Annotated in this window: 50 protein-coding genes (2 of these 50 cut by a window edge); 21 read left to right on the forward strand and 29 right to left on the reverse strand. The window is 66.9% G+C overall.

Annotated features, from left to right (window positions below; all coding sequences use genetic code 11):
* The 3 genes from G3I17_RS00765 to G3I17_RS00775 all read left to right on the forward strand — a co-directional run.
* Positions 1-221, forward strand: the 3' end of a protein-coding gene (locus G3I17_RS00765; RefSeq protein WP_164592877.1) for an AAA family ATPase. It extends 2,353 nt beyond the left edge of the window; only the last 221 of its 2,574 coding nucleotides appear in the window; the start codon falls outside the window, past its left edge; it ends in the stop codon at positions 219-221.
* Between the two features lie 261 nt (positions 222-482).
* Positions 483-1,256 carry a hypothetical protein gene (locus tag G3I17_RS00770; RefSeq protein ID WP_164592879.1) on the forward strand — a complete coding sequence of 258 codons (774 nt, stop codon included), beginning with the start codon at positions 483-485 and terminating at the stop codon, positions 1,254-1,256.
* A gap of 128 nt (positions 1,257-1,384) precedes the next feature.
* Positions 1,385-1,771, forward strand: a complete 387-nt coding sequence (locus tag G3I17_RS00775; protein WP_164592881.1) for a hypothetical protein — start codon at positions 1,385-1,387, stop codon at positions 1,769-1,771.
* 16 nt (positions 1,772-1,787) lie between these two features.
* Here the strand turns inward: G3I17_RS00775 and G3I17_RS00780 are convergent, their stop codons facing one another.
* From G3I17_RS00780 to G3I17_RS00790, 3 genes are all read right to left on the reverse strand, one after another.
* Entirely contained in the window at positions 1,788-3,212 is a 1,425-nt protein-coding gene (locus G3I17_RS00780) for a glycoside hydrolase family 30 beta sandwich domain-containing protein (protein WP_164592883.1), read from the reverse strand.
* A gap of 24 nt (positions 3,213-3,236) precedes the next feature.
* A complete protein-coding gene (locus G3I17_RS00785; protein ID WP_164592885.1) occupies positions 3,237-4,235 on the reverse strand; it encodes a PHB depolymerase family esterase in 999 nt (332 codons plus the stop codon).
* Positions 4,236-4,334: 99 nt separating this feature from the next.
* Complete coding sequence (locus G3I17_RS00790) at positions 4,335-4,919, reverse strand: TetR/AcrR family transcriptional regulator (RefSeq protein ID WP_164592887.1); 585 nt, start codon at positions 4,917-4,919, stop codon at positions 4,335-4,337.
* Positions 4,920-5,148: 229 nt separating this feature from the next.
* Here G3I17_RS00790 and G3I17_RS00795 point away from each other — a divergent pair, with 229 nt between their 5' ends.
* Positions 5,149-7,779 carry a M4 family metallopeptidase gene (locus G3I17_RS00795; RefSeq protein WP_164592889.1) on the forward strand — a complete coding sequence of 877 codons (2,631 nt, stop codon included), beginning with the start codon at positions 5,149-5,151 and terminating at the stop codon, positions 7,777-7,779.
* An 81-nt stretch (positions 7,780-7,860) separates the two neighbouring features.
* Here G3I17_RS00795 and G3I17_RS00800 read toward each other — a convergent pair whose 3' ends face one another.
* Entirely contained in the window at positions 7,861-8,523 is a 663-nt protein-coding gene (locus G3I17_RS00800; protein ID WP_164592891.1) for a BMP family ABC transporter substrate-binding protein, read from the reverse strand.
* A gap of 127 nt (positions 8,524-8,650) precedes the next feature.
* Here G3I17_RS00800 and G3I17_RS00805 point away from each other — a divergent pair, with 127 nt between their 5' ends.
* From G3I17_RS00805 to G3I17_RS00840, 8 genes are all read left to right on the forward strand, one after another.
* Positions 8,651-9,850 carry a HupE/UreJ family protein gene (locus tag G3I17_RS00805; RefSeq protein WP_164592892.1) on the forward strand — a complete coding sequence of 400 codons (1,200 nt, stop codon included), beginning with the start codon at positions 8,651-8,653 and terminating at the stop codon, positions 9,848-9,850.
* Positions 9,851-9,972: 122 nt separating this feature from the next.
* Positions 9,973-11,550, forward strand: a complete 1,578-nt coding sequence (locus tag G3I17_RS00810; protein WP_164592894.1) for a metallophosphoesterase family protein — start codon at positions 9,973-9,975, stop codon at positions 11,548-11,550.
* A 67-nt stretch (positions 11,551-11,617) separates the two neighbouring features.
* Positions 11,618-12,550, forward strand: a complete 933-nt coding sequence (locus G3I17_RS00815; RefSeq protein WP_164592896.1) for a DUF916 domain-containing protein — start codon at positions 11,618-11,620, stop codon at positions 12,548-12,550.
* A 118-nt stretch (positions 12,551-12,668) separates the two neighbouring features.
* A complete protein-coding gene (locus G3I17_RS00820; protein WP_164592898.1) occupies positions 12,669-14,168 on the forward strand; it encodes a CoA-acylating methylmalonate-semialdehyde dehydrogenase in 1,500 nt (499 codons plus the stop codon).
* A 3-nt stretch (positions 14,169-14,171) separates the two neighbouring features.
* On the forward strand, positions 14,172-15,314 hold the full coding sequence (locus tag G3I17_RS00825) for an acyl-CoA dehydrogenase family protein (protein ID WP_164592900.1): 1,143 nt from the start codon (positions 14,172-14,174) through the stop codon (positions 15,312-15,314).
* A complete protein-coding gene (locus G3I17_RS00830; protein ID WP_164592902.1) occupies positions 15,311-16,363 on the forward strand; it encodes an enoyl-CoA hydratase/isomerase family protein in 1,053 nt (350 codons plus the stop codon). Before G3I17_RS00825 ends, G3I17_RS00830 begins: the two co-directional genes overlap by 4 nt.
* On the forward strand, positions 16,360-17,256 hold the full coding sequence (gene mmsB, locus G3I17_RS00835) for a 3-hydroxyisobutyrate dehydrogenase (RefSeq protein ID WP_164592904.1): 897 nt from the start codon (positions 16,360-16,362) through the stop codon (positions 17,254-17,256). The genes G3I17_RS00830 and mmsB overlap by 4 nt, the downstream gene beginning before the upstream one ends.
* The gene (locus G3I17_RS00840; protein WP_164592906.1) at positions 17,253-18,029 is read left to right on the forward strand and encodes an enoyl-CoA hydratase; all 777 of its coding nucleotides are present in this window, start codon (positions 17,253-17,255) and stop codon (positions 18,027-18,029) included. The genes mmsB and G3I17_RS00840 overlap by 4 nt, the downstream gene beginning before the upstream one ends.
* A gap of 251 nt (positions 18,030-18,280) precedes the next feature.
* On the opposite strand, the gene G3I17_RS00845 is transcribed toward G3I17_RS00840, so the two are convergent.
* On the reverse strand, positions 18,281-19,255 hold the full coding sequence (locus tag G3I17_RS00845) for a helix-turn-helix domain-containing protein (protein ID WP_164592908.1): 975 nt from the start codon (positions 19,253-19,255) through the stop codon (positions 18,281-18,283).
* A gap of 165 nt (positions 19,256-19,420) precedes the next feature.
* On the opposite strand from G3I17_RS00845, the gene G3I17_RS00850 reads away from it, so the two are divergent.
* Genes G3I17_RS00850 through G3I17_RS00865 form a run of 4 tightly spaced genes read left to right on the forward strand, consistent with a single transcriptional unit; the run spans position 19,421 to position 22,598 of the window.
* On the forward strand, positions 19,421-20,389 hold the full coding sequence (locus tag G3I17_RS00850) for a CBASS oligonucleotide cyclase (protein ID WP_164592910.1): 969 nt from the start codon (positions 19,421-19,423) through the stop codon (positions 20,387-20,389).
* A gap of 4 nt (positions 20,390-20,393) precedes the next feature.
* Positions 20,394-20,894: a hypothetical protein gene (locus tag G3I17_RS00855; RefSeq protein WP_164592912.1), complete on the forward strand. Its 501-nt coding sequence runs from the start codon at positions 20,394-20,396 to the stop codon at positions 20,892-20,894.
* Positions 20,891-21,814, forward strand: coding sequence for an ATP-binding protein (locus tag G3I17_RS00860; protein ID WP_164592914.1), 924 nt, complete (start codon positions 20,891-20,893; stop codon positions 21,812-21,814). The genes G3I17_RS00855 and G3I17_RS00860 overlap by 4 nt, the downstream gene beginning before the upstream one ends.
* A 1-nt stretch (position 21,815) precedes the next feature.
* Positions 21,816-22,598: a DUF6602 domain-containing protein gene (locus G3I17_RS00865; protein ID WP_164592917.1), complete on the forward strand. Its 783-nt coding sequence runs from the start codon at positions 21,816-21,818 to the stop codon at positions 22,596-22,598.
* Between the two features lie 326 nt (positions 22,599-22,924).
* Here G3I17_RS00865 and G3I17_RS00870 read toward each other — a convergent pair whose 3' ends face one another.
* From G3I17_RS00870 to G3I17_RS00885, 4 genes are all read right to left on the reverse strand, one after another.
* Complete coding sequence (locus G3I17_RS00870) at positions 22,925-24,061, reverse strand: bifunctional 2-methylcitrate synthase/citrate synthase (RefSeq protein ID WP_164592919.1); 1,137 nt, start codon at positions 24,059-24,061, stop codon at positions 22,925-22,927.
* Positions 24,058-24,957, reverse strand: coding sequence for a methylisocitrate lyase (gene prpB, locus G3I17_RS00875; protein WP_164592920.1), 900 nt, complete (start codon positions 24,955-24,957; stop codon positions 24,058-24,060). The genes G3I17_RS00870 and prpB overlap by 4 nt, the downstream gene beginning before the upstream one ends.
* Positions 24,957-26,447, reverse strand: coding sequence for an MmgE/PrpD family protein (locus tag G3I17_RS00880; protein ID WP_164592923.1), 1,491 nt, complete (start codon positions 26,445-26,447; stop codon positions 24,957-24,959). Before G3I17_RS00880 ends, prpB begins: the two co-directional genes overlap by 1 nt.
* A gap of 105 nt (positions 26,448-26,552) precedes the next feature.
* The gene (locus tag G3I17_RS00885) at positions 26,553-27,968 is read right to left on the reverse strand and encodes a short-chain fatty acyl-CoA regulator family protein (protein ID WP_164592925.1); all 1,416 of its coding nucleotides are present in this window, start codon (positions 27,966-27,968) and stop codon (positions 26,553-26,555) included.
* Positions 27,969-28,068: 100 nt separating this feature from the next.
* On the opposite strand from G3I17_RS00885, the gene G3I17_RS00890 reads away from it, so the two are divergent.
* A complete protein-coding gene (locus G3I17_RS00890; RefSeq protein ID WP_164592928.1) occupies positions 28,069-29,508 on the forward strand; it encodes an alpha-L-fucosidase in 1,440 nt (479 codons plus the stop codon).
* A 29-nt stretch (positions 29,509-29,537) separates the two neighbouring features.
* Here the strand turns inward: G3I17_RS00890 and G3I17_RS00895 are convergent, their stop codons facing one another.
* The 5 genes from G3I17_RS00895 to G3I17_RS00915 form a co-directional block, all read right to left on the reverse strand.
* Positions 29,538-30,722: a hypothetical protein gene (locus G3I17_RS00895; RefSeq protein WP_164592930.1), complete on the reverse strand. Its 1,185-nt coding sequence runs from the start codon at positions 30,720-30,722 to the stop codon at positions 29,538-29,540.
* A 102-nt stretch (positions 30,723-30,824) separates the two neighbouring features.
* Positions 30,825-31,373, reverse strand: coding sequence for a sigma-70 family RNA polymerase sigma factor (locus G3I17_RS00900; RefSeq protein ID WP_164592932.1), 549 nt, complete (start codon positions 31,371-31,373; stop codon positions 30,825-30,827).
* A gap of 320 nt (positions 31,374-31,693) precedes the next feature.
* The gene (locus G3I17_RS00905) at positions 31,694-33,160 is read right to left on the reverse strand and encodes a cation:proton antiporter (protein WP_164592934.1); all 1,467 of its coding nucleotides are present in this window, start codon (positions 33,158-33,160) and stop codon (positions 31,694-31,696) included.
* Between the two features lie 33 nt (positions 33,161-33,193).
* Positions 33,194-34,534: a SidA/IucD/PvdA family monooxygenase gene (locus G3I17_RS00910; protein WP_164592936.1), complete on the reverse strand. Its 1,341-nt coding sequence runs from the start codon at positions 34,532-34,534 to the stop codon at positions 33,194-33,196.
* Between the two features lie 43 nt (positions 34,535-34,577).
* The gene (locus G3I17_RS00915) at positions 34,578-35,864 is read right to left on the reverse strand and encodes an ATP-grasp domain-containing protein (protein ID WP_164592938.1); all 1,287 of its coding nucleotides are present in this window, start codon (positions 35,862-35,864) and stop codon (positions 34,578-34,580) included.
* A gap of 286 nt (positions 35,865-36,150) precedes the next feature.
* On the opposite strand from G3I17_RS00915, the gene G3I17_RS00920 reads away from it, so the two are divergent.
* Entirely contained in the window at positions 36,151-36,966 is an 816-nt protein-coding gene (locus G3I17_RS00920; protein WP_164592940.1) for a BTAD domain-containing putative transcriptional regulator, read from the forward strand.
* A 58-nt stretch (positions 36,967-37,024) separates the two neighbouring features.
* Here the strand turns inward: G3I17_RS00920 and G3I17_RS00925 are convergent, their stop codons facing one another.
* Positions 37,025-38,212 (reverse strand): glutamate synthase-related protein, encoded by a 1,188-nt coding sequence (locus G3I17_RS00925; protein ID WP_343238176.1) that lies wholly within the window; start codon positions 38,210-38,212, stop codon positions 37,025-37,027.
* 217 nt (positions 38,213-38,429) lie between these two features.
* Here G3I17_RS00925 and G3I17_RS00930 point away from each other — a divergent pair, with 217 nt between their 5' ends.
* Positions 38,430-39,476, forward strand: coding sequence for a matrixin family metalloprotease (locus G3I17_RS00930; RefSeq protein WP_164592942.1), 1,047 nt, complete (start codon positions 38,430-38,432; stop codon positions 39,474-39,476).
* Here G3I17_RS00930 and G3I17_RS00935 read toward each other — a convergent pair.
* Genes G3I17_RS00935 through ddaH form a run of 6 tightly spaced genes read right to left on the reverse strand, consistent with a single transcriptional unit; the run spans position 39,461 to position 44,801 of the window.
* Positions 39,461-40,729 carry an amino acid permease gene (locus G3I17_RS00935; RefSeq protein WP_239062086.1) on the reverse strand — a complete coding sequence of 423 codons (1,269 nt, stop codon included), beginning with the start codon at positions 40,727-40,729 and terminating at the stop codon, positions 39,461-39,463. The genes G3I17_RS00930 and G3I17_RS00935 overlap by 16 nt on opposite strands.
* Before the next feature lie 28 nt (positions 40,730-40,757).
* Positions 40,758-41,771: an asparagine synthetase A gene (locus tag G3I17_RS00940; protein ID WP_164592946.1), complete on the reverse strand. Its 1,014-nt coding sequence runs from the start codon at positions 41,769-41,771 to the stop codon at positions 40,758-40,760.
* Complete coding sequence (locus G3I17_RS00945) at positions 41,768-43,132, reverse strand: methylaspartate mutase (RefSeq protein ID WP_343238177.1); 1,365 nt, start codon at positions 43,130-43,132, stop codon at positions 41,768-41,770. The genes G3I17_RS00940 and G3I17_RS00945 overlap by 4 nt, the downstream gene beginning before the upstream one ends.
* Positions 43,129-43,593: a cobalamin-dependent protein gene (locus G3I17_RS00950; RefSeq protein WP_164592948.1), complete on the reverse strand. Its 465-nt coding sequence runs from the start codon at positions 43,591-43,593 to the stop codon at positions 43,129-43,131. The genes G3I17_RS00945 and G3I17_RS00950 overlap by 4 nt, the downstream gene beginning before the upstream one ends.
* 45 nt (positions 43,594-43,638) lie before the next feature.
* Positions 43,639-43,974, reverse strand: a complete 336-nt coding sequence (locus G3I17_RS00955; RefSeq protein WP_164592950.1) for a hypothetical protein — start codon at positions 43,972-43,974, stop codon at positions 43,639-43,641.
* Positions 43,971-44,801 carry a dimethylargininase gene (gene ddaH / locus G3I17_RS00960; protein WP_164592952.1) on the reverse strand — a complete coding sequence of 277 codons (831 nt, stop codon included), beginning with the start codon at positions 44,799-44,801 and terminating at the stop codon, positions 43,971-43,973. Before ddaH ends, G3I17_RS00955 begins: the two co-directional genes overlap by 4 nt.
* Positions 44,802-44,940: 139 nt before the next feature.
* On the opposite strand from ddaH, the gene G3I17_RS00965 reads away from it, so the two are divergent.
* Entirely contained in the window at positions 44,941-46,338 is a 1,398-nt protein-coding gene (locus G3I17_RS00965; protein ID WP_203589574.1) for a hypothetical protein, read from the forward strand.
* A 62-nt stretch (positions 46,339-46,400) separates the two neighbouring features.
* On the opposite strand, the gene G3I17_RS00970 is transcribed toward G3I17_RS00965, so the two are convergent.
* Positions 46,401-47,699 (reverse strand): MFS transporter, encoded by a 1,299-nt coding sequence (locus tag G3I17_RS00970; RefSeq protein WP_164592956.1) that lies wholly within the window; start codon positions 47,697-47,699, stop codon positions 46,401-46,403.
* Positions 47,700-47,931: 232 nt separating this feature from the next.
* Between G3I17_RS00970 and G3I17_RS00975 the strand changes: the two genes are divergently transcribed.
* Positions 47,932-49,176, forward strand: a complete 1,245-nt coding sequence (locus G3I17_RS00975) for a cytochrome P450 (protein ID WP_164592958.1) — start codon at positions 47,932-47,934, stop codon at positions 49,174-49,176.
* Positions 49,177-49,236: 60 nt separating this feature from the next.
* Here the strand turns inward: G3I17_RS00975 and G3I17_RS00980 are convergent, their stop codons facing one another.
* The 7 genes in view from G3I17_RS00980 to G3I17_RS01010 are tightly spaced (at most 38 nt apart) and all read right to left on the reverse strand, a layout consistent with a single transcriptional unit that may run on beyond the window.
* Positions 49,237-51,027 (reverse strand): ABC transporter substrate-binding protein, encoded by a 1,791-nt coding sequence (locus G3I17_RS00980; protein ID WP_164592960.1) that lies wholly within the window; start codon positions 51,025-51,027, stop codon positions 49,237-49,239.
* Positions 51,028-51,065: 38 nt separating this feature from the next.
* On the reverse strand, positions 51,066-52,322 hold the full coding sequence (locus G3I17_RS00985) for an ATP-grasp domain-containing protein (RefSeq protein WP_164592962.1): 1,257 nt from the start codon (positions 52,320-52,322) through the stop codon (positions 51,066-51,068).
* 23 nt (positions 52,323-52,345) lie between these two features.
* Positions 52,346-53,494 carry an FAD-binding oxidoreductase gene (locus G3I17_RS00990; RefSeq protein WP_164592964.1) on the reverse strand — a complete coding sequence of 383 codons (1,149 nt, stop codon included), beginning with the start codon at positions 53,492-53,494 and terminating at the stop codon, positions 52,346-52,348.
* A 5-nt stretch (positions 53,495-53,499) separates the two neighbouring features.
* Entirely contained in the window at positions 53,500-55,158 is a 1,659-nt protein-coding gene (locus G3I17_RS00995; RefSeq protein ID WP_164592966.1) for a class I tRNA ligase family protein, read from the reverse strand.
* A complete protein-coding gene (locus G3I17_RS01000; protein WP_164592968.1) occupies positions 55,155-55,622 on the reverse strand; it encodes a cupin domain-containing protein in 468 nt (155 codons plus the stop codon). The genes G3I17_RS00995 and G3I17_RS01000 overlap by 4 nt, the downstream gene beginning before the upstream one ends.
* Positions 55,623-55,624: 2 nt before the next feature.
* On the reverse strand, positions 55,625-57,160 hold the full coding sequence (locus G3I17_RS01005; protein WP_164592970.1) for a PqqD family protein: 1,536 nt from the start codon (positions 57,158-57,160) through the stop codon (positions 55,625-55,627).
* 36 nt (positions 57,161-57,196) lie between these two features.
* Positions 57,197-57,671 carry the 3' portion of a SidA/IucD/PvdA family monooxygenase gene (locus tag G3I17_RS01010; protein ID WP_164592972.1) on the reverse strand. The gene runs 833 nt beyond the window's last position, so the window shows 475 of its 1,308 coding nt (coding positions 834-1,308); its start codon lies off the right edge, out of view; the stop codon is at positions 57,197-57,199.

The following is a 57,671-nucleotide window of genomic DNA, read 5'->3' on the forward strand; positions in this document are numbered from 1 at the left end:
GCTCGGGTGAGGTGAGGCCAAAAATGTTCAAGGTGCTGGCCAAAGTGACTCCCGAGGATGATGCAGAGTTCCAGTCCTGTTACGGGCAAACCTCCACATGGGCACGCCGCCACGACAACAATCCGGGCAGTATCTATGTCCCTCCGGAGCCCAATGTTCTGGAGGACAGTCTGAAGGTGCTCAAGGCGTGGCGAACCCGGATTCGTGGCTACCAGAACTGACGTACCGCCCGGTGTCGCCCAGGCTGGCCTTCCGGAACGTCTTCTATATCGCCGTCGAGAAGGATCCGGGTCCAGGCATCGCTCCGATCGACCGGGTTGTGGTGTCGGTGGTGGATCCCAATGAAGGTGATTGGCCAGATGTAGTGGCGCTCAGGCGGTGAGTCGGCGCGGACGAGTCTCGACCGTAGATGGCGAGAGTCAGGTGGACGAATGGTCACTGTCGGTGGACACTGTTTGCCTGTCACGTGGGGGGAGACCACAGTGAGCAATGTGCCGACCGCTGGGCCGAAGGCAGTACCGGTTCCGCAGTGGGATCTGGACCGGCAGCGCTACGACATGAAGTTGCCGAACGAGGATGTCGACTTCGCCGTGTACGTCGCAGCGCTGCCGCATCTCGCGGTCGATTCGGCTGAGGTGACTCTGACTGCCACCCATCCCGATCAAACTATCGCCCAGCGGACCTGGACCGGGCCGTGCGTCGCTGAAGAGCTTGCTCTGATGCTTGCCAAGGCGACTCGGGTCGTGCTTCAGGTGACCTATGCCGATGGCTCTAGGCTCTGGCTGGAGTCTGGTCGGACCGAGCGCTGGCGGTGGACGACATCTGGAGAAGCGCAGGATGCGGTCAGCCTCTTCACGCGGTCTTTGCGCAAGAGCCTATGGCGCCGAAGGTTCCGCATCGGTTGGCCGTTCGTCCTCGGAATGAGCGCCTTGGTTGGCCTACTGTCCTGGGGTAAGTCCGTGCCGGCGGCTGATCCGAAAGAGCCTGACGGATATGACTACACTGGCCCGCTCTGGTACACGTTGCTGTGTGTCGTGCTGATGTTGATCGCGGTGGTCGGCGCTTTGACTACAGACCACAGTGGTTTCGGGCGAACCAGGCAGCGCTACCTGGGGCGTCTGGCCAGTCCTGGCACACGTTCCTGGCGCCGCTTCTTCACCGTTCGCCCACTGGACGTAACGAACGGCGTGGTCGCCGCGCTGGCCGTCGGTGTGATGACAGGCGTGCTCATAGCACTCATCTTCGGGTCAGGCTGAGAAGGCATGAGATCTGAAGCGACTACCGACGACTGGTGGTGAATCGGTGGCTACAACCAAAGTAGAGCCTGGCCAGGAACGAGGGCCACGAGACGGATCGCGACGCTACACCCCCTTCAATATACAGTTTGATTCGCGCGCTCACTTGCTTTCGGAAAGTCAAGGAGGAGTGGGAACCAGAGATCCAGGAGCAGCAGCGGCAGAATCAGGCCTTGGTCCGACAAGGTTTGATCTATGAGTTCGGTACGGAGAATTACGAGCTGAAGATCCAGAACTTTGCGGTTCTGGGCGCTGCGCCTTGGTCTGTGGTTGCTTTGCACAACATCTACCTGGCGCAAGCACGAGCTGCGTTCGTAGGTATGAACTACTATCCGGCATTGCTCGGGGCCTGCGGACTCGGAGAGCGCATCCTGAACCAGCTGGTACTGACCCTGCGCGAAGACTACGCCGGTCACGATGCGACGAAGCGAGTCGTCAACAAGCAGTCCCCCTTGCAACACGCGGTGGTCGGCTGATTGTCGACCTGAGAGTTCAGCCGGCCCACTTGTAGGTGGCGACGGCGCCGGCGGGGAGGGTGTGGTTGAAGGACTGGCCGTTCCAGCGGACGGTGAAGGTCTTGGCCGCCGAGCCGGCGTTGAGGGCGATCAGGGCGACCGAGTTGTCGGGGTTGCGGAAGGCAACTGTTTCGATGTTGCCGGACAGGGTGGTGGAGCTGATCCGTCGTGCACCAGGGACGACGAATTTGCTCGCGTGACCGAGGACGTAGTATTCGACGTTGTAACTGACGTTCCCGGTACCGGAGTTGATAGTGACGACACCGCGGCAGTTGGTGCAGCCGCCGTTCGTCGGTCCGCTGTTCTGATCCAGCGCCAGGTTCCAGAACATGACGCCCTTGGCCCAGTTCCTGGTGCCACCGATGATCAGGTTCTGCAGGTTCCATTTGAGGTTGTCACCGAAGTTCGGCGCCCAGGCGCCACCGGAGCACTCGGTGAGCCAGATGTCGCGGTCGGGGTGTGCGTTGTGCACAGTGGTCTGCGCACTCGGCGCACCGGCGTAGCAGTGGAAGGCTGAACCGGCCAGGTAGTTCTTCGCGGCGGCGTCGTTGAGAACGGTGGTCGGGTAGTTCGGCTCGTCCCAGTTGTGGTCCCAGGCGACGAGCTTCGTGCTGACGCCGGCTGCGGCCAACGCCGGCCCGAGGTTGTTCTTGACGAACGCGGCCTGCTCGTTGGGTTCCATTCGCATCGATTCGTACGCCGCCTCGTGGTGCGGCTCGTTCTGGGTGGCCAGCGAGTACAGCGGCAAGCCCTCGGCGGAGTATGCCTGCGCGTACTTCACCAGGTAGTTGGCGTAGTCGGCGTACCGGTCGGTGCGCAGTTTGCCGCCGTACAGGGAGTTGTTGGTCTTCATCCAGGCGGGCGCGGTCCACGGGCTGGCGAAGATCTTCAGGGCGGAGTTCTTCGCCTTGGCCGCCTTCAGGACCGGGATCGTGAAGGCCTTGTCGTGCGCGATGGAGAAGTCGTTCAGGTCGCAGCAGGTGTCGTCGAAGGTGTAGTCGGCGCTGTTGGCGGTGAAGTCGCTGGCGCCGACGGGCAGCCGGACCACGCTCAGCCCGATGCCGTTACCGCGGTCGAAGAGCTTGGTGAGTAGCGCGTCGCGCTGGCTGCTGCTCTGCTTGTTCCAGGTGAGCCAGGCAGACGAATCCGTCATGGCGGCACCGAAGCCGTCCATCGTTTGATAGGTGGTCGAGGCGGACACGTCGATGATCGTGCTGCCAGGGGTGGTTCCGAACTGTACGTCGGGCTGGCGGGCGAGCAGTTTGGAGGCGTCGGCGGTGGTGAGCCAGACCTCGGATGCGGTTGCCGCGGTTGCCGCGGTTGCCGCGGTTCCGGGGGAGACAGGGACGATGAGGCCCAGGGCAAGGGTCATGACGGCGCAGAGGGGGGCGGTTCGCTTCATGACTAGGTCAACTCCTTCGTGGGATCAGAAACGGCGGTGGGCTTGGAAGAACTGCCAGATCAAGGTGGAGGCCTCGATCTCCTTGGTTGCTCCGGAGTCGGCGGCACTGCCGGGCCAGCTATGGGTGCCACCGGCAACCTTGTAGAGAACAACCTGAGCGCCACCGGCACACCCGGTGTACGTCAGACGGTTCACATGAGGCGAGACCGCAACGACGGCCGGGCCGGTCGTGCAGCGGTCGAGCTGCGCCCAGGACTGGACCGCGAGGGGTGTGGAGTAGCCCCAGCGCAGGTCAGTGGCGCGGCCCTGGTACGGATTCGTGGTGTCGGCGTCGCCATGGAAGGTGATGACGGGCACTGGCCGATTCGGCGCGCAGGTCTGTACCTCCGCGAACATCGGGTCGGTGGGGGAGGGCCGGCCGGCGCGGAGTCCGGCGCTGGCGGCGAGGGCGGCGACCTTGTCCGGGCGGGCACACGCGTAGGCCGATGCCATCCGGGCGCCACCCGAGTGGCCGGCGACGTACACCCTCGAAGAGTCTCCGCAGACGAGTCGCGTTACGTCATCGAGAACCTTGGTCAGGAAGGCGATGTCGTCGCGCGCGTCCGGCGGCGGGTAGCTGCCCGCGGTGGTGGGGACGCCGGGCACGTTCCAGAACCAGATCTGGTTCGGGTTCGGCGTGGCGGCCGGGATGTTGCCGTTGGGTTCGACGGTGACGAAGCCCTCGCGGTCTCCGACGGGTTCGAGACCCGAGTACGCCGCCTGCTGGTCGGCGTTCCCGTTGCTGAAGTGCAGATTCAGCACGATCGGCACTCTGGCCAGCGCATCGACCGGGATGTGAACCCGGACGGGATAGGCAGCTGAGCCGAAGCCGACCTGGATCGTCTGGGTGCCGGACGGCAGCGCTCGCACACAGCGGCCGGGACCACGTTCACCATCGCTGGGGCCGGAGCCGGCGACGGCGGGTGAGGCCGTGAGCGGCAGGAACAGGGCCAGGAGCGCGATGGGGACGGCGCGAATACTCATGAGGACTCCTCGGCAGGGGCGGAACCGGGATCATTTACCTACTGAATGGTCGGTAGGTTTTACGCTGCCGTCAAGAGCTCGTAACGTCTGTGGGGTAATTCAGTCCGCGGTCAGGACCGTGATCAGCTTGCGGACCAGGCCGCCCATGTCGACCGAGTCAGGGTTGTAGAGCCACTGGATCTGCAGCCCGTCCATCACTGCGATGATCAGCGTCGCGATCTCCTGCGGATCCTTCTCGCCGGAGACCTCCCCGGCCGCCTGGGCGAGCCGGATCTCGTTGGCGATCATCGACCGCAGCCCGTCGTACCGGGACCGGAAGTAGTCCTGCGCCGGGTGATCGTCCGTCACCCCGTCGGCCGACAGTACGACGTACAGCTGGGTCAGGCCGCGTCGCTCGCTGTTGCGTTCGGCGGTGACCGCGAGGTGATCGAGAAACGCCGTACCGTGCGGGCGCTCGGGGTCGTTGACCTCGGCGATCTCCGACGCGTCGCGATGCGCCAGCAGTTCGGTCAGCAGCTGATCCTTGCTCCCGAAGTGATGCAACAACCCCGCCGGCGTGATCCCGGCCGCCGCCGCGACCTCCTGCAGCGACGCCTTGTGAAAGCCCTTGGTCGCGAACATCGCCGACGCCGCCGCCAGGATCTCCCGCCGCCGCGACGCACTACGCTCCGCGTTGGTCGCCATGGCCGCTCATCCTACGGGAGCGGTCCGTTTCGGCCGACCTTCCGGGCACTGTCGCCGGACGTTGTGGCGGCCCTGCGAGCCCCTGGCCGTGTCGATCGGGTAGACGAGTCGGTGCGGGTGGGCAGACCCGGCTGAGAGCACTCCCCAAGGCCCCTCCATCGCCCACACCCTGATGGTTCAGGAAGCAATCGGCCAGGAGGGGTTCATGTCTGATAGCGGAAGACGAGCTGTGAAACGGGGAAGATCCGCGGGATGGTTGGCGATCGCCGCGGCCGCCGGGTTGTCGATGGCGGCGGTCGTCGTACCGGCGGGCGCGAGCTCGTCCGGTGGAGGTACGCCCAGCGACCCGGTGGCAACCGGAACACAGGCTGAGTTGAAGAAAGCAGAGCTGACCAGGGCGACGCAGACCACTGCGCAGCTCCGGTTGACTCCCGGTGAGAAGTTAGTGCTGCGCAGCATCACCGCAGACCCGGACGGTACCGAATTCGTTCGGTACGACCGGACGTTCCGCGGGCTACCGGTCGTCGGTGGCGACCTGATCGTCCGTCGGGCCGAGAGCGGCGCCATCACCGACGTCAGCTACAACGCGACCGGCAAGGCGGCCGTGAAGTCGATCGAGCCGACACTGTCGCAGGCGGCCGCACTGGCCAAGGGCTCGAAGTCCGCGGACTTCAAGGCCACCAGCAACAAGGGGGCGCTGGTCGTCTTCGTCACGCCCAGCAAGCCGGTGCTCGCCTACGAGGTCGTCACTTCGGGAATCAAGGCCGACCAGACGCCGTCGGTGCTGCACACCTTCGTCGACGCCACCTCCGGTGCCGTCCTCGGCCAGGACGACGAGATCAAGACCGGCACCGGAAACTCGATGTACAGCGGCACCGTGGGCATCGGTACCTCGGGGGGCTCCGGCAACTTCTCGATGAGCGACCCGGCCCGTGGTGGGAACTACACCACGGACCTCAACAGCGCGACGTCTGGTACCGGAACCACCTATACAGACCCGGATGACACCTGGGGCAGCGGCACCACCGCGAACCGCCAAACTGCGGGCGTCGACGCGCACTACGGGGCGCAGCTGACCTGGGACTACTACAAGTACGTCCACGGCCGGAACGGCATCTTCAATGATGGCAGGGGTGCGCGCTCGCGGACGCACTACGGCAACGCGTACGTGAACGCGTTCTGGGACGGCATCCAGATGACGTACGGCGACGGCTCGGGCAGCGCCCGTCCGCTGACCTCCATCGATGTGGCCGGCCACGAGATGACGCACGGTGTCACGGAGGCGACCGCGAACCTGAACTACTTCGGCGATGCGGGCGGTCTGAACGAGGCCACCTCGGACATCTTCGGCACCGCGGTCGAGTTCTCCGCGAACAACGCGTCCGACCCGGGTGACTACCTGATCGGCGAGAAGATCAACATCAACGGCAACGGCACGCCGCTGCGCTACATGGACAAGCCGTCGAAGGACGGGCGGAGCGTGGACTGCTGGTCGACCAGCACCGGTGGGCTCGACCCGCACTACTCGTCCGGCCCGCTGAACCACTGGTTCTACCTGGCCTCCGAGGGCACCGGCAGCAAGGTCATCGGTGGCGTGACCCACAGCAGCACTTCCTGCAACGGCACCACCATCGCGGGTCTCGGTCGTGACGTCGTGGCCAAGATCTGGTACCGGGCCTTGACCATCGGCCTGCATTCCGCCAGCACGTATGCCGACGCGCGGGTGGCCGCGATCGCGGCGGCCAAGTACTACTACGGTGGTGGTTCCGCTCAGTGCCGCGGCATTGCGGCGGCCTTCGACGCGATCAACGTCGCTGGTGCCGACAGCTGCAGCGATTGGGCCTATTGGGCCGCCGGGACGAACGTCAAACCCGTCAGCGGTGACTTCGACGCCGATGGGAAGGCGGATCTGGCCCTCACCGGCGGTACCAACTGGAACACCCAGCCAGTTGCCTTCAGCAAGGGCAACGGTGACTACACCGTCTCCAACCGGCCGATCGCCGGTGGCTGGCCGGCGTGGGCCGCGGACCCGGCGGTTTCGACTGTCAGCGGCGACTTCAACAAGGATGGGAAGGCGGATCTTGCCCTGAGTGGTGGTCCTGGCTGGGCCACTCAGCCGGTGGCTTTCGGTAAGGGCGATGGCACCTTCACCGTCTCCAATCAGCCGATCCCCGGTGACTGGGCACGCTGGGCGGAGGATCCCACCGTCGAGACCGTTGCCGGCGACTTCAACAAGGATGGGTTTGCGGATCTGGCCTTGAGTGGTAGTCCTGGCTGGACTACGCAGCCGGTGGCTTTCGGTAAGGGTGATGGCACCTTCACGGTGTCCAACCTGCCGCTGCCGGGTGACTGGCCGGCGTGGGCCGCGGATCCGGCGGTTTCGACTGTCAGCGGCGACTTCAACAAGGATGGGTTTGCGGATCTGGCCTTGAGTGGTAGTCCTGGCTGGACTACGCAGCCGGTGGCTTTCGGTAAGGGTGATGGCACCTTCACCGTCTCCAACCTGCCGCTGCCGGGTGACTGGCCGGCGTGGGCCGCGGATCCGGCGGTTTCAACAGTCAGCGGCGACTTCAATGCGGATGGGTATGCGGATCTTGCCCTGAGTGGTGGTCCTGGCTGGGCCAGTCAGCCGGTCGCCTTCGGCAAGGGTGATGGCACCTTCACCGTCTCCAACCTGCCGATCCCAGGAGACTGGCCGAGCTGGGCGCAGCACCCCGATGTCGAAACCGTTCCGGGCGACTACAACGGCGACCGCAAGTCCGACCTCGCCCTCCTCGGCGGGCCGGATTGGGGAAGCCAACCGGTCGCGTCCTCCACCGGTAGCGGCTCGTTCACCATCACCAACCACCAGATCAGCTAGCCGCAGCGCGCGTCGGCGCGCAGGCAACGACAACGAACCCCAGGTCGCTACCACCGGCCTGGGGTTCGGTCGCCCTCAACTCTAGGGGAGCCATAGGACGATTCCGGTCAGGCCGGTGAGGACGCTGGCTACGCCGGCCCTGATGGCGGCCGCGGCGCGTGAAGGGGTGAAGGTGGCGGGGTCGTAGCTGGAGGATGCGCCCAGGCCTTCGCCGCGGAAGGAGGCGCCGGTCCAGTCTGCTGCGGTGACGTTGCCGGTCGGCTCGGCCAGTTCGGCGCCGACGACCAGGAACTGCTGGTCGAGGTGGTTGGGGGTGACCATCGCCAGTGGGTCGACGAGGTTGTTGCCGGCGGCGACGATGAGGTCCGGGTGCAGATCCATCGCTTCGCCGATCCGGGCGATGTAGTCGTCGGACGCGCTCGCCTGCACGGTCTTGAGGCTGACGTGCTTCTGCTTCGCCCAGTCCTGTACTGCGGTCACCAGCGTCTTCGTCTGCGCGTCGTCACCAGCCGTGAGCAGCACGACCCGATAACCCTTGGACGGATGGACGTCGTCCCACGAACCCGGCCGAGGTGTGATCGTTGCCTCCGGCGACGGTTTCGCACTGGGAACGAAGCCGGCACCGAGTGCGCCGACCGGGGTCGGCCCGGCGGCGCGCGGTTGAGACCAGTCGTCGGCGGAGGTACAGCCGCAGGCCAGTACGGCGATCGCGGCCGCGGTACCGGCGGCTTGGAACAGGCGCACGAAATCGTCCTTCGTCAGCAGGGGGATCAGCTCTTTTTACCTCATGGTTCGCCGATACTTCTGCTGGTCGGCACTTGTTCGCCCGCGGGCAGCCGATCGTTCACCCATCGGGAGCAGCGTGCGCTCCATGTCACGCATTGCTCGAGCCCTCGCGTTGGCCGCGGCCGCCGTGGTCGTAGTACTGGGGACCGCCCCGGCGGAAGCGCACGGTTTCAGTTCGACCGTGTACGCCGACCTCAGCTCGCCCGCCAAGGAGCACGTTCGCGCCCAGCTCGGACTGGAGTACGACCTGCTCGTCGTCTCCGCCGCCGATGCCGAGAAGGATGACCCGCTGTTCAAGGACGGCACCGCGGCGTTCAACTCCGGCGACTCGGCCCAGCAGGCCGCAGCACTGACGAAGCACGCCGACTCGGTCGTCCGCTACGCGACCGAACGCTTCACCGTCACGGCCAGTGGCCAGGCCTGTACTGCGACGCGCGACGGCGACTTCGCCATGGAGGAACGCGAAGGTGTCCCGTACGTCGTACTGGTGCTCGACTACCGATGCGCGCAGGCCGCCGCACATGAGATCCGTAGTGGGCTGTTCCCGGATGCCGAGGGGTACGTCAAGGGCACCAAGACCATCGTCACGTACCACCTCGACCTGAAGAAGGGCAGCAGTGCCCTCGACGACCAGCATCCGGTGTTGTCGACCCAACAGTCCACAGGGCAACGGTTCTGGGAGTTCTTCCGGCTCGGCGCCGAGCACCTGCTGACCGGGCTCGACCACATCCTGTTCCTGCTGGCGCTGATTGCCGGATCCCGCCGGCTGCGCGAGATCGTGCTCGCGGCGACGACCTTCACGCTCGCCCATTCGGTGACCTTCGTACTGGCCGCGCTCGGTCTGGTGCACGTGACCGCCTCGTTCGTCGAGCCCGTCATCGCCTTGTCGATCGCGGTCGTCGCGGGTTGGCATCTGTGGCGGCTCTGGCGCCGGGGGAGGATGGCCACCGACATCGAGACGGACAGCCGCAGCCACCTCAGTCTGGACCGTGCGGGCTGGACCCGGCTGGCGGTGGTGTTCTGCTTCGGTCTCGTGCACGGGCTCGGTTTCGCGGGGGCGCTGGGCATCGACGAGGCGTGGTCGTGGCAGCTGCTGTGGTCGTTGCTCGTCTTCAACATCGGCATCGAGGTCGTCCAGTTGTCGCTCATCGCGCTGACCTTCCCGCTGCTCGCCCTGCTCCGCCATCGCGCACCGGTCGCCGCGCTCTGGACCACCGGTGCGATCGCCGCGGGGGTCTCGGCGGCGGGCCTGTTCTGGTTCGTACAGCGCGTGACCGGGATGTGACGCGCCCTCGACTGTTGCGTGGCGTGCAGCGGAGTGGTGAACCGTTGTTCACCTCGATTCCACCGACCAGGAAGACGCTCAGAGGCGCACTTTCATCACCCCTGTCAACGGATGGACACTCGATGAAGCTCATCAACTGGGCACACGTGGCCGGCGGTGCACGCCGACGCGTGGCCGCGGGCGCAGCAGTGGCAGTCATTGGCGCCTCGACGGCGTTCGGTGGCGGTCTGGGCGTGGCACATGCCGCCGACGCCCCGGCACCCACCGGAATCATCCTCGGAGTCGGCGCCTCCGAGACCCAACGCGTCGTCAGCTGGTACGCCGGCACCGACGCGGCGCAGGTCGTCCAGCTCGCCGAGACGAAGGACATCGTCAAGGGCAGGTTCCCGGCGAACGCGACCAGCTTCCCGGCCACCGTCACGGCCAACACCGTGAGCGGCGGCTTCAACGGGCACGCGACCCTCGACGGGCTGCGCAAGAACACGTCGTACTCGTACCACGTCGGCTCCGGCGCCACCTGGTCGCCGACGTACGGCTTCAAGACGCACGAGTTCAGCGGCGACTACAGCTTCCTGTTCTTCGGGGACCCGCAGATCGGCTCGTCCGGTGACGTCGCCAAGGACGGCGCCGGCTGGGCGGACACGCTGAACGTCGCCCTGACCGCCAACCCGAGCGCCGAGCTCCTGGTCTCCGGTGGCGACCAGGTCGAGACCGCCAACAACGAGCCGCAGTGGAACGCCTTCCTGGGTTCCGACAAGCTGCGGCAGTACCCGTGGGCCGCGACGATCGGCAACCACGACGTCGGCGGCAAGGCCTACGAGCAGCACTTCTGGACTCCGAACACCGACCGTTCGGCGCCGTTCTACCGCGGTGACGCCAAGTCCGAGTCGGGTGGCGACTACTGGTACAAGTACAAGGACGTGCTGTTCATCGACCTGAACAGCAACGCCTACGCCAACAACGCCGACGCCGCGCACATCGCCTATGTCACCAAGGTCATCCAGGACCAGGGTGCGAACGCGAAGTACACGGTGCTCGTCTACCACCACTCGATCTACTCGCCGGCCGACCACGCCAACGACGGCGACAACCAGCTCCGCCGGCAGGACTTCCCGACGGCGTTCTCGAACCTCGGCGTCGACCTGGTCCTGCAGGGTCACGACCACAGCTACTCGCGCAGCTACGTGATCAAGAACGGCAAGAAGGCCAACCCGGCCGAGCAGCCGGGCGCGACCAAGGTGGAGCAGGGCCCGGGCGGCGTCATCTACGTGACGGCCAACTCGGCGTCCGGTTCGAAGTACTACGACCTGACCGCGCCCGACACCAGCAAGGACCCGAACTACGGTCCCGACCCGCTGAACCCGAAGAACCACTGGGCCAACTCGGTCGAGAACCAGGAGCACGTCCGGACGTACGTCAAGGTCGACGTCCGTGACGACAAGCTCACGGTCGAGGAGATCCGCAGCGGTACCTGTGCCGCTCCGAACGCCGCGGTCGAGCTCGGCCGCGTCCCGTGGTGCGGCCCGAACAGCGGCGCCAGCCCGGCCCAGCCGGTCGGCTCCGTGATCGACCGAGTCCGGTACTACCCGTACAACGACCGTGGCGTCCGCGCCGCGGCAGCCGACGGCGTGAACTGGACCGAGAGCAAGACCACGAAGGACAACGGACAGGAGAAGGTGACGCTCACTTCGGTGAGCTGATTCCTGTCGGGGGTGGGCGCTCACGGGGCGTCCACCCCTTACTCCTCTAGCTGCCGAAGGTCATCAGATGCCTGTACTACGCACGCTCGCCGCCGCGTTCGCCCTGCTCGCGATCGGAGCCGCCCCCGCTGCGGCGGCCGACGATGCGCCCTGGCAGGTGAAGACGGCCGCGACGAGTTACGGCTCGAACCGGGCGAACTACAGCTACACGACGGCCGGCGGTGGCGAGGTACAGGACGCGTTCGTCGTGGTGAACCGCGGCAAGACGCCACTCCAGCTTGCTGTCTATGCCGCCGACGCGTTCACCACGACGAGTGGGCAGCTCGATCTTCTCGGCGCCGACGCGAAATCGGAGGACCTCGGTTCCTGGGTCCATGCCGGCAGCAACCAAGTGAAGGTCCAGCCAGGTCAGTCCATCCAAGTGCCGTTCAAGATCGCCGTACCAGCGGATGCCAGGCCCGGTGACCACCTGGGCGGTGTCATCACCTCGCTGACCCAAAACGATGTGGAGCGCCGGCTCGCCATCCGGATCCGGCTGCGGGTCAGTGGTGTGCTCAAGCCGAGCCTGGCGGTCGAGAACCTGAAGGTGCAGTACTCAGGCAAAGCCTTCGGCAATGGCGACGCGATCGTCGCCTACGAGATCCACAACACCGGCAACACCATCGCGGCCGCCCGCCAAGAAGCCTCCGTCTCTGCTCCTTTCGGGAAGCTAAGGACGCAGGCCGGCGCGATCGACGACTCTCCTCAGTTGCTCCCCGGTGAGATGTGGAAGGTCTCCGTACCGATCCACGGCGTGACGCCTGCCGGGAGACTGACTGCGGCAGTCGACCTGCTCCCGCTGGTCACGGACGCGGCCGGCTCGACCGCCATCCTCCCCGTCACGCAGACCAGCACTCACACCTGGACGATTCCGTGGACCCTCCTGGTCCTGCTCGTCCTGGTCTCAGCCACCGTCGTCCTCGTCATCCGCCGGTTCCGGCCGCGGCGAGTACCTGCCTGAGGTCAGGGATCGGCGGTGCTGTAGATCACGGAGATTAGTAGGACGTCCACGTATATAGTCGGACTTCCTAGTATCTGATGAGGCTGCCCATCGCAGTCGCGACGTACGGGAGTAGACGTTGAGCAACGAGCTGAGTCACTTTGTGGCCGGGCAGCACACCGCGGGGACCTCGGGGCGGTACGCCGACGTCTTCGATCCGAATACGGGGAGCGTGCAGGCTCGCGTTCCGCTGGCGAGCAAGGCCGAGGTCGTGGCCGCGATCGACGACGCCGAGCGGGCGCAGCTCGAGTGGGCGGCGTGGAACCCGCAGCGCCGGGCCCGGGTGTTGCTGCGCTTCCTCGACCTGGTCAACCGGGACATGGATTCGCTCGCCCGGTTGCTGTCGAGTGAGCACGGCAAGACCGTCCCCGACGCCAAGGGCGACATCCAGCGTGGGCTGGAGGTGATCGAGTTCGCCGCCGGGGGACCGCACCTGCTCAAGGGTGAGTACACGACCGGCGCCGGGACGGGCATCGATGTCTACTCGATGCGTCAGCCGCTCGGTGTCGTCGCTGGGATCACCCCGTTCAACTTCCCCGCGATGATTCCGCTGTGGAAGGCCGGACCGGCACTGGCCGCCGGCAACGCGTTCATCCTCAAGCCGTCCGAGCGCGACCCCTCGGTGCCGTTGCGGATCGCCGAGTTGTTCCTCGAAGCGGGGCTGCCGGCCGGCGTGTTCAACGTCGTCAACGGCGACAAGGAAGCGGTCGACGCGCTGCTCGAGGACGAGCGGGTCAGGGCCGTCGGCTTCGTCGGGTCGACGCCGATCGCGCAGTACATCTACGAGTCCGCGGCCGCCAACGGCAAGCGGGCGCAGTGCTTCGGCGGCGCCAAGAACCACATGATCGTGATGCCCGACGCGGATCTCGACGATGTCGCCGACGCGCTGATCGGAGCCGGCTACGGCTCGGCCGGTGAGCGTTGCATGGCGATCTCGGTGGCGGTACCGGTCGGTCAGGAGACCGCCGACGCCCTGGTGGCGAAGCTGAAGGAGCGGATCGCGGAGCTGACGGTCGGGCACAGCCTGGACGAGAAGGCCGACTACGGTCCGCTCGTCACGGCCGAGGCGCGGCAGCGGGTGATCGACTACATCGGCGCCGGTGTCGAGGAGGGTGCCGAGCTGCTGGTCGACGGTCGCGACTTCGTCCTGGCCGGTCACGAGTCGGGCTTCTTCCTCGGCCCCACGCTCTTCGACCACGTGAAGCCGGGGATGCGGATCTACGACGAGGAGATCTTCGGACCCGTTCTCGTCGTGGCCCGCGCCGAGACGTACGAGGACGCGCTGCGCCTGCCGAGCGAGCACGAGTACGGCAACGGGGTCTCGATCTACACCCGCGACGGCGACACCGCGCGCGACTTCACCGCTCGTGTCAACGTCGGCATGGTCGGCGTCAACGTGCCGATCCCGGTGCCGATCGCGTACCACACGTTCGGCGGCTGGAAGCGGTCCGGTTTCGGTGATCTGAACCAGCACGGGCCCGACTCGTTCCGCTTCTACACCAAGACCAAGACGGTGACGTCGCGGTGGCCGTCCGGCGCCAAAGAAGGCGCCAGCTTCGTCATCCCGACGATGAGCTGACCGATGACCTCTGACAACGAAGAGCTTCAGGCGATCGCCCGGGAGGTGCGCAAGTTCGCCGAGAGCGAGCTCGCGCCGCACGCGGTCGAATGGGACCAGAACAAGCACTTCCCGGTCGACGTACTCCGGCGCGCGGGCGATCTCGGACTGGGTGGGATCTGCGTCGCCGAGGATGTCGGTGGTTCCGGGCTCGGCCGGCTCGACGCGGTGACCATCTTCGAGGAGCTGTCCCGCGGGGATACCGCGATCGCGGCGTACGTCTCGATCCACAACATGGTGACGTCGATGATCGACTCGGCCGGCTCGGACGAGCAGCGGCAGCGCTGGGTACCTGGATTGGCCAGCATGGAAGGGCTTGGGAGCTACTGCCTCACCGAGCCTGAGGCTGGGTCCGATGCGGGCGCGCTGCGGACGACTGCTCGCCGCGACGGTGACGGCTATGTGCTCGATGGGGTGAAGCAGTTCATCTCTGGTGCGGGGTCGTCCAGCGTGTACGTCGTGATGGCGCGAACCGGCGACGCCGGGGCGCGGGGGATCACCGCGTTCATCGTGCCCGGCGATGCTGAAGGCCTGTCTTTCGGGGCGAACGAACGCAAGATGGGCTGGCACGCGCAGCCGACCAGGCAGGTCATTCTGGATGGCGTCCGGGTGCCGGTGGCGCAGCGACTCGGCGAGGAGGGCGAGGGGTTCGGCATCGCGATGCGCGGCCTCAACGGCGGCCGGCTCAACATCGCGGCCTGCTCGTTGGGCGGTGCGCAGTGGGCGCTCGAACAGGCGACTCGCTACTTGCAGACCCGTAGCGCGTTCGGAGCGCCGCTCGTCACGCAGCAGGCGCTGGTGTTCCAGTTGGCCGACATGGAGACCGAGTTGCAGGCCTCGCGGTGCCTGCTGCAGCACGCCGCGAGGACGCTCGACAATCGTGCGGCGGACGCGGCGAAGGTGTGTGCGATGGCGAAGCGGTTCGTCACCGATGCGGCCTTCACTGTGGCCAACCAGGCTTTGCAGTTGCACGGCGGCTACGGGTACCTGAGCGAGTACGGCATCGAGAAGGTGGTCCGCGATCTGCGCGTCCACCAGATCCTGGAAGGAACCAACGAGATCATGCGACTGATCGTCGGACGTGCATTGATCGAGGAGGCGGCATGACCGAGCCCACTGTTCTGATCAGCCGCGACGGCGGGGCGGGGCACATCGTTCTGAACCGGCCCAAGGCGATCAACGCGTTGACGCACGAGATGGTGACGCTCATCCAGTCGGCGCTGGATTCGTGGGCCGATGATCCTTCGGTGCAGACGGTCGTGCTCACCGGTAGCGGGGAGCGCGGGCTGTGCGCGGGTGGCGACATCGTCTCGATCTACCAGGACGGGCTGGCGCACGGTACGGCGTCTGCGGAGTTCTGGGCCGCGGAGTACCGGCTGGACGCGACGATCGCCGACTACCCGAAGCCGTTCGTGGCGATCATGGACGGGATCGTCCTTGGTGGCGGGATCGGGCTGTCGGCCCATGCGAGCGTGCGGGTGGTGACCGAGCGGTCGAAGATCGGGATGCCGGAGACGGGGATCGGGTTCTTCCCGGATGTCGGTGGCACCTACTTGTTGTCGCGGGCGCCGGGTGAGCTTGGTACGCATTTGGCGTTGACTGCGGGATCGGTGCGGGCGGGCGACGCGATCGCCGTGGGCTTGGCCGACTGGTATGTGACCAGCGACCAGCTTCCTGCGTTGATCGCTTCGCTGGCGAGTGTGGCGTCTTCGGAGGCAATTGCCGCGGTGGCGTCGGCGGCGCCGTCCTCTGCGTTGCTGGCCGATCGCGAGTGGATCGACGCTGCGTACGAAGGCGATGACCTGGTCAAGATCCTTGCCCGGTTGGCGGATTCGGAGATCGAGGCGGCGCGCGAGACGGCGGTAGTACTGGCGTCGAAGTCGCCGACCTCGGTGAAGGTGACGTTGCGGGCGCTGCGGAGTGCGGCGGATCTGGCGACGCTGCGGGAGGCGCTGGATCAGGAGTATCGGCTGTCGGTGCGGTTCCACGGGGCGCACGACTTCATCGAGGGCGTGCGGGCGCAGGTGATCGACAAGGATCGCAATCCGCAGTGGGTGCCTTCGACGATCGATGAGGTTGCCGAGGAGACCGTGGCCGCGTACTTCGCGCCGCTGGGTGCTGACGAGCTGGGACTGACCAAGGAGAGTGCTGTATGACCGCCGTAGGTTTCATCGGGCTCGGCAACATGGGTGGGCCGATGGCGGCCAACCTGGTCAAGGCGGGCTTCACCGTCACCGGCTTCGACCCGTCCGACGTGGCGCGTTCTGCTGCTGTGGAAGCCGGTGTCGCGATGGTGGCGACGCCGGCCGAGGCGGTGGCCGGGGCTGACGTGGTCATCACCATGTTGCCCAGCGGGCGTCATGTTCTCGAGGTCTACCAAGGCGAGGACGGTCTGCTGGCCTCCGCGCCGGCCGGTGCGTTGTTCGTCGACTGCTCGACGATCGCCGTGTCCGACGCGCGAGAGGCTGCTGCGTTGGTGGTGTCGGCGGGGCATCGCGCGCTTGATGCGCCGGTGTCCGGGGGAGTCGTCGGTGCGACCGCGGGAACGCTGACGTTGATGGTCGGTGCGCTGGACGAGGATCTGGCGGCGGTACGGGAGGTCCTGGAGCCGATGGCCGGGCGGATCGTGCACTGCGGCGAGCCGGGGGCCGGGCAGGCGGCGAAGATCTGCAACAACCTGATCCTCGGGATCTCGATGATCGGCGTGAGCGAGGCGTTCGTGCTCGGCGAGAAGCTCGGGCTGTCGCACCAGGCGCTGTACGACGTGACGTCGACCGCGTCGGGTCAGTGCTGGTCGTTGACGACCAACTGCCCGGTACCGGGTCCGGTGCCGACGAGTCCGGCCAATCGCGACTACCAGCCGGGCTTCGCGGCGCCGTTGATGGCGAAGGATCTCGGGCTCGCCATCCAGGCTGCCGAGACGACCGGTACGACGGCGAACCTGGGCACGCTGGCCGCGGCACTCTACCGGGAATTTGCCGACGGCAACGGTTCGGGGCTGGACTTCTCGGCCATCATCAACTCTATCCGGGAAGGCAGCCAGGCATGAGCAACTACGAGAACATCATCGTCACGCGGGACGGCCGGACCGCGACGATCACGCTCGATCGGCCGAAGGCGCTCAATGCTTTGAACGAGGCGTTGATGTACGAGGTCGTCGCCGCGGCTTTGGAGCTTGACGCTGACCGTGGGGTCGGCGCGATCGTTCTGACCGGGTCCGAGCGAGCCTTCGCGGCGGGTGCCGACATCAAGGAGATGCAGGCGCAGTCGTACCAGGACATGTACCTGTCGGACTGGTTCACTGCCTGGGACCGGCTTGCTGCTGTCCGTACGCCGTTGATCGCGGCGGTCAGCGGGTATGCGTTGGGTGGAGGGTGTGAACTGGCGATGATCTGCGACATCTTGATTGCTGCGGATACGGCGAAGTTTGGTCAGCCCGAGATCACGCTCGGGGTGATTCCCGGGATCGGCGGCTCGCAACGGTTGACCCGCGCGATCGGCAAGGCGAAGGCGATGGATCTGATCCTGACTGGTCGCACCATCGGCGCCGAGGAGGCGGAGCGGGCCGGCCTGGTCTCGCGCGTCGTCCCCGCCGCCACCCTGCTCGAAGAAGCGGCGGCTGTCGCCCACAAGATCGCCGAGATGTCGTTGCCGGCCGTCTATGTGGCGAAGGAGGCCGTCAACCGAGCCTTCGAGTCAACCCTTGCCGAAGGCATCTTGTTCGAACGCCGCACCTTCCACGCCACCTTCGCCCTCGACGACCGTACCGAGGGCATGACCGCCTTCATCGAAAAGCGCAAGCCGGACTTTACGCACCGCTGAACCTCACGCACCGGGAACTCCCCACGCTTGCCGAGCGCTCACTCCTCCGTCGCTCGCTTCGCGGCGGGCTCCCACCCACCCGGGCGCGGGCTCCTCCGTTGCCCGCTTGGTTGACCACATGCGTGGTTAGCCAAGCGGGCAAGGCGCGCCCGGGTTGGTGGTGGCTGGCTCACTCGCCCGAGGGCTCCCCACGCCTGCCCCACGCGGCTAGCCCGCGCCGCACGTGCGGCGCGGGCTCCTCTGTTGCCCGCTTACTCCAGTTGCTGATCGAATCCCGATGCCGAAGCGACTGGTCGGACCTCCAATTGGCACAGGAGGCGGAGGTGCCAAGGGGTGTCCGACCCATTCGCACGATCGACCGAAACAGACATGATTCTTCGGCGCTCCAGATACCCTTGAATCTCCTCAACCAGATAGTTCGGCACCCAGCCAACCAAGGTCTGGCCCGCGACCAACTGGATCGCCCGGGGGTTTGCTGGATTGGTCGGTTCAGGAACAAGGTCGAGTCGCGCGCCCGGTGTCAGGTTTGATATCGCCTCGCTCACACGCTCCGGACGCTGTTCATCAACATGGCGCACACCTGACGCAAGAAATCTCCGAACGAGCGTCCCGTCCGGTAGTTCAGTCGGCTCTGGAATTACTTGAATTGTGTCGTACCCGGAATCAGGTGAGGCTCGGGCGAGGATCTCTGCTGGAGTCGCCTGATCTCTTGACAGACCGAGCGCATCGATCACCGCATCGAAACCTGGATCAGCTGCGCTGGTCAGACGCACAGCGAAGAACGGGAACAAGTCGACCGATCGGTATGTCTCATCGAACAATGGGAACGGCGGAAAAGGCTCGAATGCAGTGCTGAACTTCGCGTCGTCGGTGTATGAGAAGACGAACTCATCACCCTTGTATTCTAGCCAGCCGATATGAACCAGACTTCTCGAGCCACTGTCTTGCCAGATCACTCGATACTCTCGTCGCTCGACGGGTCGACGCTTCCCTAATGCCGGCACGACGATGTCGAACGAACCCTTTTCATGCTCGACGACGAGGCGCAGGTGGCCACCAAGCGCCGCTACATACTCACCGAGTGTCGACACCCGTAGATCTGGCTGTCGCTCTATCCGCGAGACTCCAGACTGCGTCGTCCCGATCGCCGTCGCCACCTCCGCCTGCGAGCGCCCAAGGCGCTTGCGAAGCTCGAATAGTGCGACTCCGGGCTCCACTCTACTCACGAATCACTCCGTTCATATCACGTTAGATGGATAGTACGTTGTCGTGCTAGTCTGCCCAGGCGTCTCACGGACGTGCCCGGAGCCAGTCGGCCTCCGGCTTGTTTGCAGGTTAGATGAGGGTTTGGCGTTGAACTGGGGATCGGCGGCCAGCCAGGAAGGTCCATCGTGGCCGAGATCCAGCACAACGACGTCGCCCGATTCGCCGCCGATCGGGTGAACCTCCCCCGCGCGACCGCGCAGGAGCACCGCAATCAGGTGAACCGACTGCGAGACCGGCTCCAGATCAAGATCGATGCTGACCCGACCTATGGTCTGGTGAAGATGCTCCATGCCGGGAGCGTCGCCAAGGGTACGGCCCTGAAGACAGTGAACGACCTCGACACCGCGATCTACGTGAGCAAGGCTGCTGCGCCCGACGCGGACCACGACCTTGTCCCGTGGCTCGCCGATAGGCTCTTCGAGGCAGCACCACCAAACATGACTCGCGCCCAGTTCGTTGAGGAAGCGCATTGCGTCACTGTCAACTACAAAGGCAGCGGCCTCAATGTAGACGTGGTGCCCGTACTTTACGAAGGTGACGACGACGACATTGGTTACCTCGTCAATAAGTCTAGCGGCGCGCGGATGCTGACCAGCATCACATTGCACCTCCAGTTCATCCGCGATCGCAAGAAGAGTTACGGCGCCAACTTCGCTGAGCTCATTCGAATCACGAAGTGGTGGCGCCGCCAGGCCACCAATCAGAATCACCCAGACCTAAAGTTCAAGTCGTTCATGATCGAACTGCTCTGGGCGCACCTCGCAGACGAAGGGCTCGACCTCTCGGACTATCCCACCGCCCTCGAAGGTTTCTTCCAGTACGTCGTCCAGACCGAGTTTGACGACATTGTCGCCTTCACCGACTTCAGCAAGCCTGGCGACTTACCAGGCCGAAGCTCGGCGCCGATCGAGGTCATCGACCCGGTCAACCCCGAAAACAACGTCGCCGTCCGGTATGACTCAGCGGCCAAGAGCCTCATCTTGGCGGCATGCTCTGATGCCTTCGATGCCCTCTCGGAGGCCCGATTCGCTACAACCAAGACCCGTTCTGTGGACTGCTGGCAAACAGTCCTCGGACCGTCCTTCAGAGGCTGATCTGATGACCTATTCCATGTCCCAGACGTTCACCCGCACTGAAGCCCGGCACCTGGCGTCAAAAGTAGTCGCGGATCTATACCAATGCTCGCGTCTCTACGGAGGCCCGTCCATGGGCAGCATCCCGGCCTATGAGACTGAACTTGTCGAACGCCTAGCGATGGACTATGTATCGAAGTATGAGTTTGGCTTCGAGAAGGACGGTAATCGTGTTGTGGCCTGGCAATACCAGGTTAAGAATGGTGAGCTTGCTGGTGGGATCGACGACCGAGCGGGCGGGCTCTACGCCAGGGGTGATGTGTCGGGCGCATCGTTCTACAACTTCATGACCTATTCCTCAAAGTGGTCGCAGGTTCCGGCGTCCGAGCAGGCGGAATTCGAGGAGACCCTGCCTTTCAATCGATCTGATGGGACGCTGCCAAGCGACGGTAGTGGCTACTGGATATCAGACAAGACCTACAGTCGCGGCGGCGTTGCAGTCACGCGAAGGACGTTTCGGCCATGACATCAGAACTTTTCGGCCACGTACAAGAGTTCCCAGATCCGGACTCTGGAGTCCGCTTCGAAGCCTTGGTGGGATTGGATGACGTCAAAGTCCGCCTGATCAACGAGGCCACGGTAATTCTCCAGCCCGAACTATTAGACAAGTGGGCGACCGTGCGACACATGGGCACAGTCCATGCCCTTCAGGCTGTACGCGACAGAGTCCCGCTCATTGTCCTCGCCGGCGACGTAGGTACAGGTAAAACAGAACTGGCGGAAACAGTCGGGCATCCGATCGCTCACCAACTCGGAGTCGATGTAACGCTGTACCCACTCAGCCTTAATGCCCGAGGGGCCGGCTTAGTAGGCCAGATGACAACGCTCATTACTAGTGCGCTGAACGAGATTCGCAACATGGCGGCCAAGTCGAGAACGAGCGATGGGCAACTTAACCGGGCCGTCATCCTCCTCGTCGATGAAGCCGACTCAGTTGCGCAGTCCCGAGAGCTCGCCCAGATGCACCACGAAGATCGAGCCGGTGTCAACGCCCTCATCCAAGGCATCGACAGCTTCCGCAAGGAGCAACTGCCGGTTTTGACCATCATGTGCACCAATCGACCGGACGCCATCGATCCCGCAGTAGCTCGACGCGCCGCCCATGTGTTCCGCCTGGGGCGCCCGACAGCCGAGCAGACTCGAGAGGTGCTCAATGCCGCGTTCGCCGGCATCGCCGTCTCGCATAATGACCTAGACGAGGTCGCTATGCTCCTCCACTCCGATAATTCCAAACAGTATGGCCCGACGTACTCCGATCTCCGGCAGCGTTTCGTGCCGGACGCCGTCCTCGATGCATTTGGGCGGGACGCGCCCATAGTCGGTTCACGACTGATCGAACTGGCGGCCAGTTTCACGCCGACTCGACCATTCGGGTCAGGCAGCTGACATGGCAAGGCAGAAATCTAGTGGTCAGGCGGAAAAGTTCAACTTATCCGAAGCGTTCGGTGCGCGAGAAGAGGAACTGGCGGCCACGCTCCGGATGGGTGGGGCGCTCACCAAGCATGGACCGCTTCTCGGGTCAGGAACCGAGCATGGATGGTTCGGGCTCCTGCGCGGCTTTCTTCCTGGCCGCTACGGAATTGCAACCGGAAAAGTGGTCGACTCCGAAGGTCATCAGAGCGAGCAGATCGACCTCGTCATCTATGACGCCTTCTATTCACCGCTCTTGTTCCATCTCGCAGGCTCGACATTCATTCCTGCGGAGAGCGTATATGCGGCGTTCGAGGTTAAGCAAACTCTCAGCAAGATCCATCTAGAGGCAGCGGCAGACAAGGCGAACTCTATTCGCCGACTACATCGCACATCGGCTTTGATTCCTAATCAATTTGGACGAGAGATCCGCAAGGATCTCGACACCTTGCCGATCCTGGCGGGGCTCCTCACTTCGGCTAGCGAGTGGAGAACTCCGTTCGACGACACCCTTCGGAAGCATCTCCGATCCCAAGACCGAGACCACGCCATCGACATAGGGTGTGCACTAGGCGCAGGTGCATTCGACACGTCCCGTAGTCAGGTACAACAAGGGCGTCAGCTCCTGCGGCTTGAGACCAGCAGACCGGAGCTATCACTCAGCTACTTCATGATGCGGTTGCTTCATCGGCTGCAACAGTTGGGGACTGTCGGCGCTATCGACTACGAGGCGTACACGCTGCCGCTGACTACCGAGTAGGTGGCTGGACCGCACCGTACCTACCAGGACGATCGGCTGACCACACATCCAAGGACGTGGCAACGAAGCCCAAGCAGCGCCCCAGAACCAGGGACTCCGGCTTTGAACGACCGAGGCGGCGCCAATTTGGCTCTGGTGCTCAGTCTCAGGAGTTGGCGGGTCGCCAGCATTCTGTGCGTGCTCACGACCAGCATTCGCCACGTGAGCCGCCACTCAAGCGGGCGACGGAGGAGCCCGCGGACCAGGGTGGGTGGGAGCTAGCAGCTGAGTGAGCGACGGAGGAGTGAGCGTGGCGCCAGGCGTGGGGAGTTGTCTGTGGGTGAGAGTTAGCCGGCCGGGCGATCTGATCCGCGGGGGACCTGGCGTTGGTTGGGGCCGATGTAGCTGCTCAGCGGGCGGATCAGGGAGTTGGACTCCAGTTGTTCCATCACGTGGGCGGTCCAGCCGGTGATGCGGCTCATCACGAACAGTGGGGTGAAGATGGGGATGTCGAAGCCCATCAATTGGTAGACGGGGCCGGTCGGGTAGTCGAGGTTTGGGTGGATGCCCTTCTCGGTCAGCATCGCCGCGGCCAGCGCGTCGTACGTTGCCATCAGCTCGTCGGCCTCGCCGTGCGCGGTGAGCTTGCGTAGCTCGGCCGTCATCGTCGGGACGCGCGAGTCGCCGTTCTTGTAGACGCGGTGGCCGAAGCCCATGATCTTGCGCTTGTCGGCGAAGGCTTGCTTGAGCCAGGACTCGACGTTCGAGGAGTCGCCGATCTCGGCGAGCAGGTGCATGACGGCCTCGTTGGCGCCACCGTGCAGCGGGCCCTTGAGTGCGCCGATCGCGGCGGTGACCGCGCTGTAGATGTCGGACAGTGTCGAGGTCACCACCCGGGCGGTGAAGGTCGACGCGTTGAAGCTGTGCTCGGCGTACAGGATCATCGACACCTCGAAGGCGTTCACCATCGCGGCCGGCGGGACCTCGCCGAAGCACATCTTGAGGAAGTTCTCGGCGTATCCGAGCGCCGGGTCGGGCAGCACCGGCTCGAGTCCGCGGCGGCGGCGCTGCTCGGACGCGACGATGGTCGGCAGCTTGGCGAACATGTCGATCGACTTCACCAGGTTGTGATCGCGGTCGTCGAGGCCCTCGGTCGGGTCGTCCGCGCCGAGGTAGCTGATCGCGGTGCGCAGTACGTCCATCGGGTGGCAGTCCTCGGGCAACCGGTTGAGGGCGCCCGAGACGGTACGACCGAGGGTACGGCGGTTGCGTTCGAGCTGCTGGAACTCGGCGAGCTCGTGCGCGGTCGGGAGCTCGCCGTGCCAGAGCAGCCAGGCGACCTCCTCGAAGCTGCAGGACGCGGCCAGCTCCTGGACCGGGTACCCGCGGTACGTGAGCGAGTTGGTCTCCTGGTTGACCATAGAGATGCTGGTGGTGTCGACGACGACGCCGGCCAGCCCACGGAAGATCTCGGTCGTGGTCATGACTGCTCCTGTCCGGTGGGGATCGTGAAGTTGAAGACCGACTCGTCGAACCGGCTGTATTCCTCGTAGCGCAGGACGTCGTACAGCCGGGTGCGGGTCTGCATATCGGGGACGAGATGGGTTTGGGTGCCGACGGCATCGATACTGTCCAGGGCGCGCTCGATGGCGCCCATCGCGATCCGCAGCAGGGTGACCGGGTAGATCACGATGCTGACGCCCGCGGCCGCCAACTGCTTGGTGGTGAACAGTTCGCTCTTGCCGAACTCGGTCATGTTGGCGAGGATCGGCGCCCCGACCGCCTTGCGGAACACCTCGAACTCGTTCAGGTCGGTCAGCGCCTCGGGGAAGATCAGATCGGCACCGGCGTCCACGTACGCCTTGGCGCGGTCGATGGTTGCGTCGAGTCCTTCGATCGCGCGGGCGTCGGTACGGGCGCAGATGACGAAGTTGGGATCGGTACGAGCGCCGACGGCGGCGCGGATCCGGCGGACCATCTCGTCCGTCCCGACCACCGACTTGCCGTCCAGATGGCCGCAGCGCTTGGGATTGACCTGGTCTTCCAGGTGGCAGGCGGCGATCCCCGCCGCCTCCAGCGACTGGATCGTGCGGGCCACGTTCATCGGCTCGCCGAAGCCGGTGTCGGCGTCGATGAAGGTCGGCAGCGTGGTCAACGCGCTGATGTCGCGGCCGCGCTCGGTGACCTCGGTCAAGGTCGTCAGGCCGATGTCCGGCAGGCCGCGCTCGGCGGCCAGCACGGCGCCGGAGATGTAGACCCCTTCGAAGCCGCGCTCTTCGATCAGCCTTGCCGTGAGCGCGGTGAAGGCGCCGGGGAAGCGCAGCAGCCGGCCGGAAGCCAGCCCTTCGCGCAAGGCGATCCGGCGTTGCTCGGCGGTCATCAGAACAGCCCTTCCGGAGCGACTTCGAGCTTGGTGTCGTCGACGGTCACGGTGAGCTGGCGAACCTCAGCGGGCGTCAGTTCGGGCAGCCGCTGGACCAGGTCGACGAACCGACGCTGCTCCTGCTCGGAGACGACACCGGCGGCCAACTTGTGGAACTTGTCGAGGTAGTTCGGCCGGGCGAACGGACGTGCGCCCCGCGGGTGCGCATCGGCGACACCGAGCCCGTCCGCGATGACCGTGCCGTCGGCGAGGGTGATCTCGACCCGGCCGCCGAACTCGGGTTCGGTGGCGTGGTACCGCTGCGTCCACGACGGGTCCTCGACGGTGGTGATCCGGTGCCAGAGGTCGACGGTGTCGGGGCGGTTCGCCCGCTCTGGCGCGTAGGAGTCGACGTGATGCCAGGAGCCGTCCTGCAGGGCGACGGCGAAGATGTACATGATCGAGTGGTCGAGCGTCTCGCGGCTGGCTTTGGGGTCGAGCTTCTGCGGGTCGTTGGCGCCGGTACCGATCACGTAATGCGTGTGATGGCTGGTCCGGATCAGGATCGACTCGATCTGGCTCAGGTCGGCGACCTGGGTACGCATCCGGCGAGCCAGGTCGATCAGCGCCTGGCTCTGGTACTCCGCGGAGTGTTCCTTCGTGTACGTCCGCAGGATCGCCGCCTTCGCCTCGCCCGCGGCCGGCAACGGCACCGTGTATGACGCGTCCGGGCCGCTCAGCAGCCAGGCGATGAAGCCGTCCTCGCCTTCGTAGATCGGCGAGGGAGCCCCTTCGCCGCGCAACGCCCGGTCCATCGCCTCGATGGCGACCTTGCCGGCGAAGGCAGGCGCATAGGCCTTCCAGCTGGAGATCTCGCCCTTGCGGGACTGCCGGGTGGTGGTCGTCGTGTGCAGTGCCTGGCCGATCGCCTGGTAGGTCACCGCGGGCTCGGCGTCGAGCAATGTGCCCAGGCCGGCCGCCACCGACGGGCCGAGGTGCGCGATGTGGTCGATCTTGTGCTCGTGCAGGCAGATACCGCTGACCAGGTCGACCTGGACCTCGTAGCCGGTGGCGATCGCCCGCAGAAGTTTGTTGCCGTCAGCACCCAAGTGCTGAGCGGTCGCGAGCAGGGGCGGGATGTTGTCGCCCGGGTGCGAGTAATCCGCGGCCAGGAAGGTGTCGTGATAATCGAGCTCGCGGACCGCCACGCCGTTGGCCCACGCGGCCCATTCCGGTGATACCCGGATGTCGGAGGTCGCGCCGACCACCGCGGCGCCTCGGGAGCGAGCATGGGCGAGCGCCTGGCCGCGGGCCGCGATCACCGGCTTGCGGTTCACCGAGGCGACCGCGACGGCGGCGTTGTCGATGATCCGGTTGACGACCATCTCGGCCACGTCGGCGCGGACCTCGACCGGGTCGGCGGCGACTTCCGCGAGTTTCCAGGCGAGCTGCTCGTGGCGGGGGAGCGCTGCGCTGCTGGGGTGGACGCGGATGTTGTGCTCGATCACTGGTACTTCCTTCGGCTGGGGTGTGCAGTGAGATTCGCACCCCTGCGAAGGGTTGTGAAAGAGAGTTAACTTGCGAAGTGTTGAAAGCCAAGATTCGCAACCGACTCAGTGCGCCGCGGACCTGACATCGAGCGGGTACGGCACGAAGGTGCTGCGGTTCTCGTCGACGGCCAGCGGGTGCCCGATCGGCGGGGCCGCGCGTTGCGGGCAGCGCGGCCGGTCGCAGGTCTTGCAGCCCGGGCCGATCGGCATCGCCGAGGAGCGGTCGTTGAGGTTGAGCCCATCGGCGTACACGAGTCGCCCGGCCTGCCTGATCTCGCAGCCGAGGCCGATGGCGAAGGTCTTCGCAGGCTGGCCGTAGCCGCCGCGGCTGCGGGTCGAGGAGCGGGCCACCCACAGGTACCGCTGGCCGTCGGGCATCTCGGCGACCTGGGTGATCATCCGGCCGGGGGCGGCGAAGGACTCGTACACGTTCCACAGTGGGCAGGTGCCGCCGCTGCGGGAGAAGTGGAAACTGGTCGCGGACTGGCGTTTGGAGATGTTCCCGGCCCGGTCGACGCGGACGAAGATGAACGGTACGCCGCGCAGGCCGGGGCGTTGCAGCGTGCTGAGCCGGTGGGCGATCGTCTCGTAGCTCACGCCGAAGTGGTCGGCGAGCAGTTCCACGTCGTACCGGAAGCGTTCGGCCGCCTGGAAGAACGGTGTGTACGGGAGGATGAACGCGCCGGCGAAGTGGTTGGCCAGGCCGATCCGGGCGAGTTGGCGGGTCTGGCCGTCCTCCCAGACCTGCGTGTCGAGCAGGTCGTCGATGAGCGGCTGGGCTTCGAGAAAGGCCAGTTGGGTCGCCATCCGGAAGGCTTGCTGACCGCCCTTCAGGTTGGCCGAGAAGTACAGCGTGCGCTGGGACTGCTCGTAGTGGTGCATCTCGCCGGGCGCGGCCTCGTGGTCGGCCACCACCCGGATGCCGTGCGCTTCGGCCAGGTGGTCGCGGAGCCGCCGCCGTACGTCGCCGCGCCGGGTGCCGATCTCCTTGGCCGAGGCCTCGGCCGCGCGGTCCAGGGTGTCGAAGTAGTTCTGGTGCCGGTAGAAGAAGTCGCGGACCAGCTCGTGCGGAGTCGTGGTGGGCGAGTCGGTGCGGCTGTCGGTGACCGTCTCCAGGTGTTCGCTGACCTCGCGGTGACGGCGGTACAGCCCGATCACGGCCTCGGCGATCTCGGGCATCGAGCTGACCAGCTCCTGCAGGTCGGCGGCCGAGACCTGGGACCCGGCCGGGCCGGCGGGCAGTGCCTCCCGTAGCTCGGCGAGCTGGCGGGCGGAGTCCTGGGGAGCGAAGAAGGTCGGGTCGATGCCGAAGACCTCGGTCAGCCGGACCAGGACCGGGACGGTCAGCGGACGGGTGTCGTGCTCGATCTGGTTGAGGTAGCTCGGCGAGATGACGAGCACTCGGGCCAGGTCGACCTGGCTCATGCCGCGGTCCTGGCGCAGTCGCTTGAGCCGCCCGCCGGCGAACACCTTTTCCATGCTGCAAAGTACTACGCGCTAGCGAAGATCCGCATTCGCAAACTTAGCATTTCGACGAGCTGGCGCACCTGCGCGGGGTTGGCGATCCTATAGTCGGTCCATGCCAGCGGCTGATGACGAATCCCGTGCGGTGCCCGAGTGGTACCGGACCGCGAAACTGGGCATCTTCGTCCACTGGGGCCTGTACTCCGTGCCGGGCTTCGCCGACGATCCGGCCGGCACCTATGCGGGCTACCTGGGTGACCTGATGGCGATGCGCGACACCTCCGGCAGGAATCCGTACGCGGAGTGGTACTTCAACTCGCTGCGCATCCCCGGTTCCCCGACCGCACGCCATCACGCCGAGCGGTACGGCGCCGGCTCCTCGTACTTCGACTTCCAGCGCGAGTTCGAGCGCAACGCCGATTCCGTCGACTTCACCGACTGGGCGGACGCGTTCGCCGGGTTCGGCGCCGAGTACGTCGTCCTGGTCACCCGTCACCTCGACGGGTATCCGCTGTGGCCGACCGACGTCCCGAACCCGCGCATGCCGGCGACGTACCGGTCCCGCCGCGACCTGGTCGGCGACCTGGCAGCCGCCGTCCGCGCACGGGGCCTCAGGATGGGCCTGTACTACGCCGGGGGCACGGACTGGACCTTCACCGACCGCCCGGTGCGGGTCATGACCGACCTCATGGACCAGCAGTCGCTCGGGCCCGAATACGCCTTGTACGCCGCGGCGCAGTGGCGCGAGCTCATCGAGCGGTACTCGCCGTCCATTCTCTGGAACGACATGGGATGGCCTTCGGAGAACGACACCCGGCAGCTCTTCTCCGACTACTACCGAGCGGTTCCCGACGGGGTGGTCAACGACCGCTGGACGCAGCTGAAGCTGCCCAAGTCCCGGCTGCTGCGCCGGCTCTACCTCGGGTTCCTCGGTGCGAGTCTTCGGTTCATGGCCAAGACCGGCCGGGCGATTCCCATCCAGGCGCCGGCGAACCACTTCGACATCCGCACCTACGAGTACGAGGTGCCGACGACAGCCACCGGCACCTGGGAGGTCACCCGCGGCCTGGGCAACTCCTTCGGTTACAGCGCAGGAGAGGACGCCACGAACACCTTGACCGGCGACGAGCTCGTACACCTGTTGGTCGACGTCGTTGCACGCGGCGGCCACCTACTCATCAACATCGGGCCGGACGGTCATGGCCACATCCCCGAGGTGCAACTCCGCCCCCTGCAGGTGATGGGCGGATGGCTCGCCCGACACGGTGACGCCGTTTTCGGCACCGAGCCCTGGACCACTGTCGAGGCCGAGACGACCGCCGGCGACCCCGTCCGCTTTACGCGTAAGGGCAGCAAGGTTCATGCCATCGTTCTCGCCCCCGACCTCCAGGGGAGCATCCGCATCCCGGGCGTGGCGATTCCGTCGGGAGCAAGCGCCTACCATCTCGGCGAGATTGTTCCCTGGCGATCCGACGCATCAGGTATCGAGATCGACCTGCCCGGGAGCCCGCCCGCACCCGCGCAGGTCATCACCTTCGACAACCCACAAGCGTAGGAGTGTCACCGCGCTGGCGGTGACGGCGGTCAGCGCATGGTGGTCTTGAGGTTTTCGTACTCCTGCTGGGTCATCTCGCGCAGCTCGGAGGCCGGGGTCTGCGTCTTCTGTGGGCTGCCGCCGCCGACGTCACCGCCGCCGAAGCGGATGTTGGCCCAGTTGTTCTGGGCGGTCAGCGTCGTCTTGCTGCTGTCGCCGTTGATGCTGGTCGAGGCAGTGTCGACGGTGTCGCCGTCGCAGTTCCAGTCGATCGCCGCATTGCCGGCGCCGGAGGTACGCGTCGTGCCGTTCGGGCACTTCCAGTACGTCTTCCAGGTCGCGGCGGCGCTGGTGTTCAGGCCCACCGATTCCTTCAGGCTGTTCTCGTTCAGGGCCGGCGGGGCGAAGCTCGAGTAGCTGAACCAGTTGGCGCCGCTGGTCCGCGGCACGCCGTCGAACTGGAAGAAGTAGTTCATCACGCTGAGGTAGTTCGGCTTGTAGTTGACGCTGCCGCTGCCACCGTGGGTGAGGCCGAGGTCGTGGCCGAGCTCGTGGATGAAGGTGCCCACGTTCCTGTTCTCGGTGACCGTCCAGTTGCACTTCGGGCCCATCGTCACGATGAAGGTGTCGTTCGGGATGGCGAAGGCGTTGCCGCTGCTGCAGCTGTTGTCGTAGTCGTCGGCCCAGAGCATGTAGTGGAAGACGGCCTTGCGGGCCGAGGCGAAGTTGGCGTTCTTGATCGCGTCGGTCTGCGACACGGCGGGCTGCAGGTTGCTGTCGTACGGCACCTGGTTGCCGCCACCGAGGTTGTACGCCGATCCGGCGGCCGCTCCGCCGTCGAGGTGGATCCGGATCCCGGTACTGCCGTCGGGGTTGCTGATCGGCGCGGCCGCGAAGACCGCCTTGATCCGGTCGAAGGCCGCCGTCGAGGCGAGCCGGCCGCTCATGTAGTCCATCTCGACGAACAGGTCCTTCTTGTTCGCCGTGGCGCCCATCGCGGGCAGGTTCACGTCGATGACGCCGTCACCGTTGGCGTCGTACCCGTTGGTCTCCCAGGTGTCGGGGAGCGAGTCGCCGTCGGTGTCGGTTGCCAGCACGGCGGCGGCCAGTGACGCCGGCGCCGCGGCAGATGGTGCCTCGGGCGGGATCGCCGCAACGGCACCACCAGCCGCTGCGGCGGTCAGAACGAGCGAGGACAACGTGGCGAACAGGGCGGGGCGGGGGCGGATTCTCATCGATCTCCTCAAATCGAGCGGGGCGGCCCCCAAAGGATGCAGTCGACCGGCCACGGAATGCAATGGCCCTGACACAGAACGTCGACAGCTTGGGTTTTCAGCTCAATTGGCCATCGCGGGGGCCAGTTCCGGCGTCCGCCGGAGCATCTGCAGAGCTCGCATCCGCATCGGGCCGATGCTGCCGATCGGCAGGTTCAGCATCTCCGCGATCTCCGTGTAGGAGGGGCAACTGTCGGACATCAGCAACCGGATCAACCGCTGGTACCGGCCGGGCAGCCGCCGCAGAGCCTGCTCGGTGGCCGGCTCGTACTCGCCGTCGACCGGGTAGATGTCGAGAACAGCAGTGCGCTGGCCGTCGGTGTGCTCGGCGGTCGGGTCGGCGTACAGCAGGTACCGCTTCCGGCTGATCGCCAGTCGCAGGCCTTCCCGCCGGGCCGTCGCGGCCAGCCAGGCCGGCAGGCACTCGGGGTCGCGGATCTGGCGACCGTGCTGCCACAACCGTAGCCAGGTGAGCTGGGCGACATCGGCGGCATCACTGTGGCTGAGTCCGACACCGCGTGCCGCGTGGGTGAGCAGGTGGGCGTAGCGGCCCTCCAGCTCCTTCCACGCCGACCAGTCAGAGGCCAGGGCTCGTCCGAGGAGGACCTCCAAGGAGGGTCCGGAATCGTTGTGATGGCGATTTCCCTCGGGCGTCCGTTCAGTTTTGCGTGGCGAGATCGTCGACACGTTCCACGTCCTTTCGCTGATTCGCGCAGGATGGCGAACGACGTGGGGGCAAAAAGGCACAGGTGTTTCCTGCTGACGGTGGCGGACGTCAGCAGGCAGCCCACAAGGGCGTGCAGGCTGGTTGAAACCTCACTCGGCAATACCTTTGAAGCGACCTGTGCCTCACGCGCCCCCAGGGCCGTCGTCAGTGCTGCCTTCGGTGACTATTCGATCACCGGCCCCGTCACGTCGGCGTAGTCACGGCGTCACGGAACGACCGTCTTCGCGTCACCGCTGGCATACGCATCAGCAACGGGTAGCCGCTCCGTCGCGCTGGGTTCGCGTAGCGACGATCCGAGCAGCTTGAGCAGGGGAAGAGCCATCATCGTGGTGATCAGCGCCATCATCACCATCACCGTGAAAGCACCCTGGTTGATGAGCCCGGCACTGAGTCCGGCGGACAGCACGACGATCTCGGTGATGCCCCGGGCGTTCATCAGGACGCCGAGCCCGAGCGCCGATCTGGCCGGCAGTCCGCCCGCCCGGGCAACCGGGGTTGCGCCGAGGAACTTCCCGACCACCGCGGCGACCAGCAGCAGGGCGCCGGCGGCCAGGACCTTCGGGTGGGAGATCGCCGCGTTGATGTCGGTCTTCAGGCCGATCGAGGCGAAGAAGACCGGGACCAGCAGCGCGCGGTTGAGGCCGCCGATCTGCTCGGACACCTGGTTGACCGGCAGGATGCCCTTCGGCAGCACCAGACCGGCCAGGAAGCCACCGAAGATCGCGTGCACGCCGATCGCGTCGGTGGCCGCGGCCAGGCCCAGGATCAGGGCGAGCACCGACAGCACCAGGATCGGGGTCGGCAGGACCGCGGCGTACCGGTCGGCGAGCCAGCGAAGTACCGGCTTGAGGACGAACACGGACAGCACGCCGACCAGGATCGTCAGGACCAGCGCGACCAGGGCGGTGGTGATGTCGGCCGACTTGGTCATCGCCAGCACGATCGCAAGCGCGCACCAGGCCAGGACGTCGGCGACGGCTGCGCACAGCATGGCCAGCGAGCCGAGCCGGGTGCCGACCAGGCCGAAGTCCTGGACGATCCGGGCCAGCACCGGGAACGCGGTGATGGCCAGGGCGGTACCGATGAAGATGACGAACGGCAGCCGGCCGACGTTCGCGCCGGCCAGCGTCGAGTACAGCGGCAGGGCGGCGATCACGCCGAGGGCGAACGGGACGGCCATGATCGCGAGGCTGGCGCCGGCGATCGCTCCCCGGTCCCGCCCGAGCTTGTCCCGGCCGAACTCGGCGCCGACGGTGAACATGAAGATGGCCAGCCCGCCCTGGGCGAGCAGGTTCAGGTTGGGCAGGACCTCTTTCGGCACGATGGCGTCGAACAGCCCGGGCGCCAGCGAGCCGATCACCGAGGGACCGAGCACCAGTCCGGCGATGATCTCGCCGACCACCGCCGGCTGGCCGATCCGCCGGGCCAGCCGGCCGAACACGGTCGCGAGCGCACAGACGACGGCGACCGCGATCAGCAGCCGCCACATCAGTTGTGCCGGTGACGCCGCGGCCGGCGCAGCAGGGCCGGCCGCGGCCGCGCGGTGGTCAGGGTCGAGCCACCCGGCGGCATACGCGATGCCGAGCAGGACGACGGCGGCGCCGACGAGACCGCCGGCGACCGCCAGTCCACGGCCGGGTTTGGGCAGCAGGGAACTGTCTGGTGCGGACATGCGACGGCCTTTCGCTCTTCAGATGTACTGGGGTCAGCTGTGCAATGCGCCGTCGGCGGAGATCGGCATGGCGGCGAACTCCTCCGTCCCGGCCCGGTGTACTCCGTTGGTCTGACCCGCCCGGCGGGCGAGCAGGTCGCCGGCGATGACACCGGCCCGGTTGCCGAGCACGCTGAGCAGCGAGTCGGCGATCCCGTGGGTCGCCTCGTTGACGCCTTGCAGATAACACGCCGCGTCCGACGGCTCGTTCAGCTCCAGCCGGTACTGCCGGGTCACGCTGATCTGGTCCAGCCCGATCGCCGCGCTGAGATCGCGAACCATGGCAGGCATCTCGCGGACGAACCCGGTCCCGAGGAAGACGTAGTCCAGCCGGAGTTCGGTGACCTCGTCGCTTCGGCGGTCGGTCAGCTCGAGGACGACCTCGTCCCCCTCCTCCCGGGCGCCGGTGATGTCGGTCATCGTCACCAGCCGGCGCCGGTCGACACCGCCGAGCTTGTCCAGGTACATCCCGGTGTAGAGGTCCTGCAGCAGGTCGGTCTCGACACCGGAGTAGTTCGTCAGGTGCATCTCGCGCAGGATCTGCTCCCGGCCCTCCGGCCTGGCGTCGAAGACCTTGTCGATGAACGACGGGTAGTACAGCTCGTTGGTGAACTTGTTCGTGTCGTACGCGCGCAGCCCGATCGACCGCATCACCCAGTTCACGTCACTGTTCGGCAGATCGGTCTGCAGGGCCCGGAACATCTCGGCCGCGCTCTGCGCCGCGCCGACCACGGCGACCCGGTGCGGCCGGTCCTTGGCGACCTCTGCCATCCGGTACCGGTACTGCGTGCTGTGGATCAACCGATCGGCGGGCAGACCGGCCAGTACCGGCGGCACATACGGATCGCGCCCGGCGCCGACGGTGAGGTACCGGCTGGAGATGGTGCTGCCGTCGGCGAGTTTGGTCAGCCACCCGGTGAGGGTGCCGTCCGAGTCCCGGACCGGCGCGATCGACGTGCATTCGCGGTCGAGCTCGAACTTCACCTTGCGCAGCGACTCGGCCACCCAGCTGAGGTAGCCGGAGATCTCGGAGCGGTACGGCGTGAAGCTGCCCATGTTGATGAAATCGTCGAGCCGCCCGACGGTGTGCAGGTAGTTCAGGAAGGTGAACTTGCTGCGCGGGTTCCGCAGCGTCACCAGGTCCTTGGCGAACGCGACCTGGCTCTTCGTCCAGGGCAGCAGCAGGCCGCGCTGCCACTCGACCGTGTGGCCGCGTTCGATCACGAGCGAGTTCTCGGCCAGGCCGTCGACTCCGAGCTCCTCGATCGCGACGGCGAGGGCCAGGTTGGCCGGACCTCCACCGACTGCGAGTAACTCGACCTCACGGTTTGTCATTCGGGCTCCCCTTGTATGTCACTGTGTGTCACGCTGTCTCGGCTCACCATGGCCGTCCGGAAAACTCGGTCTCGTTCAGGGCTTCGTACTTCAGTTCGACCAGCTCCGCCGCGGCGGTCAGCCGGTCGGCGCAGGTGGCGGGATCGTCGGCGGTACAGATGACGTAGGCGTGCCGGCCGATGTGCGCCCGCGGTGGCAGCCGGACGGTCGCTCCGGCGGGCACCATCGGATGCGCCTCGATCAGGCCCGGTACCGCCCCCGGCTCCGGCACGGTGATCTCCACGATCCGGGCGTCCTCGGGCGGGTAGCAGAACCGGATGCCGACGCAGGACTTGTGGTCGGGCTCCAGCTCGGGCCGGATGCCTTGTGCGACGTCGACCAGGACGCTGCCCGGGTCGATGCCGGTGGCAAGCTTTCCCAGGTAGGGGATCAGGTCACCGCCGAGCCGGCCGTTCACCTCGATCACCGTCGGGCCACGGGGACCGAACCGGATCTCGGTGTGGGTGATCCCGTTCGGCGCGCCGAGTGCCTCGTGCGCCGCCCGGAGCAGCTCGCGCAGGTCGGGATCGGTCAGCAACGGATCGTTGCCGTCGACGACGTGCCCGATCTCCTCGAAGTACGGCGGCGGGCCGAGTTGCTTGTGCGCGACGCAGAACGGCTGGTACTCGCCCGCGACCACGGCGCCGTCGACGCTGATCTCCGGGCCTTCGATGCACTCCTCGATCAGCGCGCCGCCGTGGTACTCGGCCGGTCCACTGCGGCTGGAGCTGTCGGCCCGCTCGAACGCCTCGGCGATGCCGTCGGGGCCGTCCACCAGCGCGACGCCGATGCTGGCCGCCATACCGCGCGGTTTGACCACCACTGGGTAGCCGATGTCCGCGGCGGCAGCAGCGGCCTCTTCGGCCGTGTTGGCCACCGCGAACAGTGGCTGCGGCAGACCGGCGGCGGTCAGGGCCTGCCGGCTCTTGACCTTGTTGCGGCAGTTCTCCGCGCCGGCCGGGGTCAGGCCCGGGAGCCCGAGCCGATCCGCGATCAGCGCGGCGGCGATCACCGACGGCTCGTCATAGGTGAAGACCCCGAGCACGCGATGCGACCGGGCAACGGACTCGGCAGTAGCGAGCAGGGTGGCGTGATCGAGGACCAGTCCGGATCCTTCCAGCGGAACGACGACGCTACTGCCGGCCAGATACTGCTGCTGCCAGCTCACCGCCTCGTCGTCGATCAGCCACAGCGGCCGGCGTCTGGCCGCACCCTCCAGCAGATACTGGCGGTACGGCTGGAAGCCGCTGCCCAACTGCAGCACGACTCCGTCGATGTTGTCCTCGTCCACGCGTTTGCCTCCTGGGTCGGCACTACCCAACGAGAGGGGACGACCCGGTTCGGGTGATACAGAGACCTGCCGGGGAGCTGCCGGGGGAAATGTCTGCTATCAGCCGGGCTAATGCCTTGTACTCAATTAGCTGACGCTTCAGACTTCACGGCAGGTAACGCAGGGGTCACCAAAGAGGAGGTCGCCGATGCCCATATCGGGAGACGGGTCCGGCAAAGATTCTCGCCGTAACGGAGCGTCGCCCAGTAATCACAGGAAGTGGGAATTCATGCCTGTGGGGGGACTTATGAGTAGTAAATCTCCGGAACCGGGGAATCCCGATCCGGAGACTCTGGACGAGGAGAATCCGGAAGCGGCCAAACTTCGGCTGCTGGACGGTTTCCGGGTCGTCGTCGACCAGCAGACGCTGTCCATCCCGCTCAGCGCGCGGCGCGTGGTCGCGTACGTCGCGCTGCGCGGCCGTTCGAGCCGGGCCGAGGTGGCCGGGACGCTGTGGCCGGAGGTGTCGGACTCGAAGGCCCAGGCCTGTCTGCGGACGGCCCTGTGGCGGCTGCGCCAGCTGAGCCGGTACCCGTTGGTCACCGGCGACGAGACGCTACGGCTGGATGAATCGCTTGATGTAGACGTCAGCACGCTCGTCACCGCCATCCGCCGGGTGATCAACGACGGCGAGTGCGGGGCCGACCAGGGCTTGTTGCCGACGCTGGCCACGATGGGGGAGCTGCTTCCCGGCTGGTACGACGACTGGGTGCTGCTGGGGCGGGAGCGCCTGCGCCAGCTGCAACTGCACGCGCTCGAGCTGACCGCCCAGGCGCTGACCTGCGACGGCCGGTACGCCGAGGCGATCGAAGCGGCGATGGCCGCGGTTCGCCTGGAGCCGTTGCGGGAGAGCGCGACCAGGGTGCTGATCGAGGTACATCTGGCCGAGGACAATGTGGTCGAGGCGTTGCGCCGGCTGGAGTTCTTCCGCAAGAGCCTGGAGAGCGAGCTCGGGGTCGAGCCGACCGCGGAGCTGGTGGATCTGGTCCGCAGCCGGCAGACCGTCTCGCACGCGCGCCGCGCAGTACCGGAAATGCTCCGCAGTAACCGACATCTGGCCTAGTCCATTTGCCCTGCGTCCGTAATCGGTGGACATTTCCGGACGCAGGGCACGGATTGAATCAGTTGTTTGACGGACCCCACACATCTTCGGGGGAGAGCGCCTCGACGTGGTATTTGCCGAGGGCGCTGGTGAGTAGTTGCAACTCCAGCGCCAGGCACTCGACCAGGTTGGCCAGGCCGTTGTCCGGGTCGGTGTCCACCGCGATCAGGGCGGCCCGGCCCAGGCCGGCCGCATTCGCGCCGAGCGCCAGGCATTTGGCGACCCGTGCGCCCTCCCACATCCGGCCGGACACGAGCAGACAGTTGGCAGCCGAATCGGCCCGCTCCTGGCCGATCCGCCGCAAACACTCGCCGAGGGGCAGCCCGACCTGGTCGAGGAACACGCGCGGGGCCCAGCCCGTACCGGCCTCGGCGCCGTCGATCGTCACCGCGTCCGCGCCGGCCTCCCAGGCCACCTGTGCAGCCGCCGAAACGTCTCGCGCCGGTGGCAGCTTCACCCAGATCCGGGCCCGCGGGTAGTTGTTGCGCATCAGCCTGATCTGCTGCCGCAGGATCTCCGCGGTGAAGCTGCCTGGGCTGCTGCTGCGCAGGACCTGACCGTTGCCGACGACCGGGTCGAGGAGATACGCGTCGGCCAACCGCTCGGCCGATTCGCTGCTCATCAGCGTCATCCCGCCCAGACCCGGTTTGGCGCCCTGCCCGACCTTGAGCTCGAACGCCAACCGGCCGGACTGCAGCAGTGGCAGCGCGTTCGGGTCGCTGTAGACCAGGTTCCACACCTCGGCGTCGGCGTCCTCGGTGCTCTGCTGGATGACGACTCCGCCGTAGCCGTCCAGCGCCTCGTCCTGGTACGCGCTGATCCGGCCGAGCAGTGAGCGGCCGGCGTCTTCCTCGAGCCGGCCGTAGCTGTTCATCGGCATCACGTTCTCGCCGACCACCATCGGGATGCCCAGCCGCCCGGCCTGCCGGCTGGCAGAGATCCCGAGCGCGACGCTGGCCGCCTCGGTCGAGCCGAACGCCGAGACGTACAACGGCAGCGCGGACCGGAAGCCGCCGATCGTCGTCTCCAGCACCACGTCCCGGTAGACCGGTTCGCGGGCCAGGTCGACGAGCTTGGCGAACCGCTGCGGTACGAAGACCGGCGGCACCAGCCGCAATCTGTCGATCGGGCAGTCCTGGCTGCCGGACTGGGCATCGACTTGGGCGCCGAACAACGAGTGCCCGTACTCGTTCGCGGGCGGGAACACGTCGGCAGCACCGGTCTTGGCCCGGCTTCGGACGGCTGCCTCGGGGAACGTCTCGGCGCGCAGGATGCCCTCCTTGATTGGCTTCTGCCCCAGAGAGGCCGCAAGTCGCGCCGGAAAATACGACTCACTTCACGGACACCCGTATCATCCGCGCGGTGCCGCCTCCTCAACTAGATCAGAAGGCCGTTCGACTCAGATCTCGGCCGGGGGGCACCTCATGAAACTCCAGTGGAAGTCCAAACCCGCGATCACGCTGGTGATCGCCTTCACGGTGGGTATCGGCGCGCTGCCGGTGCTGGCCACCGGCGGCGCCGTCGCCGCCACGAATCCCTGCCGTCTACCGGGCGGCATCCTGCACTCCGAGGCTCTGGCAACGCACTCCGCGGTGGAGTGCGGCGCTGTCGGCAGGCTGGTCGACGCCGGCGACGGCGTCGCACTTACCGTCCAGCAGCCGGGGGAGAGCGTCACGATGGACCTGCTGTATCCATCCGGCGCCCGGACCTACAGCTCGACCACCGACGAGAAGGGTCTGGTCAGCGTTGCGGTCCAGACTCCCGCCAAGCACCAGCCGACGAATCAGTTCCCGGATCTGGCCGGGCCCGGTGCCTGCGACCGGGACACCTACGAACTCCGCGACTACAAGTGGCGCTCGCCCTGGTTGTTCCGTACGACCTGGGGCACCAAGCTCGCCACCAACCGCCAGTCCGACTTCGACGCGGCGGTCCGACGGTCCCTCGCCAACATGACCCAAGGCAAAAACACCTGTGGCCTGCGCGGCAAGAACGGCGCATCCGGCGCTCTGCTCGGTCACACCGCCCGGCAGGGCAACTTCCTGTACGCCGATGGACAGACCACCTGTGGCAAACGCGATCGGCACAGCGTGATCGACGAGGGTGACCTGCCCGGCGGCTCATTCGAGGCGACCCTGGCCTGGACGTGTACCTGGTCCGAAACCAGACACGGCGTGACGCGAGCCGTCGAGGCCGACATCAGGATGAACAGCGCCGACTACGAATGGACCTACGACCCGGCCAACGATCCCAAGTGCATTCCTGCGCTACCGCCGGAGAAGGACCGCTGGCGGTACGACGTGGAGTCGGTCCTGACCCACGAGATGGGGCACGTGTACGGGCTGGTGAACCTCAGTGCCGTCGAGGACCTCAACCTGACGATGTACCCGGGTGTCCGACGCTGTACTGGACACATGCGCACTCTCGGCAGCGGTGATGTCCTCGGGATGCAGGCGCTCTACGGACGACGCTGACGCCGGCTGAGCCAGCGGTAGAGGAGTGCAGCCGCAGTGACGATCAGCGGCCAGACCAGGTAACGACCGGCCGTCAGCAGGAGGACCAAGACGGCCCCCTGCGCGATCAGGGCAGCAAGGCGAGCCTTGCTGCCCTTCGGTAGCAACTTGACGGCCGCGGCGACCCCGACGGCGTACACGGTGACGAACAGCCCGGTGGTGAGCAGCACTAGGGAGGAGGGCTCGATTCCCGCCGCCACCACGATCAGCGCTGTCACCGTGGACATTCCGGCGAGCAAGGCGAGGCTGCGACGCGGTATCTCGCCGGCAGCGCTGCCGTGGGCCAGCCACTTCGGCAAGGAGCCGTCGCGGGCCAAGGCCGCACCGAGCTTGGAGGCGCCCGCGTAGTACGCGTTCATGGCGCCGAAGCTGAGCAGGAGCGCGGCGCAGGCGGCGAGGATGCGGGAGTTGCCGCCGAGGCCGATCGCCAGTAGATCGCCGAGCGGTGCATCGGTCTCAGCAGCACCGGCGCCGAGGACAGTGATGGTGGCGAAGGCGACGCTGAGGTAGAGCACGCCGACGACTGCCACTGCGATGGCGGTCGCCCGCGGCACGTCCCGAGCCGGCCGGCGGAACTCAGCGGTCAGGTGGGTGACCGCTTCCCAACCGACGAAGCTCCACACCAGCAGTGCTGCCGCCGGGCCGATCGCCTTCCAGCCATGCGGCGCGAACGGATGCAGGTTGGCCAGGTCCGCGTGCGGCAGCGACAGCGCGACCGCCCCGACCAGGAAGACGGCGAGCAGGACTGCCAGGCCGATCTGGACCCGGCCGGTCACCTGGATCCCGAAGGCATTGGTGGCCGGTACTGCGAGGATCAGGAACAGCATGGTCGCCAGTACCGTCTTCTCGCCACCGCCGATGCCCGCCTCGACATAGCCGCCGGCCCAGAGCGCGGCGGCCGGACCGCCGACGGGCACGGACAGGTAGAAGCACCAGCCGACCACAGCTGCCGCCTTGTCGCCGAACGCCAGCCGGGCGTACGTCGCGACGCCACCCGAGTCGGGATAGCGCGCGCCGAGCGCGGCGAACGTCGCCGCCAGGGGAGCGGAGACCACCGCGAGGCCGAGCCAGGCGAGCAACGACGCCGGGCCGGCCACCTCGGCGGCCAGGGCAGGCAGTGCGATCACACCGGTGGCCAGCACGGCCCCGACGTACAAGGCAGTGCCCTGGCCGAGGCTGAGCCGGCCGACCGGCTGTGTGGTTGCGTCCGTCATGCGGGACATCTTCGCCGCAAAAGGTTCATCACGGCGAAGGGATGCCCGGAACCTTCGGGAAGGCGCTCGCCTGCCAGACCGAGCCGAGGCCGGCGACGTACCGGGTGAAGCGTTCCAGCCCCAGCCCGAAACCGGCGCTGGGCGGTACGCCTTCCTTGAGCAGTTGCAGGTACCACGCGTACTTCGCCGGGTTCTCGGCCGTCTCCCGCATCCGCGCGACGATGGTCGCGTAGTCCTGCTCGCGCTCGGAGCCGCTGCACAGCTCGCCGTACCCCTCGGCCGCGATCAGGTCGAAGTTGCGGAGCATACCGGGCTGGTCCTTGCTCTCCTTGTCGTAGAAGCCGCGCGAGCCCTTGGGGTAGTCGGTGACGAAGAACGGCCGGTCGACCTGTTCCGACAACATCGCCTCACCGACCCAGTCGATCTCGGCGTCCGGGCTCTGGTCGTGGCCGATGGCCCGCAGATCGGCGACCGCCTCCGCGTGCGTACGACGGCCGAACTGGCCGGTCAGTACTTCGGCGAGCGCGCCGGCGTCCCGGCCGAGGCTGTGCAGTTCGCCGGGCAGATCGGTCAGCACCCGCTCGACGACGTACCGGACGAGACTCGCGGCCAGCTCGATCGCGTCGTCGCGGCCGGCGTTGGCCATCTCGCAGTCGATCTGGTGGAACTCGGCCAGGTGCCGGCTGGTCGACGTGGTCTCCAGCGGTTCCAGCCGGACGTTCGGGGCGATGAAGAAGATCTTGTCGAACGAGGTCAGCGCGGCCTGCTTGTAGAGGATCGCGCTCGTCATCAGCTTGTAGCGGTGGCCGTAGTAGTCCACGTCGACCTGCTTGGCGCCACGGGCGCCCGGGTCGGTGACCGGGCCGATGATCGGCGGCAGCAACTCCATGAAACCGCGGCCGTCGAGGAACTCACGGGTCGCGGCGAGAATCTTGTTCTGGATGACCAGTACCGAGCGGGTAACCGGTGAGGTCAGGTGCTCACGCGGACTGGCCGGCAGCGGGGCGTCGGCCTGGGTGGGGGGTATCCGGGTCTCGGTCATCTGCAGTACTCCTTGTGAGGTCGTCCGGCCGGCGGCGGTGGGTCGGGATCAGGAAGCTGAGCGGCCGCCGGCGCTGCTTGGTATTCCTGCTCGAGGCTGGCGCTGTCGAACTTCCGCTCGATGTACGACAGCGTGGTGAGCAGCCCTGCCGCGGTCAGCTTGGTGTTGCCTGTGTGGCCGACCCGTTCGAGGCTGACACTGCCGCGGATCGGCATCGACCCGACTGATGACCACTGCAACCGCCCATGGTCGTCGAGGTAGCTGCGGGCGCGGCCCGCGTTGTCCGGGTGCAGGCAGTACGGCACGTCGAGGTACCCGCGGCGGAACGCCATCACCAGGGCCGTCCCGAGATCCGGGTCGAGGTTGACGACCGCCTCGATCAAGGCGGTCGCCTCGGCGTGGATGCCGGTGTCCTCGACGTCTCCGATGATCCGGGTGCACCGAGCGGCAGCGGCCGAGGCGGTCTCCAGCGCGGCGACGTTCTCCGCGAAGGTGGGGATCCGGTAGCCCTCGGCAACTGTCTTCACGATCAGCCGGGCGCTCGCCGTCCGGACGGCCAGCCGGGCGGCCTCTTCGAGCAGCCGCGAGGCGCCCTCGGGAGTACGTGGGTACACACCCATGTAGGTGTAGATGACGACATGCCAATCGACGTCCGGCAGCCACTGGGCGGCCAGCCGGCGCATCGCGAACACCGCTTCCGCGTCCTGGTCCGGGTCGGTCTGCTGGGCATAGCTCAGCGAGACGCTGCGGATCCCGTGCTGGCGGAAGAACATGCACTCCAGCACGCTCAGCGCGACCAGTAGGCCGGGCGGGCAGAGCTGGCCCATCATGCAGCCGCCGAAGCTCTCCAGGTGCGGTTCGACCCCGCTCTCCCGGACCTCGGCCAGCAACTCGCAGCTGAGGGCCCAGTTCGGGATCGACTCCGTCAGCGGCACCCGGCTGTAGGGCAGGCAGTACGAGACCGGCCCACCCTCGGTCGCGTGCAGACCGGCTCCGATCAGCGACTTGATGATGGCCGCGGGCAACGGTGAGCCGTGCCGGATCTGAACCGGGAAGTCCGGGCCGACCAGGCCGTCCAGTACTGCGCGGGTGGTGATCAGGTCGTGCGCGACGATCGGGTAGCCGTTCAGGTCGATACCGGCCGCGAGCGCGGCGCTGGCGCTGGCGTTGTCGCCGACCCGGGTGTAGCTGTCGAGGGTGATCGTGCCGACGGTGGTCGCGGCCGCGGACTTGGTGAGTTCCAGCCCGTTGCGCATCGCGGTGGCGTCGCTGACGCCCATCCGCGGCTGGACGACGAGCCGGCCGGCCTGGTGTGCACGCGTGACGAAGTCACCGAACGAGCCGGTGGAAGGGAGGTTCACGAAGCAACGCCCGTGGTCAGCTGACGGACGTACGACTGGAAGGCGGTCAGACCGGTCCCGTCGTCGAAGACCGCGTTGAACCCTGCGGACATCAGCTTGGCCCGGCTGCCGTCGGAGCCCGGTCCGGCGATCCCGAGCTTGCCGCCGATCACCATCGGGATCTCACCCAGCTCGGGAAGCTCCCGGAGCTGGGTGATCACCCGCAGTCCGTCGTGGAAGCCGTGCCCGTTGACCGTGCTGACCACGACCAGATCGGGCTGCAACCGACGGCTCTCGGAGATCAGCAGCTCGTCCGGCACGCAGGCGCCGAGGTTGTGCACCCGGTGGCCGAGCTCTTCGAGGACCAACTGCAGGAACACCAGGTTCCAGGTGTGCGAGTCCGACGAGACGCTGGTCAGCAACACGGTCAGATCGCCGTCCCCGACGGTTCTGCCGGCAGGAACGGCGGCGACATGATCCATGACAACCAGAGCACCGGTCCGCGCTGCCCTGATACACCGGCCTGCTCAGTCTGGACTGATCTCGTCGAGCTGGGAGACTCCGGTGGCAGCCTGGGGGCCGTACCGCTCCCAGTGCTCGTGCAGCCGGATCCGCCCGTCGGGCAGCATCTCGGGCGTGCTCTCGCAGCGCCCGGCCAGTACCGAGCCGTCGGCCAGCGCCATCGTGTAGGTGAACTCGATCGACCCGTCCGGGTGGCACAGGCCGGTCAGCGAGCCACGCCGGACGCTGCCGCCACCGAAGTCGCCCCACAGGAGGTCACCGCGCTGCCGGTACGTCGCCGACGGGCCATCGCCCTCGGCGTGTGCGACATCGCGGAACCTCCTGCCGTCGTAATCGATCATCCGGCCGGGGCTTCGTCGTGCAGCTCGAGGATGCAGCACTTCACGCCGCCGCCGGCCCGCAGCAGCTCGGAGACGTCCATCCCGATCGGCTCGAACCCGGCCTTGCGCAGTTGGGCGGTGAGGTTCGCGGCGCCTTCGGGCATCAGCACGTGCTTGCCGTCGGAGACCGCGTTGAGGCCGAACGCCTCGGCGTCCTCGTGGGTGGCGATGATCGCGTCCGGGAAGAGCTGGCGCAGGATGGCCTGGCTGCCCCGGGTGAAGGCCTCGGGGAAGTACATGATGTTGTGCTCGTCCAGCGCCGACAGGGCCGTGTCCAGGTGGTAGAACTTGTCGTTCACCAGGGTCAGCCCGATCACCGGGCGGCCGAAGTACTCCTCGGTCTCTACGTGGCTGCGGCGGTCGGTGCGGAAGCCGTTACCGGCCAGGATCCACGGTCCGGCGGCCAGGAAGTCACCTTCGCCCTCGTTCGACAGCTCCGCCTGTTGCACTGACAGCCCGCGAGCCGCGAACCAGTCGAGGTAGCCAGGCGACTCGGCGTCGCGCTCGGCGTACACGAACCGGGCCACCAGGGCCTTGTCGCCGTACACGGTGGCGCCGTTGGCGGCGAAGACCATGTCGGGCAGGCCGGGCAGTGGCGGGACGAGGTCGACGGTGTGGCCGAGGTCGACCAGCTGGTCGTGGATGCGCTGCCACTGGTCCATGGCGATCGACTGGTCGGTCGGTTTGCCGGGGTTCATCCATGGGTTGATGGAGTAGGTGACGTCGAAGTGGGTCGGCGGGCACATCAGGTAGTGGCGGGTGGTGTGCCGCCTGGCGATGGTTTCCATGCCGACAAGAGCGCGCCGATGGCGTCGTCAGATACCTCACCCATGGGGTGTATTTCCAGCGCGGGGTGGAGGTCTCTGTCCGAGTAGGAGCGGTCTGCTCCGCCCAGCCAACTCGGAGGTCCGACATATGGTTACCGGCTTGAGCCGAGCTGAACTCAGTGCGCAGTACCTGGACGAGGTCAAGCGACGCGGGATCTCGGCCGGCGAACTCGTCAGCACCCAACCGGAGTCCGTCGGACTCCAGTCCTTCTACGGCGGCCGGTACCTGTCCCGCCCGCTCTTCCTCGGCGCCGAGGAGACCGAGCAGCTCGGGCACGACATGGTGACGATGCATGCCGCGCTGGTCAGCCTGCCCGACAAGTTGTACGGCGGTGACTTCGCCGCCTTCGGCAAGGCCGTCGGCCTGAGTGACGTCCAGGTGTCGGCGGTTCTGCGCAGCCGCGGCACCACCGTCACCAAGCAGAGCCGCGGCGACCTGTACCTGAGCGAGACCGGCTTCAAGCTGCTCGAGTTCAACATGGGCAGCGCGCTGGGCGGTATCGACCAGTCGGACATGGCCCGGGCGCTGCTGGACCAGTCCGTACTGGCCGACTTCGCGAAGCAGCACCGGCTCACCTATGTCGACACGATGCGCGAGCAGGTCAACGACATGTTGGTCGAGAGCGGTTTCGAGCGCGGGTCGCGGCGGCCGGTGATGGCGACCGTCGACTGGCCGGCCAGCTACGAGACGCTCGAGCCGTACATGGAGCACTTCTCGGGGCGCCTGACCGAGATGGGGATCGACACCGTCTACGGGCACATCGGGATGCTCGAGGTGCGCGACGGCGGGGTCTGGCTCGGGGACGCGAAACTCGACATCATCCAGCGGCTGTTCATGCTGGAGGACCTCGAGGACCCGGACTCGCTGGCGCTGATGGAGCCGGTACTGGACGCGGCGGCGCGCGGTGAGGTGAAGATCTTCACCCCGCTGGACTCGGAGATGTTCGCCAGCAAGAGCGCGCTGGCGATGCTGTCCGACGAGGCGAACCGCAAGCACTTCGACGAGCAGACGCTGGTCAGCCTGGACCGGATCCTGCCGTGGACCCGGGTGGTCCGCAGCGAGCCGGTGACGCTGGAGGACGGCAGCCAGGTCGAGCTGATCGACTACGTGCTCAGCCACCGCGACGAGCTGGTCCTCAAGCCGACCCAGCTGCATGGTGGCGAAGGAGTGCTGCTGGGCTGGCGGAAGGACACCAGCGCGGAGCTGTGGGAGGAGCGCGTCCGGGCGGCCGTGGACGGTCCCTGGGTGATCCAGCGCCGGATCCGCCCGGTGGTGGAGTACTTCACGATGCCGGACGGCGACCCGGAGCCGTGGCTGGTGAACTGGGGCGTCTTCACCGTCGTCAACGGGTACGGCGGCGTCTTCGCCCGGGCCAACACGGTCGAGTCGGACCTAGAGGTGATCCGCCTGAAGGGCGGCGCCTACGTCGGCTGCGCCATGCACGTCCTGCCGGAAGACTCGGACGTAGAACCCGGCACCGCACTCCCGGTCAAGTAACGACAACAAACCGCGCCGCGACCCGCAAGCGGGCCGCGGCGCGGTTTGTTGTCGGTGGTTGATTAAGTGGCCGGTTCGGTGCTGGGGTCGGGGGTGGTGACTTTTTCTTCTACCGGGGCCTCGTCGGGGCGGCGCATGCCGATGCGGGCGCAGACTGCGGAGAGGACTGCCACGCCGGCGGCCCAGAGCCAGAAGGTCTGGCCGAGGTGGGACCAGGCCCAGACGCCGACGGCCGGGCCGACCGCGTTGCCCAGGCCGAAGACGGTCAGCATGGCGCCGGAGTACCGGCCCAACAGGTGCGGTGGCGCGACCATGCCCGGGTAGGCGAAGGTGGTCGGCGCGCCGATGATCTCAGACGCCGTCCAGATGATCGTGCCGACGATCAGCAGGGCCGGGATCAGCGCGATCGCATAGACGCCGTACCCGACCGCGACCAGGCCGAAGCCGGCGATGGCGGTGATCCGCAACGGCCAGGTCTGCACGTACTTGGTGGCCGGCACTTCGCAGACCGCCACCACGATCGCGTTCGCCGAGACCACCAGGCTGTACCACCACAGGCTCAGGCCGTCGTCGAGGATCGCCAGCGGAAGTACCGCGAGGTACTGGCAGTAGACGATGGTCACCAAGAACACGGCGGCCAGGTAGAAGTCGTAGCGCCAGTCGGACAGTACGGCGCGGTAGCCCTGCTTCTTCTCGGCGGCCCTCGCCGCGGCCTTCTTGGCGATCTCTTCCGGGGCCGCCTTGCCGGGCAGGTACTTCCACGCGATCGCGCTGTAGAGCACCGCGGCGAACGCCTCGGCCCAGAACAGCAGGTTGTACGAGACCGAGACCAGCGCGACGCCGACGATCGGGGTGACCGCGGTACCGAGGTTGATCGCGAGGCGGTACATCGCCATCGTCATCACCAGCTGGCCGGGCTTGGTCAGCTCGGCCAGCATCGCCTGCGCGGCCGGCCGGTTCAGCTGGCTGACCGTGCTGACCACGAGGATCGCGACCAGGATCAGGCCGTACGGCTTGATGTACAGGATCGAGACGATCAGCGCGGCCGAGCCGAGCATGCTGATCAGGGTGGCCGCCCGGGCGCTCAGCCGGTCGGTCAGCCAGCCGCCGACGAACGAGCCCAGTACGTGACCCGCGCCGTACACACCGAGGGCGAAACCGGCCTCGCCGGCCGAGAAGCCCTTGTGCGTCATGAACAGCACCAGGAAGATCTGCAGGAAGGCGCCAAGCCGGTTGACGAACACACCGAACAGCAGGGCCTTGGACGTCAGTGACGTCTGCCGCCAGGTCGCGATCGCGCCGAGCCCGGTGCCCGGCGGCTGCTCGGCCGGGGCCGGGTCGCGGTCGACTTCTTCACTCATCGGTTACTTCTCCCCTGGGGGTCGGGCAGGCGCACCGTTCCGGCGGTTTTGCCGGTGGGCTTTTGGTCCCGCAGGCTACCTCGCCGAAGGCCTCACCAACAGGGTCTGGAGGGCAACAAAAAACGCGTATCAGGGGTGCCTGCCGGCTGCCTCTAGGGGATGACGGCGATACATCGCGGAGCGCGTGTGCGCCCCTGTCGTTACGCCCCCTTGGCAGGAGGATCGGACCAATATGACCATCGAAATCCATCGGGACCTCGATCGAATCCCGGACGACTTCATGCAGAGGCCGTACGAGATTCTCGAGCCCTACCGGAAGGCGGGCCGCGTGCACCACGTGGTCTTCCCGCACGGAGCCGACGTCTGGCTCGTCACTCGGTACGCGGACGTACGGACGCTGCTGCAAGACCCCCGGGTGAGCAAGGACGGGACCCGGATGAACGAGATGTTCGCCCGGCACACCGGCACCTACGTCGAGACCGACAAGCCCGATGTCGGCTTCGACGACGAGCTGTCCCAGCACATGCTGAACACCGACGCCCCGCGGCACACCCGGCTGCGTTCGCTGGTGAGCAAGGCGTTCACGCTGAAGCGGATGGAGGACTTCCGGGCCCGGATCGAGGAGCTGGTCGGGCAGTACCTGGACAAGCTCGAGGGTCGCGACGACGTCGACCTGGTGACCGAGTTCGCCCAGCCGCTGCCGATCGTGATCATCTGCGACGTGCTCGGCATCCCGTTCGAGGACCGGGAACGGTTCCAGCAGTGGGCGGTCGAGCTGGTCGGAGCGGGGCACCCGCCGGAGGTGGTCGAGCAGGCGTCGAAGAACGTGCAGGAGTACGGCCAGGCGATCATCGACATGAAGCGCAAGAACCCCGGCGACGACATGGTCAGCGCGATGATCGAGGGCAACCCGGACGGTGACCGGCTGACCGACGACGAACTCGTCGCGATGATCTTCCTCTACACCGTGGCCGGCCACATCACCTCGCAGCACACGCTGTCGAACTCGATCCTCAGCCTGCTCACCAACCCGGACGCGATGGGCCGGCTACGCGGCGACCTGTCGCTGATGTCGCAGTCGATCGACGAGCTGATGCGCTACGACGGTGGCGTCGGGGTGGCCACCTTCCGGTTCTCGCTGGAGGACATCGAGATCGGTGACACCGTGGTGCCGGAGAACAGCATCATGGCGCTGTCGATCCTGTCGGCGCACCGCGACGAGGAGCAGTACGAGAACGCGAACAAGCTGGACCTGGACCGCAAGCCCAAGGGCGTCCTGGGGTTCGGCCACGGTCCGCACTTCTGCATCGGCCAGCCGCTGGCCAAGATGCAGACGAACATCGCGCTGACCCGGCTGCTGGAACGCTTCCCGGATCTGCGGATGACCGCCGACCCGAAGTTCCTGGAGTGGGAGCCGAGCACGTTGCTGCGCGGCATGCACCACCTGCCGGCGGCGACCACCCCGCTGAAGCACTGACCTCAGGCACCAAGAAAGCCGCCCCAGCTCTTCGAGCTGGGGCGGCTTGCGTTGCGGGGATCAGTCCTCGACGTAGTACCAGTCCTCGGGGTTGATCAGGCCGTACGGGTTGCAGGGCTCGACGCCGCGCAGGTTCTTCGCCACCTCGAACATCCGGTTCGGGAACCCCGGCGACCAGATCGTCGGCACCTGCTCGGCGATGTAGTCCTGGTAGGCGTACATCGCCTCCGGGTCGTCGCTGTGCACGGTCGCGTCGATCAGCTTGTCGGCCACCGGGTCGGAGTAGTCGCCGAAGTTGCTGCCGGCACCGGTCGCGAACAGCATCTCGCCGGTCAGGTGGCCGTAGAACGACCAGCCGCCGTTCCAGGTGTTGAGCTCCCACAGCCGCTTGCTCGCGACGTTCGGGCTGTGGTCCTCGGCCACCATCACCGAGCCGTAGACGGGCTCCAGCTTCAGCTCGATCCCGGCCTTGGCGGCGTCGGCCTTGAAGATCTCCAGCAGCTTGAGCAGTGCGTCCTTGCCCTCGACGTACCGCATCGTGAAGGACAGGTGGGCGCCGATCTCGATGCCCTCACCGGCGCAGCCGGCCACCTCACCGGGCTGCACGCAGCCGGCCGGCATCGTGCTGGTGTCCCAGCCGTGCGCCTCGAGCAGCGCGTTGGCGGCCGCGGGGTCGAACGGCAACGGGTCCTTGAGTTGCTTGGGGGACACGTGGGGGTTCGGCGGCGACAACGGCACCGGGCCGTCCATCCGGTAGGCGTTGCCGTTGAAGACCTCGCTGATGATCCGGTCCTGGTCCAGGCACATCTGCAGCGCCTGCCGGACGTAGGCGTGCTTGTAGATCGCCGCTGCGTCGGAGTCGTTGTCGAAGTTGAACGGCATGTACCTGACCACGAACACGTCCTGCGGCACCACCCGGTACTTCTCGGCCAGCGGGTCCGGGCTCCCGTCGGTGACCTCCATGCCCGGCGGCAGGTAGCCGATGTGGATCCCGTTCTCCGCGTCCGGGCCGGCCAACAGCCGCTCGTACATCAGGTCGTCGGTGTCGTTCTGCACCTGCCGGAACTCGGCCAGCTGGGGCTTGTTCGGGCCGGAGTAGTTCTCGTTCGGGACGAAGGTGACCAGGCCGTCGAGGTCGTAGCTCTTCAGCTTCCACGGGCCGCTGACGACACTCCACACCGGACTTGCGGCCCAGCCGCCGCGGTGCAGGTTGGCCTCCTCGGTCCACTCGCCGTTCTCCGACACCAGGTAGTCGTAGACGGCCGGAATGTCGTCCTTGTCGAACGAGGCCCGGGCGGGTCCGTCGGCGGTCCGGTCCCAGGCCTTCGGCATCGGGGTGATCAGCGACAGCTGGTTCATCTCGATCCAGGTCTTGGAGTACACCTCCTGGAAGGTGAACTTGACCTTGTCCTCGGCAACCTTCTCGTACGACGTCAGGTTGTCCGGGAAGTAGCCGGGCACGTAGTACCCGAGCCGGTCGCCCTTGACCGCCATCATGTTCACCCAGAACATCACGTTGTCGGCGCAGATCGGCTCACCGTTGGACCACTGCCAGGGCTTCAGCGTGACGGTGACGCTCAGCCCGTCCTCGCTCCACTCCGGCGGGTAGGCCAGGCTCAGGTCGTGGTCGACGCCGGCGGCGCCGTTCTTGCCGAGCCAGTACAGCGGGCGGAACATCAGGATCTGGAACTCGTACAGGTTCCGGATGCCGATCCGCTCCCGCGGCGTGAACGGGAAGATCGCGGCCGGCGGGAAACCGGGGTTGCAGGCCCAGGTGACGATGCCACCCTTGATCGGCCGGCCGGCCTCGGTCGGCTGGCCGGAATCCTGTGTGGTCAACGTTGTGGACATCAGGTCACCCTTCTAATCAGCTGGAGCTCATGGTTCTGTCAGGCAGTGGCGGGCAGGGCCAGGCGGACGTCGATCTGGGCGGCGAACTCGTACGCCGTCGCGATCGCCTCGTCGAAGGTCGCTCCGCTGGTACAGAGGAAGCCGAGAATGTTGTTGCCGTCCGGCGGGCGCCGCACGACATCGCCCGGCTTGGCGGTGATCTTGAGGAAGAACACCCGGTCGTCGCCGGCCACGGACGGTGGCACGGTGATCTGCTCGATCCGGCCGGGGCCACTGATCAGGCAGGTACCGGCCAGATGAACGCCGGTCGGGTGGTAGTGCCGGACGTCGGGTTTGTTGCCAACGGCCACGGCCATCACACCGCGGATCGGGCAGTAGCCCGTGCTCAGCCGGGCGAAGTAGTCCAGCCCGCCACCACCCGGCCGTACCGCGATCTCCAGCATGTGCGGTTTGCCCTGGTGGAAGCGGACCTCGGCGTGCATCACGCTCCGCCGCAGGCCTTGCGCGTGCGCCGCCGCGGTGACGACCTCGTGGACGGCGGCCAGCTGGTCGGCGTCGAGGGTAGTCGGGGCCTGGTGCGCGTCGTCATCGAAGGTGTTGCCCTCGATCGTGATCCGGTCGACGATCGAGCCGAGGTACACCTCGCCGTCCCAGACGACCGCCTCGATCTGCAGCTCCCGGCCGTCCAGGAACGACTCGACCAGCAGCCCGTACGGCCCGAGGTCGAGGCCGTCGGCCTCCATCCGGAACCAGGACATGCCCGCCATCCCGGCCTGCGCCTGCGGGAACCGGGTCCGCAGCTCGTCCGCGCTGTCGACCTTGAAGACGAAGTTGCTCGCGGCACCCAACGTCGGCTTGAGGATGATCGGGTAGCCGAACTCGTCCGCTGCCGCCAGCGCCGCGGTCAGGTCGGGCACCAGCCGGTACTGCGGTACCGGCGCGCCGCCGCGTTCCTGAGCCTCCCGCATCAGCAGCTTGTTCCGGCTGATCCTGGCCGCATCGAGGCCGACCGTCGGCAAACCCAATGCCTCGGCCACTGCGGCGACGGTGAGGACACCGGACTCGGAGAAGGTGAGGAGGCCGTGGAACCCTTCGGCCTCGTGCCACTCGCGAGCGGCCGCGATGATGTCGTCGATGTGTTTGGAGCCGGCGATCCGGTACCGGTCGGCCGGCCAGTAGCCGTCCTCGCCGAGGCCGTTGAGAACGAACAGCGTGCCGCCGAACTCCTCGACCTGCTGGTAGCGGGACTGGTAGTAGCCGGCGTTCTGTACGGCCTCCAGCGCGAGCAACTTCATTGTGACTTACACAGCATCGTGATCTACTCCTCACCGACCGCGGCGAGCTGGCGCGGCCTGTCGATCGATTCAAGACCGGTCGGGCGCGGTGCTGCGCCCACAGCGCGATCGGCGATCGCCCGGGCGATCTGGGGTGCGAACTTGAAGGACATCCCGCCGCAGGCGGCGAACGCCCACACCGTGCCTGACCCGTAGGAAGCCAGCAGCGGGCCACCTCGCGTCCGTTCGGACAGGTAGTAGCCGTCGGTGGCGCCGACGATTCCCGCCGGGTCGAAGGACTGGATCACGTGGGAGAACAGCTCGATGAGGTGGTGGCGCCATTGATCCGGCGTGCCTCGGTCGGTCATCTCGTCCACTGGCCTGCAGGCGCTGGCCGCACTCAACCGCATCGGTGCATCGGACTGCGGCACGATCGGCATGAACCAGGCATCGCCAACCGGACCGAGGCCCAGGACAACAGGCATCTCGGCCCAGTTCCGCCGGCAGGTGGGTGGCCGGTACGAGAGAACACTCTGGCGGTACAACGTCAGGTCGGAGCCGACCGAGCCGGCCAGCAACTCGCGCGACCAGGGCCCGGCGGCGACCACTACCCGGTCCGAGGTCAGCGTCCCGCCGTCGGCGTACCGGACCACGCCAGCGCCGTCGACCGCAGTCACCGAGACGACCTCCCGGTGCGGATGCAGGCGCACCTGAGGCTGCTCGCCCAGCCAGTGAGCCATGGCGACCAACGCGTGGTCGGCCAGCACCACACCGGCCGTGGCCTCTAGTACTGCGGCAGTTCCCTCGGGGAAGTGCACGCGCGGATACCAGGCGGCCACGTCTTGCGGCGACAGCGCCCAGGCCTTCGCGCCGACTGCCGTGAGGGTCGCGAGCTCAGCCGACGCGTTCTCGGCCGACACCGCGGTGAGCGCTCCGGTCGGGTGGTAGAACCGCGCGCCCAGCAGACGTTCCACATCGAGCCAAGCGGTATGGGCGCCCGCAGCCGCGGTCGTCAGCGCAAAGTCGTTGCGATGCAGCGCCCGTACCACCCGGAGCCGGTCGTTCGACGTGGCCAGCGGCGAGGGGATCGGACCGGCGTCGACCAGATCCACCTGGTCGACGCCGGGCGCGCGGACGCACTCGATCGCGGTGAGCAGCCCGATCACGCCACCACCAACCACCGTGATTCGCACGGGGGTCACCCACCTCCGGCGAGCGCACCGCCGGTGGGTTCGGCCGACAACAGCGGCGGCGCGAAGGGGGCGACCTCGGTGACGTCGAACGCTCCGGTGACCAGTACCCCGGCGTCCGGCATACCGTCGAAGACGCCTGCCTCGCGGGCTGCCGTCGCGAGGTCGATGAGGAGGGGAGAGGCCAACGCCAGCAGGGCTTTGACCTCGCTGAACAGTTCGCCCCAGGCCTCGGGCTGCTCGTCCAGGCCGATACCGTCGAGGGCTGCCGCGCGTTTCCGCAGCCGGTCGATGTGGACCAGCACGGTGTCCGCCGAGCGGTTCAGGTTGAACGTCGGCATCTCGTAGCTGAGGTCGAACCGCTCGAGCATCGCGACCACCCGGCCCCGCGCGGTCGGCGTGACCGGCAGCTTGGCGCTGTCGTCGCCGGCGTTGGCGACCGCCTTGGCCAGGATTCCGGCGAGCTGGTTCCAGGGACCGATCAACCGGTCCTCGGCCATCTTGTCCAGGCCGGCCCGGCTGAAGGTGGACCGCTGGTACTCCGGTGCGGTCAGCGCCAGGTAGAGCCTGGCGACGTCCCGCGGTACCTCTTTCAGCAGCTCCTGCGGCGTCAGCACGTGCCGCTTGCTGGTCGAGAACTTCGAGCTCTCCAGCTCGTAGAACTCGTTGTTGATGATGGATTCCGGCCAGACGTACTTGTCGCCGTGCGCCATCAGCATCGCGATGTGCGGCAGGCAGAAGTAGTACGCGTTGTCGAAGCCGAGGAAGTGCACGATCCGCAGGTTCTCCGTCTTGCGCCACAGCTCGCCGGGCACGGTGTCGCGGCCGAGCTTGCGGGCGGCGTACGAGGTGGTGAACATGCCGGCCGGGATCAGTTCGAGCCAGGCGTTGAGCACCTGACCGGGGACCTCCGGGAACTGCGCGTCGATACCCCAGTTCAGCGGGAAGGTGATCGGGATGTCCTGCAACGGCCGGGCCATCAGCTCGGCGATCATCTGCCGCACGTGCGGCCGGCGGTGGGTGGCCAGCGATTCGTGGTACTTCGTCAGCCGGTCGCGATACTCCTCCAGCGGGAGCACCATGATGGTGGCTTCGCGGTAGGTGAGCTCGTCGGAGGGGTTGATCGTCGAGTGCGGGTTGATCAGCTGGTCGAAGTTGTTCGGGTGGCAGCAGGTCTCGCACAGGCCACCGCGGCTGCTCGACAGGCAGACCGGGCAGTCGCCCTCGATCAGGCCCTCGACCATGAACTCGCCGGTCCGCTCCAGGAACGGCAGCCGGACCGTCTTCAGTTTGAACACCCCGGCGGCGTGCAGCGCGCTGAAGTACTGCAGGACCGTTGCCTTGTACATCGAGTCGAACGGGCCGAAACCGTCGTAGGAGATACCGATCGCCTGCAGGGCTTCCTGGATCTGCCCGGTCGAGCGCTTGCAGAGCTCCTCCGACGTGATCCCCTCGCGGGCGGCGGACGCGACCACGTAGGTCTGGCTGTCGTCGGTCTCGGTGGTGAAGATGACGTTGCGGCCGCGGGCCCGCTGGTAGCGCGCGTAGACGTCACCGGCCAGGTACGGCCCGGCGATGTGGCCGAGGTGCATGCCACCGTTGGGAGTCGGGTTCGGGCCCAGGACGAGGACGGGACGGTCGTCCTCGGAGGGCAGTACGCCGGTCACGCGGTGACCCCCGCTCGCTCTGCGCTCTCGATCGCCTCGGCGGTCGCGGAGTTCTCGGCTTCCTTCTCATGCGCCTCGGCTGCGAGCTTCTCGGTCTCGGAACCGGCGTGCTCGGCCAGGAACCGGTGCGACATCTCCGGGTCCCACCAGATGCTGGTGAAGACGAAGTCCTCGTCGTTGTGGTTGTGCACCCGGTGCAGCTGACCCGGCGTGAAGTAGCAGACGTCACCGGCCCGGAAGGGCTGCCGCTCGCCACCGCACTCGACCTCGACCTCGCCCGACACGGCGACGAAGATCTCCTGCTCGTGGTGCGTGTGCAGCTTCGAGACCGTGTTCGCCCGGCAGATCGCGTACGAGACCTCGAACGGCGCGTTCAGCACCGCCCACGGCATCAGCCGCTGGGTGTCGACGCTGTACTCGTGCAGCAGGTTGTCGCGATCCAGCCGGGAGATGTGTACGACCATGATTACCTTCCCGAAATCTGTTCGAAGGTGTTCGGACCGTTCTGGGTGTGCCGGGTCTCGATGACGGCCTTGTGCGGGTCGCCCTGCAGGATCAGGTCGATCACCGGCGTACCGCCGCCGCCGGGCGTCTGCACCGACCGGCTGTAGAGGACGCGGAGCTGGCTCGCCTCGAGCCCGCTGAGCTGCTCGATCTCGGCGGCCAGCTCCTGGTCGCCGGTCACGCCGGCCAGCAGGCTGTGGATCTCGGTGAGCCGGCCGGACAGCTCGGGGTGCTCGCGCTCCAGGAACTGTTCGAGGCCGGCGCCCTGCCCGGCGAAGGGGGAGTACGTCATACAGACCAGGTGCGACTCGGTCAGCGCGAAGGTTTCCAGCGCGTACTCCTCGGCCAGCGTCCGCATCCGCAGCAGCGCGTCCGGGGTGTCGTAGCGGGCCCGCATCATCTCGATCAGGCCGGCCGGGATGTCCTTCTTGCGCATCAGGCCAAGCGCGAAGTCGACGTACTCGGCCATCCCCTCGTCGTACGAGCGCTGGAACAACCGCTCGGCCTTCAGCCCGCGCAGGTGCGCCATCAGGGCCGGGTTGGCGCAGTCGGACTCGGTGAAGCTGAACGCCAGGTCGTCGAACTGGAAGCCGAGGAAGCCGGTCAGCAGCTCGAAGTGGTCACCGGCCGCGTAGTCGGTCTCGTTGTAGATCGAGAAGAACTGCAGGTGCTCCGGTACGTCGGTGCTGACCTGCCGCTCGGCGATCGCGGTGGCCGCGTCGGGGCCGAGGATGTCGGTGAAGTACGCGCCGGCGATGTCGTCGAGCTGACCGAGTACCTTGCCGAACCCGTTGTCGGTGCTGGCGTGCGGCCGGATGGTGGCCGAGTCCGTCGCCCGGATCTGGCGGGCCAGCCGGCCGACCCACGCGGTGTACTGGCGCTGCTCGCGCGGTGAGTCGCCGGTGATGATGATGTCGGCGCCGTCGCCGTGAGCCGCGGCCACCCCGAAGGCGTTGAAGACGCTGAGGTTGCAGGAGTTGCAGAACGTCGGCCGGCCATCGGCGAAGGTGCGGTGGCCGGTCATCAGGATGTCCAGCCGGTTGCGCCGGATCACGTGCTCGCGTTGCGGCGAGTCGACGTAGAACTCCGACACCTCGTCGCCGTCGACCAGCAGCAGTTCGCAGTCCGGGTCGTCGAACAGCCGCAGAGCGTGGTACTCGCGGTCGATGTTCTCCATCACCGGCCGGGGCATGCCCGCGTGCCGGTTGGTCGCCACCCGCATCTTGAACGTGCGGCCGTGCACGCGATACAGGATCAGCTGCATCGCCCGGACGAAGGCCAGCGTGTACGAGCTGTCCTTGCCGCCGCCGTAGGCCACCATGACGAGGTTGCGTTCCAGCTCCTCGCGGTACGGCAGCTCGGCCTGGAGCCGGACGCTGCAGCTCAATGCCTCGGCCAGGATGGCCGGTGGCATCGCTGCCTGCAGACCGGCGAAGGTCTGCTCTCGGGCCCGGGCCACATCGTCTAGTGGGGTCCGTTCGAGTTCGACCATTGCCATCCGGGCTCTCCTCGGGGTGCGCGGTTCTGCCACCCGTTAGAGCCCGGCCACCTCGTGCCCTGATACAGCCGCGGCAGGGATCCGTTCGCGATGGGCGATGATGTCGCGACAGATCTCCTCGGCACGCTGCGCCAGGACGCTGAGCAGGGTGTCGGAGATGCCGTGCGTCTGCTCGTTGACGCCCTGCAGGTAGCAGGCCGCCGAGCTCGGTACGCCGAGCTCCAGCTGGTACTCGCGGGTGACGTCGATCCGGTCCAGCTCCAGGTCGCTGGCGAGCTCACGGACGAGTCGCGGCATCCGTACGTCGAAGCCGGTGCCGAGGAAGACCACGTCACGGTGCAGCTCGGTGACCGTTCCGGTCCGGCGGTCGGTCAGCTCCAGTACGAGCTCGTCGCCGGTCTCGCGGGCGCTGGTGATGTCGACCATCGTGATGAGCCGGCGCTCGTTGCGGTTGTTGAACCGGTCGAGGTACAGGTCGTTGTACAGGTGCTCGAGCATCGGGGGAGTGACG

It is taken from the genome of Streptomyces sp. SID13031 (assembly GCF_010548305.1).
Taxonomy (GTDB): Bacteria; Actinomycetota; Actinomycetes; order Propionibacteriales; family Kribbellaceae; genus Kribbella.

Bases quoted from the DNA above. Each gene is read 5' to 3' on its own strand.
- G3I17_RS00855 (WP_164592912.1), top strand. From the start codon at position 20,394: ATGACCTATTCCATGTCCCAGACGTTCACCCGCACTGAAGCCCGGCAC.
- G3I17_RS00815 (WP_164592896.1), top strand. From the start codon at position 11,618: ATGCCTGTACTACGCACGCTCGCCGCCGCGTTCGCCCTGCTCGCGATC.
- G3I17_RS00930 (WP_164592942.1), top strand. From the start codon at position 38,430: ATGAAACTCCAGTGGAAGTCCAAACCCGCGATCACGCTGGTGATCGCC.
- G3I17_RS00950 (WP_164592948.1), bottom strand. From the start codon at position 43,593: ATGGATCATGTCGCCGCCGTTCCTGCCGGCAGAACCGTCGGGGACGGC.
- G3I17_RS00780 (WP_164592883.1), bottom strand. From the start codon at position 3,212: ATGAAGCGAACCGCCCCCCTCTGCGCCGTCATGACCCTTGCCCTGGGC.
- G3I17_RS00940 (WP_164592946.1), bottom strand. From the start codon at position 41,771: ATGACCGAGACCCGGATACCCCCCACCCAGGCCGACGCCCCGCTGCCG.
- G3I17_RS00910 (WP_164592936.1), bottom strand. From the start codon at position 34,534: ATGACAAACCGTGAGGTCGAGTTACTCGCAGTCGGTGGAGGTCCGGCC.
- G3I17_RS00785 (WP_164592885.1), bottom strand. From the start codon at position 4,235: ATGAGTATTCGCGCCGTCCCCATCGCGCTCCTGGCCCTGTTCCTGCCG.
- G3I17_RS00885 (WP_164592925.1), bottom strand. From the start codon at position 27,968: ATGGAAAAGGTGTTCGCCGGCGGGCGGCTCAAGCGACTGCGCCAGGAC.
- G3I17_RS00955 (WP_164592950.1), bottom strand. From the start codon at position 43,974: ATGATCGATTACGACGGCAGGAGGTTCCGCGATGTCGCACACGCCGAG.
- G3I17_RS00830 (WP_164592902.1), top strand. From the start codon at position 15,311: ATGACCGAGCCCACTGTTCTGATCAGCCGCGACGGCGGGGCGGGGCAC.
- G3I17_RS00825 (WP_164592900.1), top strand. From the start codon at position 14,172: ATGACCTCTGACAACGAAGAGCTTCAGGCGATCGCCCGGGAGGTGCGC.
- G3I17_RS00935 (WP_239062086.1), bottom strand. From the start codon at position 40,729: ATGACGGACGCAACCACACAGCCGGTCGGCCGGCTCAGCCTCGGCCAG.
- G3I17_RS00980 (WP_164592960.1), bottom strand. From the start codon at position 51,027: ATGTCCACAACGTTGACCACACAGGATTCCGGCCAGCCGACCGAGGCC.
- G3I17_RS00865 (WP_164592917.1), top strand. From the start codon at position 21,816: ATGGCAAGGCAGAAATCTAGTGGTCAGGCGGAAAAGTTCAACTTATCC.
- G3I17_RS00985 (WP_164592962.1), bottom strand. From the start codon at position 52,322: ATGAAGTTGCTCGCGCTGGAGGCCGTACAGAACGCCGGCTACTACCAG.
- ddaH (WP_164592952.1), bottom strand. From the start codon at position 44,801: ATGGAAACCATCGCCAGGCGGCACACCACCCGCCACTACCTGATGTGC.
- prpB (WP_164592920.1), bottom strand. From the start codon at position 24,957: ATGACCGCCGAGCAACGCCGGATCGCCTTGCGCGAAGGGCTGGCTTCC.
- G3I17_RS00860 (WP_164592914.1), top strand. From the start codon at position 20,891: ATGACATCAGAACTTTTCGGCCACGTACAAGAGTTCCCAGATCCGGAC.
- G3I17_RS01000 (WP_164592968.1), bottom strand. From the start codon at position 55,622: ATGGTCGTACACATCTCCCGGCTGGATCGCGACAACCTGCTGCACGAG.
- G3I17_RS00810 (WP_164592894.1), top strand. From the start codon at position 9,973: ATGAAGCTCATCAACTGGGCACACGTGGCCGGCGGTGCACGCCGACGC.
- G3I17_RS00895 (WP_164592930.1), bottom strand. From the start codon at position 30,722: ATGAGAATCCGCCCCCGCCCCGCCCTGTTCGCCACGTTGTCCTCGCTC.
- G3I17_RS00840 (WP_164592906.1), top strand. From the start codon at position 17,253: ATGAGCAACTACGAGAACATCATCGTCACGCGGGACGGCCGGACCGCG.
- G3I17_RS00890 (WP_164592928.1), top strand. From the start codon at position 28,069: ATGCCAGCGGCTGATGACGAATCCCGTGCGGTGCCCGAGTGGTACCGG.
- G3I17_RS00790 (WP_164592887.1), bottom strand. From the start codon at position 4,919: ATGGCGACCAACGCGGAGCGTAGTGCGTCGCGGCGGCGGGAGATCCTG.
- G3I17_RS00975 (WP_164592958.1), top strand. From the start codon at position 47,932: ATGACCATCGAAATCCATCGGGACCTCGATCGAATCCCGGACGACTTC.
- G3I17_RS00870 (WP_164592919.1), bottom strand. From the start codon at position 24,061: ATGACCACGACCGAGATCTTCCGTGGGCTGGCCGGCGTCGTCGTCGAC.
- G3I17_RS00905 (WP_164592934.1), bottom strand. From the start codon at position 33,160: ATGTCCGCACCAGACAGTTCCCTGCTGCCCAAACCCGGCCGTGGACTG.
- G3I17_RS00970 (WP_164592956.1), bottom strand. From the start codon at position 47,699: ATGAGTGAAGAAGTCGACCGCGACCCGGCCCCGGCCGAGCAGCCGCCG.
- G3I17_RS01005 (WP_164592970.1), bottom strand. From the start codon at position 57,160: ATGGCAATGGTCGAACTCGAACGGACCCCACTAGACGATGTGGCCCGG.
- G3I17_RS00920 (WP_164592940.1), top strand. From the start codon at position 36,151: ATGAGTAGTAAATCTCCGGAACCGGGGAATCCCGATCCGGAGACTCTG.
- G3I17_RS00805 (WP_164592892.1), top strand. From the start codon at position 8,651: ATGTCACGCATTGCTCGAGCCCTCGCGTTGGCCGCGGCCGCCGTGGTC.
- mmsB (WP_164592904.1), top strand. From the start codon at position 16,360: ATGACCGCCGTAGGTTTCATCGGGCTCGGCAACATGGGTGGGCCGATG.